The organism is Nocardia sp. NPDC004654 (assembly GCF_040609595.1).
Classification (GTDB): Bacteria; Actinomycetota; Actinomycetes; order Mycobacteriales; family Mycobacteriaceae; genus Nocardia.
This window is the reverse complement of sequence record NZ_JBEXKI010000005.1, coordinates 396,328-452,611: the sequence shown is the minus strand read 5'-3', so window position 1 is coordinate 452,611 and position 56,284 is coordinate 396,328. Positions and strand designations below refer to the sequence as shown.

General features: G+C 68.5%; 55 protein-coding genes (1 of these 55 cut by a window edge). 30 read left to right on the top strand and 25 right to left on the bottom strand.

All coding sequences use genetic code 11. The features are described from left to right. The first annotated feature begins 3 nt into the window (after positions 1-3). Positions 4-423 carry a CBS domain-containing protein gene (locus ABZV58_RS19705; RefSeq protein WP_355001566.1) on the top strand — a complete coding sequence of 140 codons (420 nt, stop codon included), beginning with the start codon at positions 4-6 and terminating at the stop codon, positions 421-423. 47 nt (positions 424-470) lie between these two features. Here the strand turns inward: ABZV58_RS19705 and ABZV58_RS19700 are convergent, their stop codons facing one another. From ABZV58_RS19700 to ABZV58_RS19690, 3 genes are read right to left on the bottom strand one after another with little or no spacing between them, the layout of a single operon-like run. Continuing rightward, positions 471-1,211, bottom strand: a complete 741-nt coding sequence (locus ABZV58_RS19700) for a metallophosphoesterase (protein WP_355001565.1) — start codon at positions 1,209-1,211, stop codon at positions 471-473. Between the two features lie 4 nt (positions 1,212-1,215). After that, positions 1,216-1,479 carry a BON domain-containing protein gene (locus ABZV58_RS19695; protein WP_355001564.1) on the bottom strand — a complete coding sequence of 88 codons (264 nt, stop codon included), beginning with the start codon at positions 1,477-1,479 and terminating at the stop codon, positions 1,216-1,218. Between the two features lie 4 nt (positions 1,480-1,483). Beyond that, positions 1,484-2,062, bottom strand: coding sequence for a hypothetical protein (locus tag ABZV58_RS19690; RefSeq protein ID WP_355001563.1), 579 nt, complete (start codon positions 2,060-2,062; stop codon positions 1,484-1,486). 123 nt (positions 2,063-2,185) lie between these two features. Between ABZV58_RS19690 and ABZV58_RS19685 the strand changes: the two genes are divergently transcribed. Beyond that, positions 2,186-2,608 (top strand): ChaB family protein, encoded by a 423-nt coding sequence (locus ABZV58_RS19685; protein ID WP_355001720.1) that lies wholly within the window; start codon positions 2,186-2,188, stop codon positions 2,606-2,608. Then, entirely contained in the window at positions 2,595-3,107 is a 513-nt protein-coding gene (locus ABZV58_RS19680) for a DUF6328 family protein (RefSeq protein WP_355001562.1), read from the top strand. The genes ABZV58_RS19685 and ABZV58_RS19680 overlap by 14 nt, the downstream gene beginning before the upstream one ends. On the opposite strand, the gene ABZV58_RS19675 is transcribed toward ABZV58_RS19680, so the two are convergent. Next, entirely contained in the window at positions 3,061-4,299 is a 1,239-nt protein-coding gene (locus ABZV58_RS19675; protein WP_355001561.1) for a glycosyltransferase, read from the bottom strand. The genes ABZV58_RS19680 and ABZV58_RS19675 overlap by 47 nt on opposite strands. Positions 4,300-4,522: 223 nt before the next feature. Between ABZV58_RS19675 and ABZV58_RS19670 the strand changes: the two genes are divergently transcribed. The 5 genes from ABZV58_RS19670 to ABZV58_RS19650 all read left to right on the top strand — a co-directional run bounded on the left by ABZV58_RS19670 (position 4,523) and on the right by ABZV58_RS19650 (position 9,530). Then, a complete protein-coding gene (locus ABZV58_RS19670; protein ID WP_355001560.1) occupies positions 4,523-6,658 on the top strand; it encodes a catalase in 2,136 nt (711 codons plus the stop codon). A gap of 335 nt (positions 6,659-6,993) precedes the next feature. Further along, a complete protein-coding gene (locus ABZV58_RS19665) occupies positions 6,994-7,419 on the top strand; it encodes an STAS domain-containing protein (protein ID WP_355001559.1) in 426 nt (141 codons plus the stop codon). 125 nt (positions 7,420-7,544) lie between these two features. Next, positions 7,545-8,165, top strand: a complete 621-nt coding sequence (locus ABZV58_RS19660) for a PAS and ANTAR domain-containing protein (RefSeq protein ID WP_355001719.1) — start codon at positions 7,545-7,547, stop codon at positions 8,163-8,165. A 158-nt stretch (positions 8,166-8,323) separates the two neighbouring features. Beyond that, positions 8,324-8,755 carry an anti-sigma factor gene (locus ABZV58_RS19655; protein ID WP_355001558.1) on the top strand — a complete coding sequence of 144 codons (432 nt, stop codon included), beginning with the start codon at positions 8,324-8,326 and terminating at the stop codon, positions 8,753-8,755. Further along, on the top strand, positions 8,745-9,530 hold the full coding sequence (locus ABZV58_RS19650; RefSeq protein WP_067777991.1) for an RNA polymerase sigma factor SigF: 786 nt from the start codon (positions 8,745-8,747) through the stop codon (positions 9,528-9,530). The genes ABZV58_RS19655 and ABZV58_RS19650 overlap by 11 nt, the downstream gene beginning before the upstream one ends. A 74-nt stretch (positions 9,531-9,604) precedes the next feature. Here ABZV58_RS19650 and ABZV58_RS19645 read toward each other — a convergent pair whose 3' ends face one another. After that, positions 9,605-9,964, bottom strand: coding sequence for a hypothetical protein (locus tag ABZV58_RS19645; protein WP_355001557.1), 360 nt, complete (start codon positions 9,962-9,964; stop codon positions 9,605-9,607). A gap of 193 nt (positions 9,965-10,157) precedes the next feature. Between ABZV58_RS19645 and ABZV58_RS19640 the strand changes: the two genes are divergently transcribed. Further along, positions 10,158-10,556, top strand: a complete 399-nt coding sequence (locus ABZV58_RS19640) for a hypothetical protein (protein WP_355001556.1) — start codon at positions 10,158-10,160, stop codon at positions 10,554-10,556. A gap of 37 nt (positions 10,557-10,593) precedes the next feature. Then, positions 10,594-10,866: a hypothetical protein gene (locus ABZV58_RS19635; protein WP_355001555.1), complete on the top strand. Its 273-nt coding sequence runs from the start codon at positions 10,594-10,596 to the stop codon at positions 10,864-10,866. 61 nt (positions 10,867-10,927) lie between these two features. On the opposite strand, the gene ABZV58_RS19630 is transcribed toward ABZV58_RS19635, so the two are convergent. After that, on the bottom strand, positions 10,928-15,634 hold the full coding sequence (locus ABZV58_RS19630; protein ID WP_355001554.1) for a cation-translocating P-type ATPase: 4,707 nt from the start codon (positions 15,632-15,634) through the stop codon (positions 10,928-10,930). Positions 15,635-15,950: 316 nt separating this feature from the next. On the opposite strand from ABZV58_RS19630, the gene ABZV58_RS19625 reads away from it, so the two are divergent. The 9 genes from ABZV58_RS19625 (at position 15,951) to ABZV58_RS19585 (ending at position 23,578) form a co-directional block, all read left to right on the top strand. Continuing rightward, positions 15,951-16,661 (top strand): response regulator transcription factor, encoded by a 711-nt coding sequence (locus ABZV58_RS19625; protein ID WP_355001718.1) that lies wholly within the window; start codon positions 15,951-15,953, stop codon positions 16,659-16,661. Between the two features lie 118 nt (positions 16,662-16,779). Further along, entirely contained in the window at positions 16,780-17,358 is a 579-nt protein-coding gene (gene ectA, locus ABZV58_RS19620) for a diaminobutyrate acetyltransferase (RefSeq protein WP_355001553.1), read from the top strand. Beyond that, a complete protein-coding gene (gene ectB / locus ABZV58_RS19615) occupies positions 17,355-18,665 on the top strand; it encodes a diaminobutyrate--2-oxoglutarate transaminase (RefSeq protein WP_355001552.1) in 1,311 nt (436 codons plus the stop codon). Before ectA ends, ectB begins: the two co-directional genes overlap by 4 nt. Continuing rightward, entirely contained in the window at positions 18,662-19,057 is a 396-nt protein-coding gene (locus ABZV58_RS19610; RefSeq protein WP_355001551.1) for an ectoine synthase, read from the top strand. The genes ectB and ABZV58_RS19610 overlap by 4 nt, the downstream gene beginning before the upstream one ends. Before the next feature lie 15 nt (positions 19,058-19,072). After that, positions 19,073-19,969, top strand: a complete 897-nt coding sequence (gene thpD, locus ABZV58_RS19605; protein WP_355001550.1) for an ectoine hydroxylase — start codon at positions 19,073-19,075, stop codon at positions 19,967-19,969. Positions 19,970-20,348: 379 nt separating this feature from the next. Next, positions 20,349-20,738 (top strand): hypothetical protein, encoded by a 390-nt coding sequence (locus ABZV58_RS19600; protein WP_355001549.1) that lies wholly within the window; start codon positions 20,349-20,351, stop codon positions 20,736-20,738. Then, positions 20,725-21,906 (top strand): M64 family metallopeptidase, encoded by a 1,182-nt coding sequence (locus tag ABZV58_RS19595; protein WP_355001548.1) that lies wholly within the window; start codon positions 20,725-20,727, stop codon positions 21,904-21,906. Before ABZV58_RS19600 ends, ABZV58_RS19595 begins: the two co-directional genes overlap by 14 nt. A gap of 182 nt (positions 21,907-22,088) precedes the next feature. Next, positions 22,089-22,655 (top strand): hypothetical protein, encoded by a 567-nt coding sequence (locus tag ABZV58_RS19590; protein ID WP_355001547.1) that lies wholly within the window; start codon positions 22,089-22,091, stop codon positions 22,653-22,655. A gap of 35 nt (positions 22,656-22,690) precedes the next feature. Further along, positions 22,691-23,578 (top strand): hypothetical protein, encoded by an 888-nt coding sequence (locus ABZV58_RS19585; protein WP_355001546.1) that lies wholly within the window; start codon positions 22,691-22,693, stop codon positions 23,576-23,578. Between the two features lie 63 nt (positions 23,579-23,641). On the opposite strand, the gene ABZV58_RS19580 is transcribed toward ABZV58_RS19585, so the two are convergent. Together ABZV58_RS19580 and ABZV58_RS19575 are read right to left on the bottom strand one after the other, a co-directional pair. After that, on the bottom strand, positions 23,642-24,865 hold the full coding sequence (locus ABZV58_RS19580) for a hypothetical protein (RefSeq protein WP_355001545.1): 1,224 nt from the start codon (positions 24,863-24,865) through the stop codon (positions 23,642-23,644). Then, positions 24,865-25,086 carry a hypothetical protein gene (locus tag ABZV58_RS19575; RefSeq protein ID WP_355001544.1) on the bottom strand — a complete coding sequence of 74 codons (222 nt, stop codon included), beginning with the start codon at positions 25,084-25,086 and terminating at the stop codon, positions 24,865-24,867. The genes ABZV58_RS19580 and ABZV58_RS19575 overlap by 1 nt, the downstream gene beginning before the upstream one ends. A gap of 329 nt (positions 25,087-25,415) precedes the next feature. Between ABZV58_RS19575 and ABZV58_RS19570 the strand changes: the two genes are divergently transcribed. After that, positions 25,416-27,374 carry an AMP-binding protein gene (locus ABZV58_RS19570; RefSeq protein WP_355001717.1) on the top strand — a complete coding sequence of 653 codons (1,959 nt, stop codon included), beginning with the start codon at positions 25,416-25,418 and terminating at the stop codon, positions 27,372-27,374. Here ABZV58_RS19570 and ABZV58_RS19565 read toward each other — a convergent pair whose 3' ends face one another. Beyond that, positions 27,375-29,627 (bottom strand): serine/threonine-protein kinase, encoded by a 2,253-nt coding sequence (locus ABZV58_RS19565; protein WP_355001543.1) that lies wholly within the window; start codon positions 29,625-29,627, stop codon positions 27,375-27,377. A 57-nt stretch (positions 29,628-29,684) separates the two neighbouring features. Further along, positions 29,685-30,497: an ErmE/ErmH/ErmO/ErmR family 23S rRNA (adenine(2058)-N(6))-methyltransferase gene (erm, locus tag ABZV58_RS19560; RefSeq protein WP_355001542.1), complete on the bottom strand. Its 813-nt coding sequence runs from the start codon at positions 30,495-30,497 to the stop codon at positions 29,685-29,687. Positions 30,498-30,866: 369 nt separating this feature from the next. On the opposite strand from erm, the gene ABZV58_RS19555 reads away from it, so the two are divergent. Further along, positions 30,867-31,418 carry an NADAR family protein gene (locus ABZV58_RS19555; RefSeq protein ID WP_355001541.1) on the top strand — a complete coding sequence of 184 codons (552 nt, stop codon included), beginning with the start codon at positions 30,867-30,869 and terminating at the stop codon, positions 31,416-31,418. Here ABZV58_RS19555 and ABZV58_RS19550 read toward each other — a convergent pair. Next, positions 31,412-32,530: a tetratricopeptide repeat protein gene (locus tag ABZV58_RS19550; protein ID WP_355001540.1), complete on the bottom strand. Its 1,119-nt coding sequence runs from the start codon at positions 32,528-32,530 to the stop codon at positions 31,412-31,414. The two genes, ABZV58_RS19555 and ABZV58_RS19550, sit on opposite strands and share 7 nt — an antisense overlap. Before the next feature lie 402 nt (positions 32,531-32,932). On the opposite strand from ABZV58_RS19550, the gene ABZV58_RS19545 reads away from it, so the two are divergent. Together ABZV58_RS19545 and ABZV58_RS19540 are read left to right on the top strand one after the other, a co-directional pair. Then, complete coding sequence (locus tag ABZV58_RS19545; RefSeq protein ID WP_355001539.1) at positions 32,933-34,012, top strand: dihydrodipicolinate reductase; 1,080 nt, start codon at positions 32,933-32,935, stop codon at positions 34,010-34,012. After that, complete coding sequence (locus ABZV58_RS19540) at positions 34,009-34,491, top strand: carboxymuconolactone decarboxylase family protein (protein ID WP_355001538.1); 483 nt, start codon at positions 34,009-34,011, stop codon at positions 34,489-34,491. The genes ABZV58_RS19545 and ABZV58_RS19540 overlap by 4 nt, the downstream gene beginning before the upstream one ends. Positions 34,492-34,498: 7 nt before the next feature. On the opposite strand, the gene ABZV58_RS19535 is transcribed toward ABZV58_RS19540, so the two are convergent. The 3 genes from ABZV58_RS19535 to ABZV58_RS19525 all read right to left on the bottom strand — a co-directional run bounded on the left by ABZV58_RS19535 (position 34,499) and on the right by ABZV58_RS19525 (position 37,504). Beyond that, a complete protein-coding gene (locus ABZV58_RS19535) occupies positions 34,499-35,191 on the bottom strand; it encodes a hypothetical protein (protein ID WP_355001537.1) in 693 nt (230 codons plus the stop codon). 208 nt (positions 35,192-35,399) lie between these two features. Further along, complete coding sequence (locus tag ABZV58_RS19530; protein WP_355001536.1) at positions 35,400-36,953, bottom strand: amino acid permease; 1,554 nt, start codon at positions 36,951-36,953, stop codon at positions 35,400-35,402. A gap of 218 nt (positions 36,954-37,171) precedes the next feature. Continuing rightward, positions 37,172-37,504: a hypothetical protein gene (locus ABZV58_RS19525; RefSeq protein ID WP_355001535.1), complete on the bottom strand. Its 333-nt coding sequence runs from the start codon at positions 37,502-37,504 to the stop codon at positions 37,172-37,174. Between the two features lie 176 nt (positions 37,505-37,680). Between ABZV58_RS19525 and ABZV58_RS19520 the strand changes: the two genes are divergently transcribed. Then, positions 37,681-39,054 carry an FAD-dependent oxidoreductase gene (locus tag ABZV58_RS19520; RefSeq protein ID WP_355001534.1) on the top strand — a complete coding sequence of 458 codons (1,374 nt, stop codon included), beginning with the start codon at positions 37,681-37,683 and terminating at the stop codon, positions 39,052-39,054. A 1-nt stretch (position 39,055) separates the two neighbouring features. Here the strand turns inward: ABZV58_RS19520 and ABZV58_RS19515 are convergent, their stop codons facing one another. Together ABZV58_RS19515 and ABZV58_RS19510 are read right to left on the bottom strand one after the other, a co-directional pair. Further along, positions 39,056-39,469 carry a nitroreductase family deazaflavin-dependent oxidoreductase gene (locus ABZV58_RS19515; RefSeq protein WP_355001533.1) on the bottom strand — a complete coding sequence of 138 codons (414 nt, stop codon included), beginning with the start codon at positions 39,467-39,469 and terminating at the stop codon, positions 39,056-39,058. 67 nt (positions 39,470-39,536) lie between these two features. Further along, complete coding sequence (locus ABZV58_RS19510; RefSeq protein WP_355001532.1) at positions 39,537-39,932, bottom strand: ankyrin repeat domain-containing protein; 396 nt, start codon at positions 39,930-39,932, stop codon at positions 39,537-39,539. A gap of 94 nt (positions 39,933-40,026) precedes the next feature. Between ABZV58_RS19510 and ABZV58_RS19505 the strand changes: the two genes are divergently transcribed. Further along, entirely contained in the window at positions 40,027-40,260 is a 234-nt protein-coding gene (locus tag ABZV58_RS19505; protein WP_355001531.1) for a hypothetical protein, read from the top strand. 42 nt (positions 40,261-40,302) lie between these two features. Here the strand turns inward: ABZV58_RS19505 and ABZV58_RS19500 are convergent, their stop codons facing one another. Continuing rightward, positions 40,303-40,929 (bottom strand): UdgX family uracil-DNA binding protein, encoded by a 627-nt coding sequence (locus ABZV58_RS19500; RefSeq protein WP_355001530.1) that lies wholly within the window; start codon positions 40,927-40,929, stop codon positions 40,303-40,305. A gap of 26 nt (positions 40,930-40,955) precedes the next feature. Beyond that, positions 40,956-42,113, bottom strand: a complete 1,158-nt coding sequence (locus ABZV58_RS19495; protein WP_355001529.1) for a glutamate--cysteine ligase — start codon at positions 42,111-42,113, stop codon at positions 40,956-40,958. Positions 42,114-42,252: 139 nt separating this feature from the next. Here ABZV58_RS19495 and ABZV58_RS19490 point away from each other — a divergent pair, with 139 nt between their 5' ends. Continuing rightward, a complete protein-coding gene (locus ABZV58_RS19490) occupies positions 42,253-45,150 on the top strand; it encodes a UPF0182 family protein (RefSeq protein WP_355001528.1) in 2,898 nt (965 codons plus the stop codon). A gap of 23 nt (positions 45,151-45,173) precedes the next feature. On the opposite strand, the gene ABZV58_RS19485 is transcribed toward ABZV58_RS19490, so the two are convergent. Then, positions 45,174-46,265 (bottom strand): CapA family protein, encoded by a 1,092-nt coding sequence (locus ABZV58_RS19485; protein WP_355001527.1) that lies wholly within the window; start codon positions 46,263-46,265, stop codon positions 45,174-45,176. Between the two features lie 49 nt (positions 46,266-46,314). Here ABZV58_RS19485 and ABZV58_RS19480 point away from each other — a divergent pair, with 49 nt between their 5' ends. After that, positions 46,315-47,064 (top strand): Mut7-C RNAse domain-containing protein, encoded by a 750-nt coding sequence (locus ABZV58_RS19480; protein ID WP_355001526.1) that lies wholly within the window; start codon positions 46,315-46,317, stop codon positions 47,062-47,064. A 2-nt stretch (positions 47,065-47,066) separates the two neighbouring features. Here the strand turns inward: ABZV58_RS19480 and ABZV58_RS19475 are convergent, their stop codons facing one another. The 6 genes from ABZV58_RS19475 to ABZV58_RS19450 form a co-directional block, all read right to left on the bottom strand. Further along, positions 47,067-47,510 (bottom strand): nuclear transport factor 2 family protein, encoded by a 444-nt coding sequence (locus ABZV58_RS19475; RefSeq protein ID WP_355001525.1) that lies wholly within the window; start codon positions 47,508-47,510, stop codon positions 47,067-47,069. Between the two features lie 113 nt (positions 47,511-47,623). Then, on the bottom strand, positions 47,624-48,295 hold the full coding sequence (locus tag ABZV58_RS19470; RefSeq protein ID WP_355001524.1) for a TetR family transcriptional regulator: 672 nt from the start codon (positions 48,293-48,295) through the stop codon (positions 47,624-47,626). Between the two features lie 81 nt (positions 48,296-48,376). Further along, the gene (locus ABZV58_RS19465) at positions 48,377-49,972 is read right to left on the bottom strand and encodes a GMC oxidoreductase (protein ID WP_355001523.1); all 1,596 of its coding nucleotides are present in this window, start codon (positions 49,970-49,972) and stop codon (positions 48,377-48,379) included. A gap of 68 nt (positions 49,973-50,040) precedes the next feature. Continuing rightward, entirely contained in the window at positions 50,041-51,312 is a 1,272-nt protein-coding gene (locus ABZV58_RS19460; RefSeq protein ID WP_355001522.1) for a lipase family protein, read from the bottom strand. Between the two features lie 259 nt (positions 51,313-51,571). Beyond that, positions 51,572-51,895 (bottom strand): hypothetical protein, encoded by a 324-nt coding sequence (locus ABZV58_RS19455; RefSeq protein ID WP_355001521.1) that lies wholly within the window; start codon positions 51,893-51,895, stop codon positions 51,572-51,574. A 110-nt stretch (positions 51,896-52,005) separates the two neighbouring features. Further along, positions 52,006-52,419 (bottom strand): hypothetical protein, encoded by a 414-nt coding sequence (locus ABZV58_RS19450; RefSeq protein WP_355001520.1) that lies wholly within the window; start codon positions 52,417-52,419, stop codon positions 52,006-52,008. 590 nt (positions 52,420-53,009) lie between these two features. Between ABZV58_RS19450 and ABZV58_RS19445 the strand changes: the two genes are divergently transcribed. The 3 genes in view from ABZV58_RS19445 to ABZV58_RS19435 are tightly spaced (at most 11 nt apart) and all read left to right on the top strand, a layout consistent with a single transcriptional unit that may run on beyond the window. Further along, positions 53,010-54,851, top strand: a complete 1,842-nt coding sequence (locus ABZV58_RS19445) for a glycoside hydrolase family 15 protein (protein ID WP_355001519.1) — start codon at positions 53,010-53,012, stop codon at positions 54,849-54,851. Positions 54,852-54,862: 11 nt separating this feature from the next. Next, complete coding sequence (locus ABZV58_RS19440) at positions 54,863-56,260, top strand: MFS transporter (RefSeq protein WP_355001518.1); 1,398 nt, start codon at positions 54,863-54,865, stop codon at positions 56,258-56,260. A 7-nt stretch (positions 56,261-56,267) separates the two neighbouring features. Then, positions 56,268-56,284, top strand: the 5' portion of a protein-coding gene (locus ABZV58_RS19435) for a hypothetical protein (RefSeq protein WP_355001716.1). 520 nt of this gene lie beyond the right edge of the window; the window shows 17 of its 537 coding nt (coding positions 1-17); it begins with the start codon at positions 56,268-56,270; its stop codon lies off the right edge, out of view.

Below are 56,284 nucleotides of genomic sequence, written 5' to 3'. Positions count from 1 at the left end.
GGGATGACAACGGCAGGCGACATCATGACGGCGGGCGTGCACTGTATTCGCGCGGGCGACACCGTGGCCGAGGCTGCGGACCAGATGGCCGAACTCGACATCGGCGCGTTACCGATCTGCGGCGAGGACAACCGGTTGCACGGCATCCTCACCGACCGCGACATCGTCGTGAAAGTCGTTGCGGCGCGCAAGGATCCGCAGCAGGTGACGGCGGGGGAGCTGGCGGGCGGTGTGCCGTACACGGTGGATGTCACCGACGGCGTGCGCAAGGTGGTGTCGCTGATGGCCCAGCACCAAGTGCGGCGCATCCCGGTGCTCGATCGCGGGCGGCTGGTCGGCATCATCGCCCAAGCCGATGTCGCGACCGCCCTGGGCAACGCGCAGGCGGGGAACATGGTGGAGGCGGTCTCGCTGGACTTCTGATGCGGGAACCGGCCCACCGATCGTGCGCCGCTCATCGCGGCGCACGGTCACGTAGGCGCGCTGACGACCCGCTGCCTGGCGGGTTCCAGTTCGTAGATCGCGTAGGCCGCCCGGATCACCGGCTCGGCGACATTGCGCACCCGGATGCCGCCCGGGGTCGTTCCGCGCTCGGTGCCCGCGTGCGCGTGGCCGTGCAGCGCCAGATCCGCGCCGAATTCGTCGATCGGCTCGCCGAGCAGATAGGAGCCGAGGAACGGGTAGATCTCCCTCGGCTCGCCGTGCAGGGTGTCGCTGACGGGCGAATAGTGCGTGAGCACGACGGTCACGTCGGTGTCCAGCTCGGCCAGCGCGTCGCGCAGTGAATCGGCCAATGCCACGGTGTGGCAGGCGAATTCGCGCATCACCCGCTCGCCGAACACGCTGGCGCACTTACCGGCGAACCCGCCGCCGAAGCCCTTCGTGCCCGCCACGCCGAGCGTCTGCCCGTCGACGGAGACGGTGGTGGAGCTGCCCTCGAGCACGGTGATGCCGTAGTCGCCGAGCAGGGCGGTGATGTCGTCTTGGGCGTCGCTGTGGTGGTCGTGGTTGCCGAGCACGGCGATGACGGGCACGCCGAGATCGGTGAACTCCGTCGCCACCACCCGCGCCTCGTCCAGCGTGCCGTGCCTGGTGAGGTCTCCGGCGAGCAGCAGCACGTCGGCGCGCATGGGGAGTTCGCGCAGCACGGGGCGCAGCTGTCCGGAGGACTCGGCGCCCAGATGTATGTCGCCTACCGCGGCGATCCGCATGGCGTCAGCTCCCTTCGTGCGTCGACAGGTGTTCGGTTCCGGTCGGTGCGGTGGGCACCGAGACGCGCACGTCGTTGTGGATGACGACGCCCGGCAGCTGTTCGCGCACGACCGCTTCCATCTGCTGTTTGCGCTGTTCGCTCGTCACTTCGCCGTCGAGCACCACCACCTCACCGCGAATGGTGACCTGCACGCCGAGTTCGGCGGTGCGCGGGTCCTCGGCGAGCGCGCGGCGCAGACGGGCCACGAGGTACTGGGGCTTTTCCATCGGCTCAGCCTTCTTCTCGGTCTCGAGTGCCCGGGTCGGCCCGGCCCGCGTCGGTGATACCGAGGTCGTCGACCAGGCCGAGAAAGGCTCGGGCATAGGGCGATTCCTTCGTCTGACTGCGCACGACGGACCAGTCCACCTGCTCGCGCAGATCGCGCGCGATGTGCAGCAGCGGGCTCAGATCCAGCCGGTGCGCGTCGAAGACGAGGAGCTTGTCGATCATCAGGTCGGTCGCGCTGATCACCGGCGCCACCGTGGGCCCGACGCGCATGACCGTGGCACGGTCCAGCAACTCGTCGGTGACGTCGCGGCAGTTGGGCCGGTAGATGACGTCGATCAGGGTGTCGCCGTCGTAGACCTTGGACAGCCAGTCCTCGGGCGGCTGGCACACCCGCAGACCCGCCCGCGCGAGTGCCTGGATGGCGCGCGAGGTATCGGCGGGTTTCACGAACAGATCCACATCGTGATCCGACGCGGGACCGCCGCGGGCGTACACCGCGCAGCCACCCGCCACCGCGAACCTGATCTCCGCGTCGAGCAGCGTGTTGGCGGCGCGGGTCAGCGCGTGCAGCAGTTCGTCCATCGTCGCGACCATGCTGCGGTGGTACCCGGCGGATTCCGGGTTAATCAGGGCCTGACCGGGTATGCGATGACGTACACCTCGGCCGGAAACGACCGCGGCCGACCACTAGGAAGGGGCGGTGACATGCCGAAGACAACCCGCAGTGGAGAGGCGAAGAAGTCCGAGCTGCCGAGCACCGTGCGCCGGTCGGACGACAAGGCGCAGCGAACGTTCGCGAAGGCGCACGACGCCGCCCTCGAGGAGTACGGCAGCGAAGAACGCGCCTACCGTGTGGGCTACAGCGCGTTGAAGCACAGCTACGAGAAGATCGGCGACCATTGGGAGCCGAAAGAGCGGCGCGGACCCTCCGACGAGCGCGCCGAGAGCGGAGGCCCGAACGCCCGGGGCCGGACGGCCGAAGGCGTGAACGCCAATGCGACGAAGAAGCACCTGATCAATGTCGCGGGTCGCCTGTCGATCACCGGGCGCTGGAAGATGACCAAAGAAGAGCTCATCTCGGCGATCGAGAAGGAGAATCGCCGGAAGACCGCAAGTGCACGACAATGAGGACACCTCGCAGCGCCCGGCAAGGGCCTACGAGGGACGGGACGAAACCGAGCTCGAACGACTCGACCGCAACTGGGCCAGCCTGATCCAAGAACTGCGCGTCGTACAGACCGGCGTGCAGTTCCTCATCGGCGCGCTGCTGCTCTTGCCCTTCCAACCCGAGTTCGCGGTGGTGTCGCAGCAGATGCGCACGCTGTATCTGGTGACCGTCTGCGCGGCGTTCGGCGCCACGGTGTTCCTGGTGGCGCCGGTGTCCTGGCATCGCATCCTGTTCCGCAGGCATCGGCTGGGCAACGTCGTCTCGGCCGCGCATCGGTGCGCCATGGCGGGTGTCGCCTTACTCGGTATCGCGCTGACGGGGGCGTTGGTCCTGGTGGTAGACGTGGTCGCCGGGGACGTGGCGGGCGTGATCGCGGGCGTCGTCGCCGCGGTGCTCTTCGCCGCGGCCTGGCTCATCGCGCCGTGGCGATGGCGCGCCCGGAGCCAACGGCACCCGTGACCACCGAGGCCCGCGCGGGCGCGGCACGCCGATACGCCGACAGCGTCGCGGCGGCGACCGCATCCCAGGAATAGCGGCTGCTCGCCCGCTGATACCCGGCCGCGCCCCAGGTTTCGCGCAATGTCGCGTCCTCGAGCAGCGGGCGCACCGCACGGGCCACGACATCCGGCTCGGGCGGTGCGACGAATTTGCCCGTGACTCCGTCCACCACGGTGTCGAGCATGCCGCCGACCGCCGTGGTCACCACCGGCTTCCGGCAGGCCATCGCCTCCAGCGGAACCAAGCCGAACGGCTCGTACCAGGGCGTGCACAGCACCACGTCGGCCGAGCGGTACAGCCGCGGCATCGCGCTGTGCGAGACCCGGCCGAGCAGCCGAACCCGTTCGTGCACACCGTTTTCCACGGCGATGCGACGCAACCGCTTGGCTTCGGCGTCGTCGTCCACGTCGTCGCCGACCGCACCGCCCGCGATCACCAGTTCGGTGTCGGGCAGGTCGGGCATGGCGCGCACCGCGAGGTCGAATCCCTTCCTGCGCACCAGTCGGCCCGCCGCGAAGATCCGGTGGCGCGCCTTGCGGTCGGCGACGCCACCCTCGGGACGGAAGGTCCCGAGATCGACTCCGCAGGGCGCCACCGAGATACGAAAACGCGGCACGCCCATCCTGACGAGTTCGACGGCCTCGTCGGCGCTGGTCGCCAGTACGTGCGCGGCCCTGGTCGCGATGAGCCGCTCGAATCGGATTCGGGAGCGTGGGCTGGTGTCGGCCAGTCCGTGGTGGCGGCGCTTGACGGTGCCGAGCGCGTGGAAGGTCACCACCACCGGAATGTCGTGCGCCCGTGCCGCCAGCTCGGCGGCCAGCGCGGACATCCAGAAGTGCGCGTGCACCAGATCGGGGGTGTCGATGGCCCAGTGCTTGCGCAGGAACGTGCCGAATTCGCCGAGGTGGGGCAGTGTCTGGTCGCGGCCGAGTGGCCGCGGCGGCCCGGCGGGGACGTGCACGACGCGGTAGCCGTCGCGGGTCGCCACCTCGGTCCGGACGTGCGGGTCGTCACGCCGGGTGTAGACGGTGACCCGATGCCCGCGACGGGCCAGCGCCGCGGAGAGCGCCGCGACGTGCACCTGTTGACCGCCCGCGCCGCCGCCGGGATCCGAGAGCGGGCTGATGTGTTCGGAAACCATGGCGATCTTCACGGCTACTCCGTTCCGGCGAGAAGGCGGGCGCATGCCGATACTCGGCGCGGCCATGGCCGGACGTGTCGTCGGCGATATGTGCGGGATATGCCCGCCAGCGTGGCGCGCAAACGGTGCGGCCCGGCCTTTTCGGCTGGAAATGCCCGGATGAGCTCGGTTTACCTGCACCGAATGCGGGCAGTCGGCCGGACGAGAGCGATTGACGGCAGGCAGGAGGAAGCCAGTGAACGAGCGATCGGACAACGGCGTCGGCGGATCCGGTGCCGATTCCAAGCAGCGACAGCTGGACGCGCACCGTGTCGATCGGGAGAGCGGCTATCTGACGACCCAGCAGGGCGTGCGCGTCGAGAGCACCGACGACGCGCTGGCCGCGGGGGATCGCGGACCCACGCTGTTGGACGACTTCCACGCGCGGGAGAAGATCACCCACTTCGATCACGAGCGCATCCCCGAGCGCGTGGTGCACGCACGCGGCGCGGGCGCCTACGGCTACTTCCAGCCCTACGACAACGCGCTCGCCGACGTCACGGCGGCGGCGTTCCTGACCGACCCGAGCGTGCGCACCCCGGTCTTCGTACGGTTCTCCACCGTCGCCGGATCCCGCGGTTCCGCCGACACGGTCCGCGACGTGCGCGGGTTCGCCACCAAGTTCTACACGGCCCAGGGCAATTTCGATCTGGTCGGCAACAACTTCCCGGTGTTCTTCATCCAGGACGGCATCAAGTTCCCCGACTTCGTGCACGCGGTGAAACCCGAGCCGCACAACGAGATTCCGCAGGCCGCCTCGGCGCACGACACCCTGTGGGACTTCGTGTCGCTGCAGCCGGAGACCCTGCACGCCATCATGTGGCTGATGTCGGACCGGGCACTGCCGCGCAGCTACCGGATGATGCAGGGATTCGGCGTGCACACCTTCCGGCTGGTGAACGCGCAGGGCAAGGGCACCTTCGTCAAGTTCCACTGGAAGCCGAAGCTCGGCGTGCACTCGCTGGTGTGGGACGAATGCCAGCAGATCGCCGGGCGCGATCCCGATTTCAATCGCCGCGATCTCTGGGACTGCATCGAGGGGGGCCAGTACCCCGAATGGGAGCTCGGCGTTCAGCTGGTGCCCGAGGAGCGTGAGTTCGACTTCGATTTCGACCTGCTCGACGCGACCAAGATAATTCCCGAGGAGCAGGTCCAGGTCCGCCCGGTGGGGCGCATGGTGCTCGATCGCAACCCGAACAACTTCTTCGCCGAGACCGAACAGGTCGCCTTCCATACCGCGAACCTGGTGCCCGGCATCGACTTCACCAACGATCCGCTGCTGCAACTGCGCAACTTCTCCTACCTGGACACCCAGTTGATCCGGCTCGGCGGTCCCAATTTCGCCCAGCTGCCGATCAACCGGCCGGTGGCCGAGGTCCGCAATCACCAGCAGGACGGCTACGGTCAGCACGCCATCCCGGTCGGGCCCGCCTCCTACACCAAGAACAGCATCGGCGGCGGGTGCCCGTTCCTGGCCGATTCCGGTGCCTACCAACACTATCCGCAACGGATCGACGGCGAAGCGCAGCGCAAGCGCGCGGAGAGCTTCAAGGAGTACTACCGGCAGCCGAGGATGTTCTGGCGCAGCATGTCCCCGCCCGAGGCCGAGCACATCGTCGACGCGTTCGCCTTCGAGCTGGGCAAGGTGAATCGGACGGAGATCCGCGAGCGGGTCGTGGAGCACCTGGTCCGCATCGACACCGACCTCGCGGTGCGGGTGGCGGGCAAGCTGGGCACTTCCGCCCCGGAGTCCGACATCGACACCTCCGATTCCTTCGTCTCGCCCGCGCTGTCCCAGGCCAACACCGCGATGGACACGATCGAGACCCGCAAGATCGCGGTGCTGGCCGCCGACGGCATCGACGCGGCCGGGGTGCGCGCGCTGCGCGCGGCGCTGACCGAACGCGGCGCGATCGTCGAGGTGCTCGGCCTGCACGGCGGGCGAATCAGGGGCGACGGATCCGACGGCGACCAGCTCGATGTCGACCGGTCGCTGGCCACCGCCGCCTCGGTGCTCTACGACGGCGTTGTCGTCCCCGGCGGTCCCGGCGCGGCGGAGACGTTGGCGCGCAACGGTTCCGCGGTGCACTTCGTGCTGGAGGCGTTCAAGCACGCGAAGGCCGTCGCCGCCTTCGGCGCGGGCGTCTCGGTGCTGCGCATCTCCGGGATCATCCCCGAGACGCCACCGGATGGCGGGCTCGGCATCGAACAGGGCGTGGTAACCACCGAGTCGAGCGGCGGCTCACTACCTGGGGATTTCGTGGACGCCTTCGCCGACGCGCTGGCCAGGCACCGCATCTGGCGCCGGGCGACCGCCGCGGTGCCTGCCTGAGACAAGTCCCTGACACCGCCGGGCGGACGTGCCAGACTGTAGGGAGGTTGAGACTACAGCCGAACCCGGTTCGACGCGGTCGGCCCAGACGACGGGCCACCGCGATCATTCGGACGGGAGCGTGACGGCAACTGCCGATCGATGCCGATCGGCGGGCGCGCTGGGACGCCGAGCGCGCCGCCAGGTGGCTGACAGGCCCGGCACGCGGCGGCTCGACGCACCGCGTACCCGACAGCGGGCCGTCATCCCACCGTGCCCCCTCCCATCGACGGCGCTCGTCCGTCGACCGAGCCGATCGCACCGAGCCGGACATCCCTTTGCCAGGGAGGTTTGCCATGCCAGTTGACGCCGCTCTACCCCGGCACCGCATCGACGGAGTCGATCCGAGCGCTCGTCCAGGTGGTGCGCACTCGCAGCACGACAGCCGCATGTGGTCGCAGCGGGTCGACCGGCGCCGACAGTGCGTCGTGGTCCGCGTCGAGGGCGAAATCGACGCGCTCGTGCACGACCGATTCCAGGAAACGGTCGAACATGCGACGCGAGCGGGGTGCCAGGCCGTGGTCGTCGATCTACGCGCCGCCAGATTCCTCAGCATCCGGACCGCGAGCACATTGGGCGCGCTCCGGCAACGGGCCGCGTGCGCGGGCGTCGACCTGCGCGTCGTAGCCGGTCGGGCCGAGATCGAACGGGCGCTCGACGTCGCGGGCGTTCGCTCGTTGTTCTTCCGCTACCCCTCCATGCGCGCCGCGCTGGACGCGTGAGGCCGATAGTCCTCGGCCGCACCGATCTGCTCGCCGCTCACCCGGCGAGGACGGATACTTGCCGTGTGACGGAGAGTGGGTCGGTTCAGCCCGAAGACGCGTTCGCGCTGAACCGGGTGATCGGTATGGGGACGCCGCAGAGTGTCGGCAGTTTCCGATTCTGGTTCGCGGACCAGCGGTGGGAGTGGTCGGACGAGGTGGCGTTGATGCACGGGTACTCGCCGGGAACGGTGCGGCCCACGACGAAACTGTTGCTCTCGCACAAGCATCCCGAGGACCGTGAGCAGGTCGCCACGGTATTGGCGAACTCCATCGAGACCGGCGAGCCGTTCTCCAGCAGGCACCGGATCATCGACACGAAGGGCACGGTGCACCACATGATCGTGGTGGCCGACCGGATGACCGACGAATCCGGCGAGGTGGTCGGCACCGCGGGTTACTACATCGATGTCACCGACACGCTCGAGGAGCACCGGCAGGAGACGCTGGACGACACGCTGCCGGAGTTGTACGAGGCGCGCGCGATCATCGAACAGGCCAAGGGCGCGCTGATGCTGGTGTACGGCATCAGCGCGGAACAGGCCTTCCGAGTGCTGAGCTGGCGTTCCCAGGAAACCAACGTGAAACTGCGCTCGCTCGCCTCCCAGTTGATCGCCGATATGCATGCCACGACGCAGGTCGCCGTCGGCCTGCGCACGGAATTCGATCACCTGTTGCTGACCGCCCACGAACGGGTGCGGCGGTAGGGTGGGTACCCGCGTCGGCGATAACCGACGTTTCAGTTCGTGTCCGACGGGTAAGCGCAACGATGAGGGACGCCGCGGTCGCCTCACCTCGAGGTGTTCGGTGATTGTTGCGCGGTAGCCTGACGGATCGGCCGCGCGAAACAAGGTGGTGATGGGTTATGGGGGAGTGGACCTCTCAGTCCTCTACGGAAACGACGACCATCGGGGTGCGCGTGCCCGCGCGCCTCGAGCAGCTGACGATGCTCCGCGCGCTCGCCGAAACCGTGGCCCTCATCGCGGATTTCGCCATCGATGAAGTGACCGACATCCGCTTGGCCTTGGACGAGGTCGCCACCGCGCTGATCTTGGACGCGGTGCCCGGCTCGAATGTCGACTGCGCTTTCACCTACGACGAGAACCGCATGTTCGTGCACGTCTCCGCGGTGGCCACGACCGAATCGGTAGTGGAACAGGCCGGTTTCGGATGGCACATCGTGCGGACCCTCACCGAATCGATCGCGGCGCAGCAGGAGCCTTACGACGGAGCGCTGTCGGGGTATCCGACGGTTGTCGACTTCACCTGGGTGCGAGGGGGCGCCGATGGCGGGTGAATCGAAATCGGCGGGCGACAGCTACGACAACATCGAGCCGCTCTTCGAGAAGATCGCCGCCCTCGGCCCCGACGACCCGCGCCGCGCAGCCCTCCGAGAGGAACTGATCGGGCGGTGCCTGCCGCTGGCCGAGCACATCGCCCGCAAGTTCTCCGGGCGCGGTGAGATCTTCGACGACCTGCTCCAGGTCGCGCGCCTCGGCCTGGTGCAGGCCGCCGACCGGTTCGACGTGAGCCGTGGCTCGTCGTTCCTGGCGTTCGCGGTACCCACCATCATGGGCGAGGTCCGCAGGCACTTCCGCGACAACACCTGGGCCGTGCGGGTGCCACGGCGCACCAAGGAGATTCAGCTCAGCATCGGCGCGACCGTGGAGGCGCTCTCGCAACGGCTCGGCCGGATGCCGCGCGCCAGGGAGATCGCCGACGAACTCGACGTCGACCTGGTCGAGGTCACCCAAGCCCTGATCGCGGGCAATGCCTACCAATCGTCGTCCATCGACGCCGTCGCGGGCGACGACATCGACAGCGCCCCGCTTCCGCTGCTGGAAAGCCTGGGCGCAGACGAACCGTCCTACCACCTGGTGGAGGACTTCATGGCGGTCAAACCGCTCATCTCCGACCTGCCCGACCGCGAACGGCAGGTCCTCGTCATGCGCTTCTTCGAGGGCAAGACCCAGACGCAGATCGCCGACGTCCTCGGCGTCTCCCAGATGCACGTTTCCCGGATCCTGGCCAAGACGCTGCGCTGGCTGCGCGAGGAAGCGCTGCGCGACTGATCGACGCGACGTCCGCGACTCGTTGCCACGGGCCCACGGCGCTTTGCGATTCATTGGCACGGCGCCCGCGCGGCTCACACCGGATTCGGCGGTGGGGGCGCCGGATCCGGCCCCGGAGTAGGACGACTGGGCGACGGTTCCGGCGGGGGATGACCCGGGCCCGGCACCGGCGGGGTACCGGGTTCGCGCGGGTCCGGGCCGGGCACCGGCGGCGTGGGCCGATCCGGTTCCGGGGGGAAGGGATGCGCCGGGCTCGGATCTGGTTCCGGCGGCAGCGGCGACGGACCCGGATCGGGCGGGAACGGGGGCGGGAACGGATGCGGCGCGGGGTCCGGATTCGGGATCGGCTCCGGCTCCGGCGGCGTCGGCACCGGGTCGGGCTTCGGAATCGGCGGAATGGGATCGGGCATCGGCTGTGGCGTGTGGTCGTCCATGCGACATCTCCTCGGTGGTGACCCGCGGCGCCGGAAACCGCGCGGCGGAGCGGGCCGGTCACCGAGCCGGGTACCCACCCAGCACGGGACGAATCGGGTGCGGTGTACGCCTCACTCTCGTTTGCCGACGATCCGGTTCGGGTAAAGGGGGAACAACCGGACAAAGAGATACGAGGGCGCAGAGGGAGTCGTCATGGACGATCAACGACGACCCGCCACCCGGACTCCGTACACCGGACCCGGGCATTCGAGGTCGCTGCAGCAGGCACAGGAGATCACGTCGCCGACGCAGCGGCCGGACCGAGCGGGCCGCACCCTGATCACGCGCAACCACGACGTGATCAGACGGTGGGCCGAGGAGCGCGGAGCTCGTCCCGCCACCATGCCGGGCAGCGAGTACAACGGCCGCCTCGGCGTGCTGCGCTTCGACTTCCCCGGCTACGGCGGGGCGGTGCTGCGCCCGGTCGGCTGGGACGAGTGGTTCGAGACCTTCGACGACCGGCGGCTGCGCTTCCTCTACCAGGAGCAACGGGCCGACGGCTCGCCGAGCAATTTCAACCGGCTGGAGCGACCGCGCCGCGAGGACCGCTGATCCGTTTCGTCGGCTCGGCAGCGGCAAAACCCCAAGCATGAGTGAACCGATAGGCGAGGAGCCGCTGGACGACACGGCGTGGACCGATCAGATTCCGTCCACCACCGAACAGCTCGACGAGGACGAACTCGACGCCGACCCGCTCGAGCAGGCGATGGACCCGCCCGACGCGTGGTCCGGCGCCGAGCGCTACGCCCGGTCGCCTGCCGAGCAGCGCGCGGGCGAGTCGATCGGCGAGCGTCTCGACGCCGAGGAACCGGACGTCGCTCCGGACCAGCCCCCGCTCACCAGGGGCCCCGAGGAGTCCTGACGGGAAACGACCGAGCGATCGGCGCGGCACCGGTGCCGCGCCGATCTTCTCGCGTCCGCGGTCAGTCCGTCGCCGCCGGTGCCGGCAGGAAGCGGGGGAGCACCACCGAGCCCGCGGTGGCCGCGGCGGCGGTCGTCGCCGCGATGGTCCAGCCGATCGGGCCCAGCGGGGTGCAGCCGAAGTAGCCGCAGACACCCGGGGTCATGACCACGGCCCCGAGCACCACGCCGCTGGCCGCGGTGGTCACCCAGACCAGCGGGCTGCGGTGCCCGGAGACCAGCGTCTGCCCGAGCTGGGTGCCGATCAGCGCAACCAGACCGATGGTGGCGGCCCGGCGCTGTGACCCGGTGTAGCGGGCGATGGTCCACGCGGTCGCCGCCCCCGCGGCGGTGGTGACGCCGCGGACCGCGATGGTGTGCGCCAGCTCCGGTCCGAGCCGCGCGGGCGGGATCTCGGACAACTGCCTGGCGCGCTCTTCGGGATCGGTGGCGTCCTGTTCGGCGCGGTCGGGGGAGAGCGCGAGCGCCAGCGCGGGGAACATGTCGGTGAGCATGTTCACCAGCAGGAACTGGCGGGTGCCGAGCGGTGCGTGTCCGCTGACGGCGGTGCCGTACAACGTGAACGCCACCTCGCCCGCGTTGCCGCCGACCAGCACGCCGACGGCGTCGTTGATCCGCTGCCACATGCCGCGTCCCTCCACGAGCGCGTGTAGCAGGGCGGTCGGGTCCGGTTCGGTGAGCACCAAGTCGGCGGCGTTGCGGGCGGCGGCGGAACCGTGTGCGGCCAAACCGATTCCGACGTCGGCGCTGCGGATCGCGGCCGCGTCGTTGCTGCCGTCACCGGTCATGCCGACGACATGCCCCGCGCGGCGCAGCGCGGCGACGATGCGCACCTTCTGCTCGGGGGCGACCCTGGCGAACACCGTGGTCCGCTCGATCAGCTTCGTCTGTTCGCTGTCGTCGAGGCGGTCCAGATCGGCGCCGGTGGTCACCGACTCCGCGTCGATGCCGAGCTGTCGTGCGACGGCCGCCGCGGTCACCGGATGGTCGCCGGTGATCATGCGGATGCCGATGCCGTTCTCGCGCAACGCCTGCACGAGCGGAAGCGTCTGCGGGCGCGGCGTGTCGGCCAACCCGAGGAAGCCGAGGAGGGTGAGTTCGCCGACCGCCTCCTCGACGTCCGCCGGCTTCTCGGCCAAGTCGCGGCGGGCCACCACCAGCACCCGCAGGCCCTGTTCGGCGAGATCACGCACCACCTCTTGGGCGCGCTCGCGATGGTGGTCGGTGAGCGTCTGCTTGTCCTCATCGCCCGTGCGCACCTTCGCGCACCGGGGCAGCACGACCTCGGGGGCGCCCTTGACGACGAGGCGCAGCCTGCGGGTGGTGTGCCCGAGCGCGGCGGCGTAGCCGCGGTTGGACTCGAACGGGATCTCCTCGATCGGGTCCCACTGGTCGTCGTCGCCGAGCACGTCGGCGGCATCGAGGACCGCGCGATCGGTGGCGTGCAGCACCGGACCGTCGTCCGGGTCGGGGCAGGCTCGCGCGGCGGCGCGCAGCAGACGGCGCGCGTTGTAGACATCGGCGTCGTGTGGCCACTGCCGATCCAAGTCGGCGAGGGTGGTCAGCCGCAATCGCCCTTCGGTGAGAGTTCCGGTCTTGTCGAAGCACAGCGTGTCTACGCGGCCGAGCGCCTCGACGGTGCGGCTGGCCCGCACCAGCACGCCGTACCGGGACAGCCTGCGGGCGGCGGCGAGCTGCGCGACGGTGGCGACCAGCGGCAGCCCTTCCGGTACTGCGGCGACGGCCACGCCGACGCCGTCGGCGATCGCGATGCGCAGCGGTTGTCCGCGCAGGCCGCCCAGCGCCGTCACCGCGCTGCCGCCCGCCAGGGTCAGCGGCAGCACGCGCTCGGTCAGACGTCGCAATTGCGCTTGCACACCGCCCTTTTCGGGCGGCACCGCGCCCGCGGTAGCGCGCCCGGCCTGCGTGTCGGCGCCAACGGCGACAACGACCGCGCAGGCCTCGCCGGTCACCACCGTGCTGCCCTCGAACACCATGCACGCCCGGTCACCGAGCTCGGCGCCCGGCGTGGCGGCCAGCTGCTTCTCCACGGTGACCGATTCGCCGGTCAGTCCGGATTCGTCCATCTCCAGGTCGTCCACCCAGAGCAGACGCGCGTCGGCGGGCACCACGTCGCCCGCCCGCAGCGCGACGACATCACCCAGGACGAGCCGGTGGGCGGGCACGATCCGCTCGTCGGCGTCGGCGGCCGGCTCGATGCCGCCCTCGCCCACCGCGGCGCGATCCAGCAGCCGGGCGGTCACCTCTTCTTCGGCGATCAGCTGGTGCAGCGCGTTCTCCGCCTTCTGGCGTTGCCGCGCGGAGACCAGCGCGTTGACGGTCAGCACCGAGGAGAGCAGCAGGGCGTCGGAGGGAGAGCCGAGGATGGCGGTGGCGACGGCGCCGACACCGAGGATGGGCGTCAGCGGGTCGGCCAGCTCACGGCGAAGCTGCCCGGCGAACGAGATCAGCGACGCGAAGGGCGCGAGCAGCGCGGGCGTGCGCGATTCCTCGGTGACCCGCGCGTCCAGCGCCTGCGGCTCCGGTAGCCGGGAGAGCACCTCGTCGGGTTCGAGCGCGTTCCACGGCAGCAGCGGCGCCAGAGTGGCGCGCGGCTCGCCGCGCACGGCCTGCCAACCCGCGAACGCGCCGTTGACCAGACCGACGAAATGCGCGGTGACCATCGGCGAGCTGCGTCCGCGCCGCGCCGGACCGGTCGCCAGCAGCAATCCGCCGAGCGCGCACGCCGACAGCGCCAGCGCGCGGCCGCGTTCGCTGGCCTGCCTGGCCGGGACCACCGCGGCCAGTACCCGCTGGACCTGGCTCAGATCGCGGCACATCAGATCGGCGCTCCACGGTGGCCGCATCGACTCGCACTCGCCGCCGCACACGCCGATCGCCACGTCGGCCCAGGCCAGCGCCTTGTGCGCACGCGGACTCAGCACCGCGACGACATGACCGTCCTGCTGCGCGCCGTTCACCAGCTTGCTCATCGACACCCCCGCGGAGACGAATTCGTCGGCGAGGGAACGCAATTCCGCGACATCCTCGCCGCCGACCAGCGTCACCCGCAGACCCGCGGTGCGCGCGGCGCCGAGCAAGGCGTGCGCGCGACGGTCCAGCTCGCGCCCGATCAGGACCCGGCCCACCGGGCGGCCGCCGTCGCGCAGTTCGCGCCAGACCGGGCGCACCGTGACGCCGCGATCCGGCGCTCCGCTCTTGGGCTGGACCAAGCGCAACCCGTGCGAACCACTCGGCCCCGCTTCGTCGTCCAAGCCGTCCGCGGACCGCAGCAGGCGCTGCGCGGCGCTCCACACGTGGGCCGCGGCGCGCTCCTCGTCGGCTTTCACTTGCTCGTCGAGCTCGTCGTGCGTCGGTCGCGACCCGTTGGTCGACACCTGTGAGGTCTCGGACGCGCTGTCCGTCGCGGCGGCGCCGTCTCGCCGCCGACGCCTGCGTGGGTCCCGCCAGCGCGGGTCGATGGGTTCGGCCGCGAGCACCAGGCGGCGCGAGGTCAGCAACGATTCGCCGTCCACCACCAGCGCGGTGAGGCGATCCAACCGACGCCATACGACCGGCTCCAGGGTGAGCACACCCGCGCGCGACAGGGTCATCGAGACGGCGGCGGCGTACGCCTCCCGCGTCGCTCGGGCGGCCTTCGGCGCGCCGAGCTCGAGCGCCTCCGACGCCGCGCCCCCGCGCCGAGAGGCGCCGAACGCGGCCGCGCTGAGCAGCGCGCCCGCCGAGGCTTCGTCGGCGACCCGTTCCACCGGCCCGCGCGGCAGTTCGGCGGGCCTGGAGTGCTCGGGCAACGGATCGTCGACGGCCAGCGCCTCGTGCGTGGTGAGTTCGCACTCCCAGTCGCGCCACTGGGCGCGTCGCGCCACGACCTCGGTCAGCACCATAGTGCGCTGCATCGTGTCGACGACCAGGTTCGCCATGCCCGCGGCAGGCGCGTTGCCGATCGCGTTGCCGATCGCCATCGCGGTGCTCAGCACCAGATCCGTTCTCGGACGGCCCAATCGATCTTCCAGCACGCGCCGCAGCCGCGGCTGGGCGTCGGTGAACGCGGCCATCGAGCGCAGCACCCGCACCGGCGGCTTGATCGGCAGCAGCCAGCTCGTGGTCGCCACGGCCATCGCGCACAGATCCCCGGCGACCTGAATCCCCGCCACCAGCAATGGTTCTCGATCCGAGGGGAACTCGGCGCGACGGTTCCACTCCCGATCCGCGACCTTGACCTCGCGCTCGGTCCGCTCCACCTCGGCGAGCAGTGCGGGCAGATCCGCCGCGCCGTTGGCCAGCGCCGCGACCACCCGTCCGGTGACCGCGTTGACCTCCCACCAGCGCACCGCGCGCAGCCGGTCGAGTCGCTTGCCGAGCGCCTTGGTGATGGCCGGGTTGTCCATGTCGGTGAGGCCGCGCACCTCGACGGTCGCGCGATCCTCGCTCACGGCGATCCGGCGATGGGTTCGTCCGGTGTGCGGGTCGACCAGGTCGGCCAGGTCGTCACGCAGGTGGCCGGCGGCGTCGGGGAGCATCAGCTCCGCGCCCGCGACGGCGGCGCGCACACCGGTCTCGGCGACGCGGATCGGCACGGTGGCGGCTTTCATCCCGGTGTCGACGGCGAGCCCCACCCCGGAGCGCGCGACGTCGACCGCCGTGCCCGCGACGGAGGAGACCAGCGGGTTGAACACGATATTGCGCACCGATAAGCCCATACCGGTCAGCTACCCGGCAGTGCACCGGACAAACAGCGCGGAAGCGGTTCCGACGGCGCTGTTCGGCCGGTTCGCGCCGCCGAGACGACGTGGCGAGGATCACTGCCGATTTGCCATTGCCGCGCGCGCGGGTAAGGGTGGGTACCCGAACGGAGCGGCACCCGCCAGCCACCCGATGTTTACCGAGCGGTCGGTACGGGTATTCGTGTGGTCGGCAAGCTGCTCGAAGCGGACTGTCGCGTCGTCTGGGCATGCGATTTCCGCATCACGCCGCGCTTCCGCCTGTCTGCAAGGGATGAGGGTCTTGAGCGCGAACCTGATGATCGTCGACGACGACGACCAGATCCGCGGCGCGCTGCGGATGGCCATGGAGGACGAAGGCTACGACGTCGCCGAGGCGAACGAGGCCGAGGACGCGCTGACGCATCTGCGCAGCAACGGCGCCCCCGATGTGATGATCGTCGAACTGATGCTCGGCGACATGGACGGCTTCGACTGCATCCGCGAGATCCGCCGCGACCACGACGTCCCGATCATCGTGATCAGCTCGCGCGACGACACGCACGACGTCGTGGCCGCGCTCGAGGCGGGCGCCGACGATTTCGTCACCAAGCCATTCGAAATCAAGGAAATCTCCGCGCGCATGCGCGCACTACGCCGCAGAGCGCGATTGGCCGCCGAGCGCGAAGCGCCGCGAGAAATGGTGCTGGACGCGTATCCGGGCGCGCCGCTCGTCCTCGACAAAGACGGCGGCGCGGTACGCCGCGGCGCCGAGGAAATACGCCTGACGATCACTGAGTTTCGACTCCTCTGCGAACTCGCCGAATCGCCGGGGCGCGTGCTCAGCCGCGCCCTCTTGCTCGAACGAGTTTGGGACGACGGGTTTTTCGGCGACGAGCGCATTGTAGACGTCCATATGCGGCGGTTGCGAACGAAGATCGAGCGCGATCCATCGGATCCGTGCGTCGTGGTCACTGTGCGCGGGCTCGGATATCGCCTCGACGTGCAACGTTGATCACATTATGTTTTGCCTCGTGATCTGTTCGTAATACAACCGCAAAGAGATCGACCACTTCAGCTCAAAGTTGGTTCGTAAGCCTGGATAAGTACTGCAGACCCGACCTGGGAGTTGTATGTCACTGCCAACCTTGTCCACGGAAACGATCGATCGCGCCGCGAAGGCGTGGCACAGATCCGACCGCATCGGTGTTCCACTCCTTCGTGCGCCACAGCTGGGCGACGCCGCCCAGATCTGGCGGATCGCGAAGGATTCGCACGTGCTCGACACCAACTCGAGCTACGCGTACCTGCTGTGGTGTCGGGACTTCCCCGGCACGACGGTGGTCGCCGAGGTGGACGGCAGGGTCGTCGGCTTCGTCATCGCTTACCTGCGGCCGCAGGCTCCGGACACCGTATTCGTCTGGCAGGTGGCGGTTTCGCACAGCGAGCGCGGCCGGGGCACCGGCTCCGCGCTGATCGAGCACCTGCTCGACACCGTCGCCCCGCACGGGGTCACGGCGCTGGAAACCACCGTCTCGCCGGACAATCCGGCCTCGATCGCGATGTTCGCGGCGGTGGCCCGCCGTCGCGGCGCGCGAATGACCAAGCGCCCCTTGTTCGATCCTGGCGTCTTCCCCGACAACCACGCCGCAGAAGACCTCTACCGCATCGCGCCGACCGCGCAGCGAAAGCCTGAGAAGGAGCTTCGATGATCACCGCCGAAACCACCGTCTTCGAGTCGCTCGAGTCGAATGTGCGCGGCTACTGCCGTGCCTGGCCCACCGTGTTCACCACCGCGAAGGGCGCCTGGCTGCGCGACGAGGAGGGCAAGGACTACCTCGACTTCTTCGCGGGCGCTGGCGCGCTGAACTACGGCCACAACAACCCGATCCTCAAGCAGCCGCTGCTGGACTACATCGCCAGTGACGGCATCACGCACGGCCTGGACATGTCCACCGCGGCCAAGCGCAAGCTGCTGGAGACCTTGCGCGATACCGTCTTCGCGCCGCGCGACCTGGACTACAAGGTCCAGTTCCCCGGACCGACCGGCGCCAACGCCGTCGAGGCCGCGCTCAAACTGGCCCGCAAGGTGACCGGCCGCGAGACCATCCTCAGCTTCACCAACGCCTTCCACGGCATGACCCTCGGCGCGCTGTCGGTGACCGGCAACGCCGCCAAGCGCGCCGGCGCGGGCGTGCCGCTGGTGCACGCGGCGCACATGCCCTACGACGGCTACTTCGACAACACCACCGCCGACTTCCAGTGGATGGAGCGAGTGCTCGACGACACCTCCTCGGGCTTCGACCGTCCCGCCGCGGTCATCGTGGAGACGGTGCAGGGTGAGGGCGGCGTGAATGTCGCTCGCGCCGAATGGCTTCGGCACTTGGCCAAGCTGTGCGAGGAGCGCGAGATCCTGCTGATCGTCGACGACGTGCAGATGGGCTGCGGCCGCACCGGCCCGTTCTTCTCCTTCGAGGTCGCGGGCATCACCCCCGACATCGTGACCCTGTCGAAGTCCATCGGCGGCTACGGATTGCCCATGGCCCTGGTGCTTTTCAAGTCCGAGCTGGACCAGTGGGCGCCCGGCGAGCACAACGGCACCTTCCGCGGCAACAACCCCGCCTTCGTCACCGCGCAGACCGCGCTGCAGCACTACTGGTCCGACGACACGCTCGAGCGCGCCACCTACGCCAAGGGCGAGCGCATCGCGACGGCGCTCGGCGCGGCGGCCGCGCACTTCCCCGGCCTGTCCACCCGCGGCCGCGGCCTGGTGCACGGCATCGCCTTCGACGACCCGTCGCAGGCGGGCAAGGTCTGCCAGGTGGCCTTCGAGCGCGGTCTGCTGGTGGAGACCTCCGGCTCCACCGACGAGGTGGTGAAGCTGTTGCCGCCGTTGACGATCAGCGACGAGGAGCTCGACCACGGCTTGCAGCTGCTCACCGGCGCCATCGACACGGTGTGCACCGGCTGGGGCCGCCTGCACCACCGCGGCCCGGCCGAGGGCGGTGAGCTCCAGTGATCGTGCGCAGCACCGCGGAGATCACCGGCACCGAACGCGACGTCGCGGGCAAGGGCTGGCGCAGCAAGCGGATCGTGCTCGGCGGCGACGGCGTCGGTTTCTCCTTCCACGAGACCACCATCGAGGCCGGGACCGTGCACGAGTTCCACTACCGCCACCACGTGGAGGCGGTGTGGTTGATCGAGGGCGAGGGCACGCTCACGGACCTGGACAACGACGTCACCTACGAGCTCGGCCCCGGATCCATGTACCTGCTCGACGGCAACGAACGCCACCGTCTCGAGGTGCGCAGCACCATGCGGATGATGTGCGTGTTCAACCCGCCGGTCACCGGGCAGGAGGTTCACGACAGCAACGGCGTCTACCCGCTGGTCGCGGCGCCGATCGGCTGAAAGGAGCGGCGAGAAGTGTTGCCACAGACCATCGAGCGCGACGAGGTCGAGCGCATCGATCGGTACCCCACCCGAACCGGTGCGCGCCCACGGCACATCGAGCGACCCGACCCCACGGTGTGGGGGACGATCGAGTCCGAGGAGCTGGCCACCTTCGATCGCGACGGATTCGCGGTCGTCGAGGACCTGCTCAGTGCCGACGAGGTGGCCCTGTTCGGCGCCGAGATCGGCAGGCTCGCCGCCGATCCGGCGTTGACCGAGGACGACCGGTTCATCGTGGAGAAGGCGTCACGGCGCGTCCGGTCCATCTTCGAGGTGCACCAACTCAGCGACGCGGTCGCCGAGTTGGTGCGCGAATCGCGGGTGGCCGGGCTGGCCAGGCAGGTGCTCGGATCGGATGTCTATCTGCATCAGACCCGGATCAACTACATGCCCGGCTTTCGCGGCAGGGGGTTCTACTGGCACTCGGATTTCGAGACCTGGCACGCCGAGGACGGCATGCCGAGCCCGCGCGCGGTGAGCCTGTCGATCGCGTTGACCGACAACCACCCGGTCAACGGGAGCCTGATGGTGATGCCCGGCTCGCACCGCACCTTCGTCCCGTGCCAGGGCAGCACGCCCGCCGAGCACTACCGGGAGTCGTTGCAGGAGCAGGAGATCGGTGTGCCGACCACCGATGACATCGCGACGCTCGCGAGCAAGCACGGCATCGTGCAGTTCACCGGTCGGGCGGGGTCGGCGCTGCTGTTCGACTCGAACATCATGCACGGCTCGTCCAACAACATCACTCCCTTCCCGCGCTCGAACATCTTCCTGGTGTTCAACAGCGTGGAGAACGTTTTGGAGGAGCCGTTCGCCGCGCCGGGACGGCGACCCACCTACATCGGCAGCCGGGATTTCACCCCCGTGTAGCCGGTGCTCCAGCGCCGCGGTGTGAGATGTCGGGTCGGCGCCGCGGCGGGATTTCGCACAACGAAGTGCGCGATTCCGATACCGCGCCGTGCGCGTCCCTCACGGGATGCGCACGGCGCGGTGTTTTCGGTCGTGGGTATGCGCCCACTCCCCGGCCGCTTCCCCGGTACCGATGAGCTCGCCTGATCGATCGTCGCGAGTCAAGGGGCACGGCGACAATGCCGTCCCCACGCGGGAAGTTCTGCGTGCTCGCAATACGAGTAGTGCAGTACTCACGCCCGGTGGCACTCCTCGGTCGGACAATTCGAAAATGCCAGGACGGTCGGTGAGTGTCAGAAGCGAGCAACAGCCGCAGCCGAACCGTGCGCTGCGTCTCCTCATGAAGTACGACGGCCGGAGAGTCGCGGTCAGCGACCGGCAAGAGGTGGAGATGGCGGTGCCGCCGAGCGATGCGCTGAAGGGCTACGAGGGCCGCAGCGGCTTCTGGTTCGAGGTGCGAGACGCGAAGGGCAAAGTCATCTACCGGCGCGTCGCGAGTAACCCCATCCGGTTCGACGCGGAGGCGCACGAACCCGACACGGGTGCGCAGCGCCACAAGGTGGACCGGCCGCACGGCCTGTTCGCGATCCTCATCCCGGATCTACCAGCGGCGGACAGCCTGGTACTGGTGAGCAGTCCCCTCGATCCCGAGAGGAGTGGGGGGCCCGCTGAACCGCTTGCGCACTTCCCACTGCGCCGAAAGCGAGGCCGTGCCCATGGGAATCGGTGACGGCAGCGTCCTGGGTGCTACCAAGATCCTCGATCACGGACCCGACAGCGATCGCTGGACGTTGGTTCTCGTTGCCGAGGGCTACCGGGCCGCCGAGATCGAGAAATTCGCGACGGATGCGCAGAGCTTTGTCGCCACGCTCCTCGGCACCGCCCCCTTCGACAGGCTGCAAGCGGCCCTGAACGTCTATCGCCTGGACGTGGCGTCCACAGACAGTGGCGCGGACGATCCCACTGCGTGCTGCGGGACAGGCTCCGTCGCGGCCACGTACTTCGACGCCAGTTTCTGCAACAGCGGTGCCCGACGGCTCTTGGTCGTCGACACCGCCACCGTGATGAGTACGGTCGGGGCCGATGTGCCCGCCTGGAACATGATCATGGTCCTCGTCAACTCCAAGGTTTACGGCGGATCCGGGGGCGCCGTGGCAGTCTTTTCCATGGCTGCCGGAGCAGCCGAGATCGGACTCCACGAAATGGGGCACACGGCTTTCGGTCTCGCCGACGAGTACGAGTACTACCTGGAATGCGGGCGAGATGTGGGCCGCGACCGCCATCCCACGGTGGAGCCGGACTTTCCGAACGTCACCATCGACAGCAACCGCGCGACGATCAAATGGCGAGACCTCGTGCTTGCCGGCACCCCGATGCCGACGACGTCCAACACAGACTGCTCGATATGCGATCCGCAGTCCAATCCGCGCGCGCCGGACACGGTGGGTGCGTACGAGGGCGCGAACTACTATCACTGTGGCGTCTTCCGCCCGCAATTCGACTGCCGCATGCGGACCGTGGACAGGTGTTCCCCGCGGCCCTTCTGCGCCGTGTGCCGCCGACGGATCACCGAGACTCTCACCCCGCTCCTGCCGTCCAAGACGATCGTCAAGGAGTTGAAGGAGATCAAGGAGTTCAAAGAGATCAAGCTCGAGAAGATCGAGATCAAGGAGGTCTTCAAGGAGATCAAGCTCGAGAAGCTCGAGGTGGAAGTCAGCAACCCCGCACTCGGGAATCCGATGCCGGATGCCGGGACGCAGTCCGGGGATCCGGTCGATATCGGGCAACGTCTGGACCGGCTCGAGGACACGGTGGCCCGCATTGCGCACTTCATCGAGCGTGAGCAACGGCCCGATTCGAGTCGCGGTGCCCTGCAAAACGAACCGCCACGCGAGTGATCGGGCACGCGGCGGCGCGGCGTTTCGGGCTCATCCTGTGCGAGCCCGGCGATCCCGTTGCCGGATGGGTGGATCAGCAGCTGCGCAGGCGCGGAGCTGCCACGCAAGTCGTCACCACCGAAGCGCTCTGCTCGGGATCGCGCTGGCGTCACACTGTCGGACCAGCGGGCGCACGTTTCGACGTGGTGCTCGCCGACGGACGGCGGATACATCAAGAGGATGTCGGTTGGGTCCTCAATCGCCTCGTGCAGATTCCGTCGTCCTACCTCGCCAGGATCGAGCAGGAGGATGTGGAATACACCGAGCAGGAGTTCCGCGCCCTGCTGTGCAGTGCGTTGCACTCGATGTGTCGGACGGGAGCGCACGTGGTCGAGCTGCCGCATCCCTATGTTCTGGCAGGGCGGTGGCGTTCGCCCGCAGAATGGTATCTGCTGGCCACGCGGGCCGGCTTGCCCCACCGTCCATGGCGCTGGCATGACACTATGCCGAAATCATGTCCTGCCGACAACGAATGGACGTCTTGGGCGCTCGTGCTCGGGGACATCGTCCTATCGGATCCGCCGCTCTCGGAGGACGTTCGCTCGGCCTGCCGCCGCTTGGCCGATCTCGCCGAAGTGTCGTTGCTCCACATCGGACTCGATCGGTCACCTGATACGTCGCCGGTCTTCACGGGGATAATGCCGATGGCCGATCTACGCGTGGCCGGTGACCGGGCGATCGATGCCTTGTCGAAGGTCCTGAGCCGATGACCGTCCTGTTGTGCGGGATCCGTTCGGAGCCGCCGATGGCTCTGGTAGCCGCCGAGTTGGCGCGTATGCGAACCCCGTTTCGCTGGTTCGATCAGCGACAGGCTCTCGTCACCACCCTGCGATTGGAGGTCGCGGACGGGCGCGTGGGTGGCACGATCGAGGACTGCTCGGGGCGGGCCGAACTGGAGTCGATCCGCAGCGTTTACGTCCGCACGATGGACGATCGACTCCTTCCTGAGATCGCGTCGGAGCCGGTCGACTCGCCAGGTCGCATGCACTGCCGAACCCTGCACGACCAGCTGATGACCTGGCTCGAGATGACCCCCGCGCTGGTGGTGAACCGAGCATCGGCCCAGACCAGCAATGCGTCCAAGCCGTATCAGCTGCAACTCATCTCGGCAGCAGGATTCAACGTCCCGGAGACACTGATCACGAGCGATCCCGCCGAGGTCCTCGAATTTCGGGCGCGCCACGGCCGGATCGTCTACAAGTCGATGAGCGGTGTTCGTTCTGTGGTCAAGCTGCTCACCGACCTGGACATCGGTCGTCTCGACCGAATCCGAGGGTGTCCGGTCCAGTTCCAGTCCTACGTGGACGGCGTAGATGTCCGCGTCCACACCGTCGGCGACGACGCTTTCGCCGCGCGGGTAACGAGCTGGGCCACCGACTATCGATACGGGTCCGCAAGTGGGGCACCGCTCGCGGTGGTCGACGCGTATTCGATCGATGACGAACTGGCTGGACGCTGTGTTCGTTTATCCCGAACCTTGGGGCTGGAGCTCGCCGGAATCGATCTTCGTATCACCCCGGAAGGGGAAGCCGTGTGCTTCGAGGCCAATCCCAGCCCTGCGTTCTCGTACTACGAGCAGCAGGCCGGGCTTCCGATCGCCGCCGCGATCGCCCGGCGACTTGCCTCGGCATGAGATCCGACAGTCATATCCGCTGGTCTTCGGATTACCACGGGACCCGTTCGCGAAGGAGACACGTCAGCCGTAGATGTTCATCGTGACGGTGAGCGTGGCCAGGCGGGTGTCCAGGCGTAGTTCGTGGACTCGCCGTTCGAGCGTCTCGCGGTCCGCCACGGGCAGTTTCGCCCATGCCTCGCCGAGGCGGGTCTGGGTCTCACCGTCGATCTCGGCCAGTATCCGCAGCAGCGCGGGCCATAGTCTGGCCTCGGTGACGAGCACGGGCAACTCGACGAGCACCGCGTCGGCCGACTCGAATAGCAGCCTGCCCCACCGACGCGTCGTCTCGGCGTCGGCGCGTTCCAGCAGATTCACCAGACCGCGCAGCGTCGCGGGCTCCGGATGTTCGGCGACCGCTGCCACCAGCGCCGACATGACGGCGTGGTCGGCGGTCACCGGATTGGCGGCCAGCGTGTCGAGCGCCGAAGGTCCGAGATGCCCGACGAGCGTCAGCAATTCGCGGATCGCGCCCGCCTCGGCCGCGACACGGACGAGGTCGCCGTTCTGCTCGACGGTGCCGACATCGATGAGAATGCCGCCCAGCGCGGCGATCACGTCCTCGTCGCAGCGCGCGAAGACCGACAGCGCGGTCAGCCGCAGCTCCGCGGAACCGGACAGGAGGGTGGCGGCCAGGCGCGGGATCCGTTGCGCGGAACCGTGCAGCATCTCCCGGATGACGGCGCTGATGCTCGCGCTCGAATACGCGTAGGCGGCCGAGCGGATCATGCCTTCGTCGTCGTGCACGCCCGCCTCGACGGCGCGGATGAGCGCGGGCGTGGCGTAGGCGAGGAACGGACCCGCGGTGACGTAGTCGCCCCGGCGCAGCAGCTCGTTGGTGATCGCGACGACCGGCCCCGGCGGTGCGACGTCGGCCAGCTCGCCGACCGTGCGCGGATCCAGATACGGCGCGCAGTCCGCGGCGTAGGAGACCTCCAGCATGCCGAGCGCCTCGGCGGCCTTCCTCGGATGCTCGACGCCGACCGCGCCCGCGGCGCGGCCCGCCATCGTCGGCGGCACCATGCGCTGGACCAGCGGCAGCGAAATGCTCAGCGGGACAACCGGAACCAGCATGTCGACGCGCCGGAAGGTGGCGGTGTGCTCATCGAAGATCCGGCGTGCGATGCGCTGTTGCAATTCGTGCAGCCGTGCGGCGCCCAGCTTCTCGAGGTGCGCGAGGCGTTCGGCGGGGACGTGCAGCGTGCGGGCGAGCAGGACGAGCTGAGCCCTGGTGACCAGGTCGGTCATCAGCCGAGCCGGTTTCCGAACATGATCTTCTTCGCCGCCGTGCGCAGCGGCCACGGCAGCGCGCCGACCACCGCGTCCACGGAGTCGGCGAGGGTGGCGGTCTCGGTACGCAGTGCGGCGTCGACCATTTCGGCGAGTTCGTCGATCTCCTGCTCGGTCAGCAGATCGAGGGCGGCGAACGGTCCGCCCAATTCGCGCTCCAGGTGGGCTCTGGCGGTCATCGTTCTCCCGTCGTGCGGCCTCCGCGACCGTGGCGGGCCGCGAAGGATTTTCTCGATCACATTGTGCAGGTCCGCACGGAATGCGGGACGGATTCCCATAATTGGACGTTTGACCGAAAAGTCACCGGCGCGTCCGGCGGATTCCACCGGGCCTTGACCTAACTGTTACCTGTCGGTACAAATACGTGACCACGCCGACCCGCGCACACGGGTGGGCCGGAGAGAAATGCACACAGTTGGTTACCGATGTCATCACCGTAGATGCCGAGTACGCAGTCGACCGCACGGCGGTGTGGGATCTGCTCACCGAACCGCAGACCTACGCGCGAATGTTTCAGGGGGTCGGATCCTGTGAGCGCGCCGAAACATCAGAAACGCAAACCATTCTGATAGTTCGCGCCGGTGGGCCCGATACCGAGATCACCGTACCGCCCATTCATCTGGTTGTCGCGCGGGAGCGCGAAATTCTCGAATTCCAATGTCCGGGCGCGGGCGGATTCGCCTCGGTTCGCTTGCGCGGCAACGAAGAACGCACCCGGGTCACCGTGACCTACGTCGGGCTGGGGCGGGTGCATCCGAGCATCGCCGCGTTCGACAAATCGGCGGTGATCGCCTGGACCAGTGCGGGATTGGACCGGATCGCCGACGCGGTGCGCGGTGCGCCGACCTCGGTGCTGGTCAATGGCGAGGATTCGTTGGCACGCTTGCAGATCGGCGTCGCTCGGCAGCTGGTCAGCACCGGCGTGGTGCGCAGTTATCGTCCCGATCGCGGGCTGAAACAGCTGGGCGGACTTGCCAAATGGGGCTTCACCCTCGCGGGCGGCTACGCGGCCGCCGCGGCCTACACCCCGCAGCGGCCCGCGCTCATCGACGCCCGAACCACCTACAGCTTCGCCGAGGTGCACAGCCGCACGCATCGGCTGGCCGGTGCGCTGGTCGCGCTCGGCATGGGGGAGGGCAGCGCGATCGGGGTGCTCTCGCGCAACAGCGCCGCGATGGTGGAGTGCATGGTCGCCGCGGGCAAGGTCGGCGTCGACGCGTTGCTGCTGAACACCGGGCTTTCCGCGCGCCAGATCCGCGACGTGATCGAGAAGCACGATCTCGCCGCGGTATTCCGCGACGACGAGTTCGATCCGCTGCTGCGCTCGGTGTCGCCGGAGCTGCCGCGCTACTCCACCTCCGACCCGTATCAGGGCGGTCCCGCGACGGTCGACGATCTGGTCGCCTGGGACACCCCGCCCTTCACCAGACCGGCCCAACCCGGCCGCCTGATCGTGTTGACATCCGGCACGAGCGGTACGCCCAAGAGCGCACGACGCCCGCAGCCCAAAGGTTTCGGCACCGTCGCAGCCCTGCTCTCGCGCATCCCGTTCCGGATGGACGAGACGATGCTCGTGCCCGCGCCGCTGTTTCACACCTGGGGTCTGGCCGCTTTGCAGATCAGCACGCCGATCCGGGCGAGCGTGCTGCTCACCGAGCGTTTCGACGCCGAGGAATGCTTGCGCCTGATCGAGCGGTACCGCGTCAGTGCGATGGTCGTGGTGCCGGTGATGGTGAACAGGATCCTGGACCTGCCCGCGCACGTGCGGGCCCGCTACGACACCTCCAGCCTGCGGATCGTCGCCAGCTGCGGCGCGCCGCTGGACGGTTCGGCGGTGCTGCGGTTCATGGACGCCTTCGGCGACGTCCTCTACAACATTTACGGCTCCACCGAGGTGTCCTGGGCGACCATCGCCGATCCCGCCGACCTGCGCGCCGCGCCGACCACCGCGGGCCGCCCGCCGCTCGGCACGAAAGTCGCGGTGCTCGACGCCGACCTGCGTCCGGTGCCGCGCGGGGTGACCGGCCGCATCTTCGTCAACAACCACATGCTCTTCGACGGCTACACCGATGCCGCGCCGCCCACCGAAGCGGGCGGCATGCTCGACACCGGCGATCTCGGCTACGTCGACGCCGACGGCCTGGTGTTCGTCGCCGGACGCGACGACGAGATGATCATCTCCGGCGGCGAGAACGTCTTCCCGCGCCCGGTCGAGGAGGCGCTGTTGCGGCTGCCGCAGGTCAGCGAGGTAGCCGTGGTCGGCGTGCCCGACCGCGAATTCGGGCAGCGGCTCGCGGCGTTCGTGGTGACCCGGGATGGCGCCCGGATGGATCGGGAGATGGTGCGCGACTACATCCGGCACCGGCTCAGCCGCTTCTCGGTGCCGCGCGACGTGACGTTCGTCGAGGCGTTGCCGCGCAACGCGACGGGCAAGATCCTCAAGCGCGCGCTCGTCCGGCCCGGCTGATCACCGCGCGACGATGCGCTCCAGCGCGGCCAGGTCCTTCTCCAGCATGCGGAACAGCCAGTACACGCCGACGAAGGCGGCGGCACTGCCCACGCACAGCACCCGCAGCGCCACGATGACGGCCGGAATGTCCTCGGCCGGAATGAAGGTCGCGCCCGCGACGCCGAGCAGCGGCACCGCGGCGGCGATGGCGAGGAAGTAGGTGCTGCGCTCGTCCAGTTGCTCGAGCTGGATCGCGTCCGCCGGGCCGAGTCCGCCATGCGGCAGGAATCTCGGATACAGGCTGCGCACCGCGTAGAAGCTGACCAGGAAGTACGGGTAGGCCATCGCGATGGCGCCACACACGATCTGGGTGACGAAGAAGTGCAGGTACGCCTCCGACGTGAGCTGGTTGCCCGAGGCCTGCACCGTCACCGGCACGACGATGCCGGACAACGCCCACAGCGCGAAGCAGGTCAGCACATTGCGCTGGGCGAGTCGCAGGGTGTCCGAACGCGCTTTGGCGAGCCGGGCCGCGTCGTACTCGCGTCCCCTCTGCAAGCCGAAGGCGATCGGCAACAGATCGGCGATGAGCACATTGGTGACGATGAAGCCGATCAGGAAGCAGAGGCCGTAGGCGTTCAGCGCGATCTGGCGGAATTGTTCCTGGGCTTGATCGTCCAGTTTGTCGATGATCAGCGTCCGGTTGTGCTGGTAGCTGTACCAGATGGCGAACCAGTTCGGCACGCCGATGGCGCCTGCCATGACCGGAATCATCAGCTGCCAGACGCGCGTCCGCCAGCTGCCAGGGGGCGGATCGACCAGGTCGCGGGCGCGGGCGTCCAGGCAGACGTCGAGTTGCTGGGCCATCTCCGCGCCGGACGCCCAGCGCCGGTCGGGATCGGGTTCGAGGGCGCGCACCAGCGCGCGGCGCAGCGCGGCCGGGCAATCCGGCGGCAGGTCCTCGTAGGGCAGCGCGTCCGTGCCCGCCGCGCGGCGATCCAGCATGCCGTCCAAGGTGGTTCGGTCACCGCCGGTCACCGCGTCGTCGTGGAACGGTTTGCCTCCGGTCAGCAGCTCCCACAGCACCACGGCGAGCGAGTACAGATCGCTGCGGGTGTCGAGATCGGCGGCCGTGCCCGGCTTGTCGGGATGCACCGCCGCCAGCTGCTCCGGTGACATGTACGCCAGCGAACCGCCGAAATAGGCCACTGGACTCGCGCCGGACACGTTGCCGCTGAAGCTGATGTTGAAGTCGGCGAGCTTCGGGATGCCCTCCGCGGTCAGCAGGACGTTGGCGGGTTTGATGTCGCGGTGCAGCACACCGCGGCGGCCCGCGTAGTCGAGCGCTTCGGCCAGCCGACGGCCGAGCCAGGCGATGGTCTCCGGCCATGACAGGCCGGCCAGCTCGGCGCGCACCGACGACTCGACCGGCGTGATCTCGCCCTTGCTCGCCAGCACCGCGTCGACGACCTCGAGCAGCAGCGCACCGCGGCGCTCGCCGGGCGGCGTCGCGCGCACCCGCTCCAGCACCGAGAACAGCGTGCCGCCCGGCACATACTGCATGTACAGCAGGCGCAGGTGGCGGGACGGCAGCACCCGCTGATCGAAGACCCGCACGATGTACTCGTGGTCGAGCTGGGCCAGCGTCTGCGGCTCGGCGCCCTTGTCGCGCGAGATCTTCAGCGCGACCAACCGCTGCATGGACCGCTGCCTGGCCAGGAACACCTTGGCGAAGGCGCCGCGGCCGAGGCTGGTCATCAGGTCGAAGTCGTCGATGCGCTGGCCGACGTCGACGTCGTCGAGGCGGACCGGTTCGGTGGCCGCCGTCAGCATGGTGCTGTGGTAGTCGTCGGTGGCCAGCATCTCCGAAAGCTCTTGGGCCTGTGCGGGATACGCGGCGGTGTACTCGCCGACCTGCACCGAGGTGCCCGCCTGCCTGCGCACGTGGAATTCCTCGTAGATGAGATCCGGCGGCAACGGCCAGGTACTCAGCTCCGGCAGCTCCTCGACGTATTCGGCGAGGCGCTTGGGCGCGGTGTTGCGCGACCACCGGTTCACGAGATCGACCTTGATCAGCTCGATCAACGACACCCGGCGGATGGCGGGGGAGTCGGGCAGGAAGGCGGGCAGGTCCGGCGGGGCCGGCGCGTCCCGCCACGCCTCCTCGAACCGCGCGACCACCTCCGCTACACCGGTACCGCGCCCGGCCGCGGCGGGCGACGAGCCCGTTGCGACCGTCGCCCCGGGTACCGGTGTAGCGGGGTGCGCCATGTGCGCATACTAACGCCGGGGCGGGGCGCTGATCAGTGCATTCTGGAACGAGATCGACTAGGACAGCGACTTGTAGAGCGCGATCCAGCGGTTCGGGTCCACCGTCGCCACCACTTCGTCGGCGGGCACATCCGCGCTTCGGCACGCCGCACGCACCCGGCGAGCTGGAAACGCCGTCGTCAAGGACGCCGCCAGCGACCCGCCGACGCCGGAGAAGCCCAGTTCCACCAGTCGCCGGTAGCCGGGCAAGGCATCCTTCGCGAGCAGTGGCCGCGACCGGTTGCGCAGGTGCAGCACCGCCGAGTCGACCCGCGGGACGGGCCGGAAGCGGGTGCGGTCGACGCGCGGACCCATCGTGAACTCGGTGATCGGCCAGTGCGTCACGGCCAGCTTGCTCCAGCGGCCGTAGTCGCCGGAGTGTTTGCGCGCGAACTCCAGTTGGGTCAGCAGGGTCGCCGAGGTCAGGTGCCGCGCGGCGAGGCACCACCGGACGATGTCGGTGGTGCTGGCGTACGGGATGTTGGCGACGACCGCGAACGGCTCGCGCGGCGTGGTCACAGACCGGAAGTCGGCCTGGAAGCAGCGGACCGTCGCGTCGCCCGCGTAGCGCTTGCGCAGCAGTGTCGCGTAGCGCGGGTCGATCTCGTAGGCCAGCACGCGACCGGCCGTGGCGGCCAGCTGACGCGTCAGCATGCCCGCGCCGGGTCCGATCTCGAGCACGAGATCCTCGGCGCCGATTCCCGACGCGTGCACCACCAGCCGCGCGGTGCCGGCGTCGGCGAGGAAGTTCTGGCTCAGCCGCTTGCGCGGGCTGACGCCGGAATGGCCGCGCGCGTCGCGGGAGCGCGGCAGGAAACGATTGCGGGACATGGGTGTCCTCCGAACGGAGTGGCCGAATCAGGAAAAGGTGATTCGCCCGGACCCATGCCAGGGCACAGTCGACGGACCGCGGACGCGGTCGTCGGTCGGCGCGTGCTCAGCTCGAAAGAGCTGCTGGATCAGCTCGGCGTCGAAGAAGCCGGATCGAAGTGATGCCGGAGCGGTGCGGTGCGCTGGCTAGGCCCGAGCCTCCGCGCGCAGCCGGATGAAGTACGCGCCGACCGCGCACGCTCCGTTGATGCCTGGACCTCCCATGGCCGCCAACCTACCGACCCACCCGAACCCGATGCCACTTCTTTTCGCGGCCCGGCTGCGATAAATCGAAGGCGTGCACCGCGCCGAGTCGGGCAGACTCGCGCCATGCGTTCGGTCGACGATCTGATCCGATTCACCGCGGCGGGTGGCGCCGTGAAGTACCTGCCGTTCTGGGGCCATCGTCCACAGGCCGACGGCAGTGTCGGCAAGGGCTGCTTCAGCCAGTGGTGGCCCGCACCGTTCGACGTGGACGGCACGACGTTCGCGACGGCCGAGCACTACATGATGTGGCGCAAGGCGCTGCTGTTCGGCGACACCGAGACCGCGGCGAAAGTGCTCACCGTCGAGCACCCGAAACAAGCCAAGGACCTCGGCCGCCAGGTCCGCGACTTCGACGAGAAGCTCTGGGACGCCGAGCGTTTCGAGATCGTCGTCATGGGCAACCTGACGAAGTTCGGCACCCACGACGAGCTGCGCCGATTCCTGCTCGGCACCGGCGAACGGGTGCTGGTCGAGGCCAGTCCGGTGGACCGGGTGTGGGGGATCGGGTTGGCCGCCGATCACCCGGACCTCACGGAACCGACGCGCTGGCTCGGCGCGAACCTGCTCGGTTTCGCGCTGATGCGGGTGCGGGAGGAACTCGGCGCGGCTCAGTAGGGGCCGACGGGCTGGCCTGCTTCGGCGGCCCGCTCGTCGGCGGCGCGGGCGCGCCACACCCGGGCTTCCGCGTGGTCACCGCGCCGGTCGAGCAGCTCGGCGAGCCCGGCCATCGCGCGTAGGTCGCGCAGTTCGGCGGCCCGGCGCCACCAGCCCTCGGCGCCGGCGAGATCACCCCGCCGGAACAGCACGACGCCGAGGTCGTATCCGGCGCCGGGGTGCCCGGCCGCGGCCGCCTGCGCCCATAGTCCGCACGCCTGCTCTTCCTCGCCGCGGCCGAACATGGCGACGCCGAGATCGTAGAGCGCGCCGCGATACCCGGTGTCGGATCCGCGTTCGACCGGACGGGGCTCTCCAGGGTCGCCGACCGCGGGGGCGACGGATTCGGCCGCACGATTCTGTTCGGCGGACGTGGCCGACGGCGAATACGCTTGCGCCGCCGCGCTTGTGGCGCTCCTCGGGGCGGTGGTGGAGGGAGACGACGTCGCGGCGTATCCGGCCGGCGTGCCGTTGGGGTACGGCAGCGAGCCCGGCGTCCCGGCGTTCGGCATTTCGGTGTTCGTAATCGTTTCTGCCACAGGTTCTTTCGGGGTAGCGATGACGGGAGCGGCCGCGGTGCCGAGGCCGACGACCAGGTTGGCGAAGTTCGGCGGACCCTCGCCGACGCTGCACCACAGCGCGATCCGGCCGTCCGGCGTGTCCTCGATGAGGATGCCGTAATTGCCCATCCACGAGCGCTGCACGCCGGACTGGTCGACCCAGACCGGCGTGAGGGTGAACAGCGCGTCGGGGCCGGTCGGCGTGAGGGTGACGGTGGTGCCGCGGGCGAGCGCGTCACTCCACACGTCGAGGCCGGCGAGCTGGCGCCCTTCGAGGTCGATGTAACCACCGACCACCGAGAGACCGATTCCGTGCCCGCGCAGTCCAGCGGGCGGCGCGGCGGACAGCAGCGTCATGCTGAGCAGGGTGGTGGTGCGCCCGAACTGCTCGGTGTACATCGGGTAGACCATGCTGCCGTTCCAGCGGATCGGCTCGGCGGACTTGTAGAGCGCGGCGAGGGGGAGGTCGGGGGCCGAATTCTGGGGATGCCACTGCGAATACGGCTCGTTCATATGCTGGCGTCCCGCCTTTCCGCCGGATGCTCGTCCTACTTCTGCGCCTCGCGACGGGCTATACCGTACTAGTCGCGACGGCCCTCGGCGGACCAATCCGGGGCCGATCAGGCCTTCCGCGCAGGACTGTTACGAAGATGAGTTCTTTCCCCGGTCCGGAAGCGATTTCGGGCACGGAAAGCACCGCCGAACTGACCCAAGATATGTGTAACTCATAGTTACATGTAACCTCTGGTTACAGTTAATTCTCTTCTGATTCGAAGATGCCGAATGGCGAATGCGCACTCATGGGGGCGCTGACTGACGCTTACGTTACCCCACGAGAACAGATCCCGCCCACTGAAGTGAGCGCGATCTCGTCAACCCCCGGACACCAAACCAAGCGCTTGCTACGCTCACGCGATGATCTCCACGATCGTCTGGGGCACCGGCAATGTCGGCCGTGCCGCCATCCGTGCCGTCGATGCCCATCCGGCCCTGGACCTCACCGGCGTGCTCGTCCACGATCCCGCCAAGGTCGGGCGCGACGCGGGCGCGCTCGCCGAACTCGACCGCGAACTGGGCATCGCGGCCACCGACGACATCGACGCGATCCTCGCCGCTCGCCCGCGCGCTGTCGTCTATGCCGCCTCCGGCGACATCCGGCCCGGCGACGCCCTCGCCGACATCGTTCGCGCGATCCGGGCGGGCGCGGTCGTGGTCACCCCGGCGCTCTACGCGCTCTACGACCCGCGCAGCGCCCCAACGGAATTGCGCGAGCCGGTCCTGGCCGCCATCGCCGAAGGCGGCGGTTCGCTGTTCGTCTCCGGCGTCGATCCCGGCTGGGGCAACGATGTGCTGCCGGTGCTGATCAGCGGGCTGGCGAGCACCGTGGACGTGGTGCGCTGCCAGGAGATCTTCGACTACACCACCTACGACCAGCCCGACTCGGTGCGCTACCTGGTGGGCATGGGCCAGCCGATGGACTACCAACCGCCGATGCTCGCGCCGACGGTGCCGACCATGGTGTGGGGCGGGCAGATTCGGCTGATGGCCCGCGCGCTCGGCGTGGAACTCGACGAGATCCGCGAGACCCTGGACCGGCGCGCGCTGGAGACCACCGTGCGGACGGCGAAGATGGGCGAGTTCGCCGAAGGCACCCAGGGCGCGGTGCGTTTCGAGGTGCAGGGCATCGTGGGCGGGGAACCGCGCATCGTCATCGAGCACGTCACCCGCATCCACGCCTCGTGCGCGCCCGACTGGCCGACGCCGCCCGACGGCGACGGCGCGCACCGGGTGATCATCGAGGGCCGCCCGCGCATCGAGGTGACGGTCGAGGCCACCGACGAGGGCGGTAATCGTTCCGCGGGCGGCAACGCCACGGCGGTGGGCAGATTGGTCGGCGCGATCGACTGGCTGGTGGCCGCCGAGCCCGGACTCTACGACGCACTCGACGTCCCGCTGCGCCCAGCGGTCGGCAAACTCGGAAGGAAGAATCCATGATCGTCGACGTTCCCCAGGGCAAGGATCCCATCGGTTACGTGTGGGGCGAGATGGTCCCCGGCATCGGGATCGCCGCGTCCGGCTTCTCGCTCGCGGTGTACGAACACAGCACGCTCGGCCTGCGCGAGTTCGAGGCGGCCCGGCTGCGCATCGCCCAGATCAACGGCTGCGTGTTCTGCCTGGATTGGCGCACCGAGCGTGACGGTGTGAAGGTCGAGGAGGAGTTCGCCGGCGCGGTGACCGCGTGGCGCACCACCGACGCCTTCGACGAACGCACCAGGCTCGCAGCCGAATACGCCGAACGCTACGCCACCGATCACCACAACCTGGACGAGGAATTCTGGGCGCGGATGAAGGCGCACTACAGCCAGACCGAGATCGTCGAGCTCAGCATGAGCATCGGTTCCTGGCTCGCGTTCGGGCGGCTGAATCATGTGCTCGGCCTGGACACCGCCTGCGTGCTCCCCGGCCACTCCTGATTCCGGCCTATTTCCCCTCCCGAATCCATTCCACCCGGTCCAGAGTCGACCAGTCGTCGCTGGCCCACTCCCAGATCAATCGCGCGACGAGACTCGGATCCGAGAACGCCGCCGCGAAGAAATGGTCGGTGTGCGCGCTGTCGTGGATTTCCAGCGTGTACGCCATCGGCCCGTCGCGATAGGTCTGAATGAAGGTCTCCCGATCGTCGGGGCGGCTGACGATGAGAAACGGCGTGGCCGCGAGCTGGGCTAGATTCGGAATCCAGTTCAGCACTTGGTCTTTCGTCATCGATCGGTAGCTGCGCTCACCGCCGATATCGACGTCGACGACGCGAAAGCCCGGGGCCGGGGTGAGGGTGCGCTGCTGCCCGTCGTAGAGCTCGTAGTCGAAGCCGGTGATCAGATCCTCGAGCAGCTGCCGCACCGGGCCCGCCGCGTAGTCCACCGCCGAACCCCTGGTCCGTCGCCGATCCAAATCGTCGGCGGCCGTGACCCGCACCGCGTCGCCCGCCGCCTCGATCCGCACGGCGGCGTGCGGCCGCGAGGCCGGGAGCGCCGCGTTCCACGCCGCCAATCCGGCGAGCACCACGATCCGTAGATCGTCGTCGACGGGCTGCCCTTGCTGCGAACGGAAATAGGACGGCACTTCCACCGCCGATGCGACGACCCCCGCGGGTACGACGACGTACTCGTAACTCACGCAACCAAACTAGCCGCGCCGCGCCGCGTACGCACCCCGATGAATGCCGAAATGCCGCCAGGCACAAACTTTTACACGCTTTCAAGTGCTGCGGGAAGTTCGCTCATCCGACTGTTAACGATCGGCAACGGTGGCGCGGATCTGCTCCGCGCCACCGTTGCGTCTCATGGTCGAAATCGACCAGACGCCCCAAGTCCGCCGCTGCGCCTCAGGCGTTCACGGGCGCCTCGTCACCGCTCGGATCGGTGGACTCACCGACCGTGCGCTTCGGCCCGGTGAACCAGCGCCGGGCCGAGACGAACCACCAGATGGCGATCGCACCGACGACCCCGACCAAGGTCAGTGGCGCGTAGTTCACCGTGGTCCAGGTGAAGTCGCCGTTCCACGGGTAGCCGCGATCGTCGGTCGGCAGGATGAACAACACGCTGATCACCGCGATCCACGCCAATGCGACGAGCCCGATCGGCCGATACCATTTCCCGAGTTGCCACGGGCCGGTCTGGAAACGCGAACCGTGCAGCTGCCGCAGCAGGATCGGGATGCCGTAGGCGATATAGAGGCCGATCGTGGCCACCGACGTCGCCGCCGCGTAGGCAGTCGGCGCGTTCGCGGCGGGCACCAGCATCGACGGAATCAGCAGCACGAACGCGAAGAACGAGATGAACAGCACCGCGTGCACCGGCACCTTCTTCGCCGACAGCTTCGCCCAGTAGGCCGAGCCGGGCACCGCGCCGTCACGGGAGAACGCGAACAGCATCCGCGAGGCGGAGGTCACCGAGGCATATCCGCAGAACAACTGCGCGACCGCCGCGATGATCAGCAGCAGTCCCGACCAGAACGAGTCGAGCGAATTCTCCAGGATGTAGATCACCGGATAGCCGCTGTTCTTCTCCGGATCCAGCGCGTCGTCCAGATTCGGAATGGCGAAGGTGACGGCCATGATGAGCAGATAGCCCGCGACCGCGGAGACGAGAATCGTGTTGATGATGCCCTTGGCCGCCGAGCGGGCCGCGTCGTGGGTTTCCTCCGACATGTGCGCGGACGCGTCGTAGCCGGTGAACGTGTACTGCGCGTGCAGCAGACCGAGCAGGAAACTGAACGCCACGCCGCCGAAGCCGACCGCGCTGTTGTCCACGGTCTCGGTGAACACGAATCCGGCGCTCTGGTGGTTCTTCGCGCCGAAACCGAGTACCAGGACGAAGATCGCCACACCACCGACGTGCCACCACGCCGAGATATTGTTGATGACCGCCGACAGGTGCGGGCCGATCGCGTTCAACACCGCGTGCAACACCAGGATCGCCGCGAAGACCAGGAAGATCGCCGTGCGGTCCGTACCGATATCGATGCCGATCACGTTCAACACCACGGTGGTGAAAATCGCCGCGCCGTAATCGATGGCGGCGGTCACCGCGATCTGGCCGATGAGATTGAACCAGCCGGTGAACCACCCCCAGACCGGGCCGCCCAATTCGGCCGCCCACCAGTAGAGTCCGCCGGAAGTGGGGTAGGCGGAAGCCAATTCGGCCATCGCCAAACCGACGAACAACACCATGATCGACACCAGCGGCCAGCCCCACGCCATGGTGATCGGGCCGCCGTTCGCCAAACCGATTCCGTAACTGGCCAATCCGCCGGTGAGAATCGAGACGATGGTGAAACTGATGGCGAAGTTGGAGAATCCGGACCAGGATCTCGCGAGATCCTGTTTGTAACCGAGTTCGGCGAGCCTGCGTTCGTCCTCGGACGGTGTTTCGGTCATGATCGCTCCCGAAGTGAAAACGCTGCCCTCATACAGCGTTTGCCAGAAGCTCAGTGTGAAGTAAAGCCGGGTGGATCACCGGCCGAACGGTCAACCCGGGGCGGCAGTCACCGGTTCCGTGTGCTATCGCGCCCCTCGCCCGTCCCGCCGACTCTCGATCGTGCCGCTCGACGAGGGCGCGCGCGGTGCGGGGCACGATCGCCTTCCGGGGCGAACGTTCAGCGGCCCCGGTCGCCGCCCTCGGCGCGTGCGCACGCATCCGTCGACCGGTGCTCCCGGCCGAGCGTCGCCGCACCGGCCGAGCAGGAACCGCTCGGTTCGCCGCCGCCGGGGGAGCGCACCGGAACCAACCCGGCGACGGAGGCGACGACGCCGACCGCCGCGAGTATCAAACCGAGGTCGGTGAGTTTGCGGTCCCAGCGCCCGGCCGGATCGGCGCCCGCGGTCCGCGGATTCGCCAGTCGCCAGCTCGCGGCCAGCACGAACGCCACCGCCGCGAACACCAGCAGCGGAATTCCCACCCCCGCGAGTAGTTCTCGTACGTCACCCATCGTCACCACCCCTGTTTCGTCCGGGCGAATCCAAACGACCCGCGACGCCCCCGGCGGCGGCCTCGCGCGGACGACCCCGCCCCCAGCGACGGGCAACTTATCGCACCCGAATCCGGACCCGCAAGCGCGCCGACACCACGCGCGCCCGCGACGGTCCGCCACGTAGCGTGAGCGTCATGACCGAACGTCTCGTTGTCATCGGCGCCGACGCGACGGGCATGTCGGCGGCCTCACAAGCCCGCCGCATGGCCGGTCCTGCGGAGCTGGAGATCGTCGTCTTCGAGCGCGGCGGCTTCACCTCCTATTCCGCGTGCGGGATCCCGTACTGGGTGGGCGGATTGGTCGCCGAACGCGACTCGCTGATCGCGCGCACCGCCGAGGAACACCGCGCCCGCGACATCGATCTGCGGCTACACACCGAGGTGCTCGAGATCGATGTGACGGGACAGCGCGTGCGCAGCCGCGACCTGGGCTCCGGCGCCGAATCGTGGACCGGCTACGACCAACTGGTGATCGCCACCGGCGCGCGCCCGATCCGGCCCGCACTGCCCGGCATCGACGCCGCGGGCGTGCACGGCGTGCAGACTCTCGACGACGGGCAGGCGCTGATCGACACCCTCGTCGCGACGGAGGGCAAACGGGCCGTCGTCGTCGGGGCGGGCTACATCGGCGTGGAGATGGCCGAGGCGCTGATCAATCGCGGCTACCGGGTGACGGTCCTCGACCGCGGCGCCGAGCCGATGTCGACGCTCGATCCGGATATGGGCGCGCTGGTCCGAACGGCCATGTGCGGCTTGGGAATCGAGATCGTCAGCGCCGCAGAGGTCACCGAGATCCGCACCGACGACAGCGGCCGCGTCCGCGCCGTCGCCACCGCCGACGGCGAATATCCGGCCGACGTGGTCGTGCTCGGCATCGGCGTGCGCCCCGAAACCGCGCTGGCTCGCGCCGCGGGTCTGCCGCTCGGCGAGTACGGCGGCCTGCTGACCGACCTGTCCATGCGGGTGCACGGCCACGAGAACATCTGGGCGGGCGGCGACTGCGTGGAGGTGCTCGACCTGGTCTCCGGCCGTCTGCGGCACATCGCGCTGGGCACCCATGCCAACAAGCACGGCCAGATCATCGGCGCGAACATCGGCGGGGGTTACGCGACCTTCCCCGGCGTGGTCGGCACCGCCGTGAGCAAGGTCTGCGATCTCGAGGTGGCCAGGACCGGTCTGCGCGAGAAGGACGCGCACGCGGCGGGCTTGCAGTACGTGACCGTCACGATCGAATCCACCAGCCGCGCGGGCTATTACCCCGAACCCGCGCCCATGACCGTGAAGATACTGGCCGAACGGCGCACCGGGCGGCTGCTCGGTACGCAGATCGTGGGCCGTGAGGGCGCGGGCAAGCGGGTCGACATCGCCGCGGTCGCGCTCACCGCCCGGATGACGGTCGAGCAGATGACCGCCCTGGATCTCGGCTACGCGCCACCGTTCTCGCCGGTGTGGGACCCGGTGCTGGTCGCGGCGCGCAAGGCGGTGACCGAGGTACGGCGGCGCGGCTGAGTCAGCCGTCGCCGCGCTGAACCGCGACCACCGGGATCACGCGGGTGGTCTTTGCGCGGTAGTCGCCGAAGGCGGGCATCAGCTCGACCATCCGGTCATAGAGTTCGTCGCGTTCCGCGCCGGTCACGAATTCCGCCGCGGCATGGAACTTCTCGGTGCCGACCTCGACGGTGAGCTCGGGTTTCGCGCGCAGATTGTGATACCAGGCGGGATGCCGGTCGGCGCCGCCGTTGGACGCGACGAGCACCATGCGGTCACCGTCGGGCAGGTAGACCAGCGGGTTGGTGACCTGCCGTCCGCTCTTGGCCCCGGTGGTGGTGATCAAAACCATGTTGGTCCTACCCTCGAACATGCCGCCGACGCGGCCGCCGTTGGCGCGGAATTCCTCGATCACCTGTGCGTTGAAATCGCTCATCTCGGTCCTGTCCGGTCGCGGTTGCCTCACGGCCAACCTGGGGTCGGCCGCGGAAATTCCGCCCGGCTCAGTTCAGCGCGTCGAGCAGCTCCGTCTTGCCGAACATGGTGGCCGCGTCGCGGGCCGACGGGGTGCCCGCGTCCGGGTCGGCGCCCGCCGCGACCAGCAGGCGGACGATCTCGTCCTCGCCCTTGAACACCGCGCCCGCCAGCGGCGTCTGGCCCTTGTCGTTGGCCCGGTTGGGGTCGGCGCCGCGCACCAGAAGCATCGCGACCGCGTCGCGGTGGCCGTGGTAGGCGGCGAGCATGACGAGGGTGTCGCCGTTGTCGTTGGTGAGGTCCGCGGGTACTCCGGCGTCGACGTAAGCGGCCAGCGCGTCGGCGTCGCCGTGACGCGCCAGGTCGAAGACCTTGCCCGCCAGTTCGATCACTTTGTCCGCATCGGAATCGTCTGGGCTCACCACCTCTTCCTACCAGGTTCGGCGGTTTCGCCGTGGCAACCTCGGGTACCGCGCCAGCAGATCACGCCGGAACCACGACACCAAGGAGGCGAGTTCGATGCCGGTATGCGATACCTGCGGCAACGACTACGAGAAGACGTTCACGGTCACCCGAAACGGCTCGTCGGCGACATTCGACAGCTTCGAATGCGCGGTCAGCGCGCTGGCGCCGATCTGCGAGCACTGCTCGTGCCGGATTCTCGGTCACGGCGTGCAGGCGGGCGAGCAGATCTACTGCTGCGCGCACTGCGCACACCAGGCAGGTCACCGGGCTCTCGTCGACCACATCTGAGGCACTCGGCGTGGCGCGGCGCGGGCCGGAGACGGCCCGCGCTCAGCCGGCGTCCATCGCGGCGCGCACCGCGCGTAGATCCGCGACGAAGCCCTTGTAGGCCGTGTCGCGATCGGGTGCGCGCAGCACCGCAGACGGGTGCACCGTCGCGACGACCCGGTAGTCGTCGGAGAACACCACGTTGCCGCGCTCCTCGCTCACCTTGAACGAGGGGCCGAGCACCGCCTTGGCGGCGACCGCGCCGAGGCACACCACGAGTTCCGGGTGTATCGCGTCCAGTTCGGCGGTCAGCCACGGCGTGCAGGCGACCACCTCGGTGCGTCCCGGCGTCTTGTGGATCCGGCGCTTGCCGCGTTCCTCGAACTTGAAGTGTTTGACCGCGTTCGTCACGTAGACGGTGTCGCGGTCGATGCCGACTTCCTCGAGCGCTTTGTCCAGCAACCGGCCCGCGGGACCGACGAAGGGGTGTCCCTCGATGTCCTCGCGGTCGCCGGGCTGTTCGCCGACCACGAAGACGGACGCGTTCGCGGGTCCTTCGCCGAACACGGTCTGCGTCGCGTCGTGGTACAGCTCGCAGCCGTGGCAACCGCACGAGGCCGCGCGCAGCGTTTCCAGGTCCGCGCCCGCGGGGACGAATTCCTCGGCGCCCTTGGCTTTTCCGGCACCCATCACCGGCTCCTTCCGCCGACGATCAGCTACCTGTGCGGGCTACCCGCGCCCGCCTCACCGAAACCGAGCGGCTCCTCGGGCAACGCGCAGCCCTCCAGGGTGGCGGCGGCCAGTTCGGCGACCACGTCGGCGACGTCACCGCCCGCGCGGAAGGCGCGCAGCTGACGCGTCGCGCCGTTGCCGCGCTCGAGCACCGCGGCGATGGTGTCGGCGACGAACTCGCGATCACCGAGTTCCTTCAGGGCGGGCTCGACGTGTTCCACCAGTTCGCCGAGCAGCTCGCGGGCGGGCAGCACGCGCCCATCCATCGGCGCGACCGCGTCGCCGTCGATGCCGCTTCGCGCCGCTTTCCAATAGGCCGCGCGCAGCATCTCCGCGGCGACGGCAGGGGCCGTCCTGCCCTCGTCCAGCGACTGACGCGCCATGATCACCGTCGCGCGCACCAGCGTGGCGAGCAGCGTGGTCTCGGCCACCGTCGCGGGCACATCGCTGACCCGGATCTCCACGGTCGGATAGGTGATCGACCGGCGCACGTCCCAATAGACCATCTTCTCGTCGAGCATGATGCCGCTGGACAGCATCATCGCGACCAGATCGTCGTAGTCGTCGGCGCAATGGAAGTACGGCGGCGGCCCCGCGCTCGGCCAGCGACGCCACAGGATGTTGCGCCAGCTCTTGTACCCGGTCTCGACGCCGCGGTAGATCGCGGAATTGGCGGTCAGCGCGAGAAACAGCGGAAGCCACGGCCGCAGGTAGTTGCTCACCTGCACGGCGGTCTCGCGATCGGGTACGGCCACGTGGACATGGCAGCCGCACAGACCCTGCTCGTGGGCGAGCATTCCGAAACCGTCGGCGATGCGGCGATAGCGCGGAGTATCGGTGACGGGGTAGTGGAGCGGGACCGTCGGCGGGATCGCCACGGCGAGCAGGCGGGCGTCGTTCATCTCGGCGCAGGAGGCGACGCCGCGGCGCAGATCGCGCAGCTGCTGGGCGAGGTCGCCGGTGCGGGTGTGAACGCCGGTGTTGGTCTCGATCTGGCAGCGCGTCAGCTCCAGCTGTAGGTCGAGACCGAGATCCTCGGCGGTCCGGGCGACCGCGTCGTTCTTGGCGGTAGGAGCACCCGTGCGCGGATCGGCGAGGAGGAATTCCTCCTCGACCCCGACCGTAGACGAGTCCACGTCCATGTGGGTAGGTTACCGCGCTGACCTGAGGCTATGCCTCGAGCTCGAGCTAATTCGGGCAGCGGCCCCGGTAGAATCGGACCAGACGGTCTAGCGTCGGCCGTGCCTGCTCTCGGCCTGCGCGACCACGGGAGAGTGGGTGATGAGCGCACGCGACGGTCTCGGCCCGCGGCGGTTGCCGCACAGCACTCGGGTGCTGGTGATCACGGCCGTGCTGTTGCTGGCCGCCTTGATCGTCGTTCCGCGCTTGGTCGGCGCGTACGTCAGCTGGATGTGGTTCGGGGAGGTCGGTTTTCGCGGCGTCTGGCTCACCGTGCTGCTCACCCGGCTCGCGCTGTTCGTCCTCGTCGCGCTGCTGATCGGCGGCGCGTTGTTCGGGGCGATGTGGCTGGCGTACCGATTTCGTCCGCTCGTGCTGCCCGACACGGGGGACGAGGACGTCCTGCGTCCCTATCGCACCGCCGTGCTGCGACGGCCGCGGCTGTTCGGGCTCGGCATCGCCGCCGCGCTGGGCCTGCTGTGCGGTCTGATCGGACAGTCGGGCTGGGTGACGGTTCAGCTGTTCATCCACGGCGGGTCCTTCGGGCTCTCGGATCCCGAGTTCGGCCACGACGTCGGCTTCTACGTCTTCGATCTGCCGTTCTACCGGCTGCTGGTCAACTGGCTGTTCGTCGCGACGGTCCTCGCGTTCCTGGCCTGCCTGGCAGCGCACTACCTGTTCGGCGGCCTACTCCTTTCCGGGAAGGCGAGCGGGTTGAGCCACGCGGCTCGCGTCCAACTCGCGGTGCTGGCAGGCACATTCATCACCCTCAAGGCGGCCGCCTACTGGCTCGACCGCTACTCGCTGCTGTCCACCCGGAGCAAGGAGCCGACCTTCGCCGGTCCCGGCTACACCGACATCAACGCGGTGCTTCCCGCCCGGCTGATCCTCTTCGCGATCGCGGTCATCTGCGCGGTGGCGGTCTTCGCCGCCGTCGTGGTCCGGGACCTGCGCATCCCGGCGATGGCCGCCGCGCTGCTGCTGTTGTCATCGATTCTGGTCGGCGCGGTCTGGCCGCTGTTGGTCGAGCAGCTCTCGGTCCGCCCGAACGCCGCCGATATGGAGCGCGTCTACATCGAACGCAACATCACGGCCACCCGGCAGGCGTACGCGATCGGCGGCGACCACGTCGAATACCGTGACTACCCGGGAATCGGCACCAAACCGCCGCCGGAGGTGCCCGCGGACGTGACCACGATCGCCAACGCGCGCCTGCTGGATCCGAACGTCCTCTCGCGAACCTTCACCCAGCAGCAACAGCTGAAGAACTTCTACAGCTTCCCCGCGCATCTCGACCTCGATCGCTACCGCATCGACGGGGAACTGCGCGATTACGTGGTGGCCGCCCGCGAGCTGACGCCGAACGCGCTGAGCGGCAACCAGCGGCACTGGGTCAACCGGCACACCGTCTACACGCACGGAAACGGATTCGTCGCCGCGCCCGCCAATCGCGTCAACGCCGCGGTGCGCGAGGCCGCGGGCGACGCCGCGAGCAGCAATAGCGGATACCCGATCTACACGGTGAGCGACATCGCCTCCCAATCCTCCGGGCAGCAGGTGATTCCGGTCGATCAGCCGCGCATCTACTTCGGCGAAGTGATCGCCGAGTCGGACCCGGACTACGCCATCGTCGGCGGCGGCGCCGAACCCCGCGAATACGACACCGACGCGACGAAATACACCTACACCGGCTCCGGCGGCGTGCCGATCGGTAACTGGTTCAACCGGATGGCCTTCACCATCTTCTACACCGAACGAAACATCATCTTCTCCAAGGCGATCGGCGATGATTCCAAGATCATCTTCAACCGGGACCCGCGCCATCGCGTCGAACTCGTCGCGCCCTGGTTGACGACCGACCACAACCCATATCCCGCGGTCGTGAACGGGCGAATCGTCTGGATCGTCGACGCCTACACCACCATCGACGGCTACCCCTACGCCAAGCACACCTCACTCGACATGCTCGAGCCGCCCGGCGAGACCGGTGGGCGATCGCACGACATCTCCTACCTGCGGAACTCGATCAAGGCCACCGTCGACGCCTACGACGGCACCGTCACCCTGTATCAGGTCGACCAGGACGACCCGGTGCTCGCCGCGTGGATGAAGGTCTTCCCCGGCACGGTCGAACCCGAGGAGTCGATCACCGACGAGTTGCGGGCGCACTTCCGCTACCCAGAGGACCAGTTCAAGATCCAACGCGAGATGCTGGCCAAGTATCACGTGGACGAGCCGCGAGAGTTCTTCACCACCAATGCTTTCTGGTCGGTGCCCAGCGATCCCACCGTCGAGACCAACCCGCACCAACCCCCGTTCTACGTCCTCGTCGGCGACCCGGGCAGCGCCGAGCCGACGTTCCGGCTCGCCACCGCGATGGTCGGATTCAACAGGGAATTCCTCTCCGCCTATGTCTCCGCGGACTCCGATCCGGAGAACTACGGCAAGATCACCGTCCTGCAACTGCCCACCGACACCCTCACCCAGGGTCCGCAGCAGATCCAGAACTCGATGATCTCCGACACCAGGGTCGCCTCCGAGCGGACGCTGCTGGAGCGCTCGAACCGGATCCAGTACGGCAACCTGCTGACCCTGCCGATCGCCGACGGCGGTGTGCTCTATGTCGAACCGCTGTTCACCGAGCGAATATCCAACGCGCCCAACGGATCTACGTTCCCGCAGCTTGCGCGGGTGCTCGTCAGCTATCGGGAGCCAGGCACCGGCGGCGTCCTCGTCGGTTACGCCCCGACCATCGCCGAGGCGCTCGTCCAAGTCTTCGGTCCCGAAACGGGTCGGCTCGCCACCGCACCCGGCGGTGGTCCCGCGGCGCCGCCGCCACCGGGGCAGCAGCCGCTCCCGGCGCCACCGCCGCAGGCACAGGCCCCGCCACCGGTGGATCAGGCGCGGCTCGCCGAGCTCAACGCGCAGATCGACGCCATGCGCGAAGCCCTCGACCGGCTCCAGCGGGAGCTGAACGAACTCGGCATTCCCGGTCGATAGTCGTTGTCGCCGAAAGGCATTCGTCAGTTCTTGCGATACACCAGCGGCAGGTCGTCGGGCCGCGCGTCGACGCGCGTATCGAACCCGCGGCTGATCTCCCGGATGGTCTCGCACAGCCACCGTGCCTCGTCGGGTTCGGCCGTTTCCAGGCGCATGCGCCGCATCCGCAGCGGAATCATGCGCAGCCGTACCGCTCCGGAATCCAGATCGACGAGAAACAGCAGGCGCAGGTCGGTGCGATAGCTCTCGTGACCGTGGATGCCTTCGTAGTCGTCGACGACATCGCCGCACCCGTACAGAATCGGTTTGCCGCGGTAGAACTCGATGGGCCGCGGATGGTGCGCCGAATGTCCGTGCACCACATCGACTCCCGCGTCGATCAGCCGGTGCGCGAAGCGTTGTTCGCTCGGCGTCACACGGTAGCCCCAGTTGGGTCCCCAGTGGATCGAGACGATCGCGACGTCCTGATCGCCGGTGGCGGCCAGTACCACGGCGGCCACCGCGTCGGCGGCGGTGGCGCTCGGCGTCTCGCCGATCCGCCACAGGCCGAGCCGATCATGACGCGCCGCCCAGTATTCCGGAACCCCGCTCGAACCCGCGGCGACCGAGACGATCACCGCCCGGCTGCCGTCGCCGAGCTCCGCGGTCGCCGGGGCGCGGGCGCCGTCGAGATCCGATCCCGCGCCGGCGTGGTCGATGCCCGCGGCATCGAGGGTGTCGAGGGTGTCGGTCAGCCCGTGCGCACCGAAATCGAGCACATGATTGTTGGCCAGGGCGCAGACGACCGGCGCGATGGCGGTCAACACGGGAATGTTGTCCGGCCGCATCCGATAGTGGATGCCCTTGGCGGGTGCGAACGTTCCGTCGGCGGTGATGGCGGTCTCGAGGTTGATCAGTCGGGCGTCGGCTTGCGCGAGCAGTGGCAGCGCGTCGCCCCATGGCCGCCGGAAATCCACCGGAAGGTCGAAGACGCCGTTCGCCTCCTCGGCCAGCTCGACATACATCCGCGCGTCGCGCACATACCGTTCGCGCAGCAGCGGGTCGCCGGGATGCGGCAGGATCTGATCCACCCCGCGGCCCAGCATGACATCGCCGCCGAGCAGCACCGTCGGCATACCACCATTGTCGATCACCGAGCGCCGGTCCGGGGACGACAATGGTCGTATGACCGCCGGTGTCGAACTGCGCGTCTACGCCGAGCTGAACGACTTCCTGCACCCGGACCTCCGGTACACGGCGCAGCGGCGCCCGATGCGTCCGCACCAGACCGTGAAGGACATCGTGGAAGCCGCGGGCGTTCCGCACACCGAGATCGATCTGATGCTGGTGAACGGCGTTTCCGTCGACTTCGGCCACCACCCGCGCCCCGGCGATCGGCTCGCGGTGTACCCGATGTTCGAGACGCTGGACGTCGGGCCGCTGACCCGGGTGCGCGCCCGCCCGCTACGCGATCCGCGCTTCGTCGTCGACGTCAACCTCGGCGGGCTGGCGCGACTCATGCGCTTGATGGGACTCGACGCCCGCTGTGAATGGGACGCCGACGACGCCGCCCTCGCCGAGATCGCGGCCGCCGAACATCGCATCCTGCTCACCCGCGACCGCGGACTGCTGGCGCGGCGCGCCGTCACCCACGGCGTCTTCGTGCACGCGGATCGTCCGTTCGAGCAGATCGTCGAGCTGATCCGCCGACTGGATCTGACCGATCGGCTCGCGCCGTTCAGTCGCTGCCTGCGCTGCGGCGGCCTCCTCGCCGACGTCGCCAAGAGGGACGTCATCGACCGGCTCGAACCACTAACCCGCCGCTACTACGACACCTTCCGCCAGTGCGCGGACTGCGGCCGCGTCTACTGGCCAGGCTCACATCAGCGTCGGCTCGACGACATGGTCGCCCGAATACGCGCCGCGAGTGGATGAGGTCACGTGCCGCTCACCTGTTGCGCGAGGAACATGTAGCTCTTCTCCTCGACGCGCTGCCGGATGCGCCAGCTTCCGTCGACGCGGGCGAAGGTGTCGAGGTACCAGAGCCCGCACAGCATGAGACTCTGCGCGCCGTCCTCGCCCGCGACGAGCATCGGGTTGTGGCACATGGTGCGTGCCGTCGCGGTGTCGCCGTTCACCGTGATGGAGGAGTTGCTCACCAGGTGCTGGAAGGCGGGGAAGTTCGGCATGACGGCGGCGAGGAACTGCTTGGTGGAAACCAGATCGCCCGCGGGCCCGCCCATGGCCGTGTAATCGATGTGGGCGTCGGCGGTGAAGATCTCGTCGAGCAGGTCCCACTGCCGCGTGTCGACGGCGTGCGAGTACCGGACCATCAGGTCCTCGATCTCGAGCCGGTCCGAAATCTCCTGCAATGACAGCATGGGTGCCTCCGAAGCTCCGATACGGCGGGCGTCGCCCCACACTAGAACACGTTCCTGCGCCGCGCCGGAAATCCCGCACCCGCAAAGCCATTCGCGCTGGACGCGTCGAACTGCTACGACGGTTGGTCGGCGCCGTCCGGACCGGGGGAGTACGGCGAAACGATCGCGGGGCTCCAGGTGAAGGGTGGTGAGTCGGAAGCGGGCGTTCCAGCGGCCGCCGCAAGGGGTTCGTTGTTACCGGTGAGCCGGTGGACGGTTCGTTCGAGCGCAGGCAAAATCTCGGTGATAGCCAGATCCTCGTTGGCGAAGCGACCGACGAGGGCATAGACCATGTTGCTCAGGACCAGCCCCACGTCCGCGATGTAGTCGGCGTCGATCCCGGTGAAGAGAACGGTCGCGGCGGGCAGGACGGCGTCGAAGCCTTGGGTGTCCAGCCGCTGACCGCCGGGGCCGGACCGCGCGCGGTAATAGGCCGTCAGCATCCGAGGGTTGCGTTCCCACGGCTCGAACACGTACCGGACCAACCGCAGCAGACCGTCGGCCAGCGACTCGTTCTCCTGCGGCGGCGCCAGTTCGGTGTAGATGTTGGTGGCCATCCACTGTTCGACCGCGGCGAGGATCAGCTCGTCCCGTGTCGGATACAGCTTGTAGACCGTGGCCAGCGAGACGTGCGCCTGCTTCGCGACAGCGCGCAGTTGAACCGCGTCGTAACCGTCGGAGTCGAGCAGCGAGAGCACGGTGTCGATGATCTTGGTTGCCGTCTCGGTCTCACCAGTCCTTGCCACCCGCCAACCGTAATCCAGTCGTCGGATGACCGCGGGCGCCGCACCGCCGAGCCGTCGCGAAGGGCGGCTCGGCGAACACGATCAGATGCGCGTTCCCACGTCGCGTGCGACGAGATTGTCCAGCGCCCTTTCGGCGACCGCGGCGATGGTCATCGAGGGATTGCAGGCCGCGGTGTTGCCCGGCATCAGCGCACCGTCGAGGACGTAGAGCCCCGGCTGGTCGTGCACCCGGCCGTCCAGATCGCAGACCGCGCCCATGCTCGCACCGCCGAGCGGGTGCCAGGTCGAGGGGAACAGCGCGTTGGTGTCGAGCAGCATGCCGTCGGGCCCGGCGATCTCGTGCACGGCGGGACCGATGTGGCTGTCCTGGATGGCGCGGTCGCCGTGCTCCGGCCAGTGCAGGATCGCGTCGTCGCGGGCGGCGTCGTAGGTGAACGCGCCGCGTCCGTCGCTGACGCCGTAGCCGACCAGCATCGTGCTGGCGGGATCGAGCGAGAGCGGCGGGATGGACGCCTGGATCACGGTGTAGGCGGCCCGCGGATCCGTCCAGTTCTTGCTGCCGTAGATCACCGGACCGCCTTGCGGCGCACCGAATTCCGCGGAGGGATCGGTCCAGACGTAGATGCGGTCGGCGTTGGTGCCCCAGCCCTGACCGAGTCCGTCCGGCAGATCGGGGATCAGACCCTTCGCGCCGGCGCGGACCAGCAATCGCGTGGTGTTGAGACTGCCGGCGGCCATGATCAACGCGCGCGTGGTGAGGATCTTGTTCTCGACCACCGCGCCGCTGGTGTCCAAGCGCTGCACGTGCACCGTCCAACGACCGTCTGGTGCGCGCTCGACATCGGTGACCTCGTGCAGCGTTTCGACCCGCACCAATCCGGTGGCTTCGGCGGCGGCGATGTAGGTGACGTCGACGGAGTGCTTTCCGCCGTTGTTCACGCCCATGGCGCCGTCGCCGTTGGTGTAGGACGCCTTCATCTCCCCGCGCAGCTCGGCGAGCGCGAAATCCCAATCGATCGGCATCGGGATCTTCGACAGCGGCATTCCCGCCCGGCGCACCCGATCGGCGAAGACGCGCGCTGCCCGATAGTTCTCGGTCGCGATCAACTCGTCGGGCGCTTCGGCCAGGCCGAGCATCCTCGCCACCCGCGGGTAGTGCACCCGGTTCATGGTCGCCCAGTCCAGCTCCTGCGGAAAATGCGTGTCGAACACCGCTTCCGCGGGTTGCAGCGACATGCCCTGGTAGACCAGCGACCCGCCGCCGACCCCCGCCGCGCACAGCGCCGTCATGTTCACCCCCGGCACCGCCTCGACCAGGCCGGTGTAGGGCTCGAACAGCAATGGCGCACCGAAGAGGTTCGGGCTCGACCGGCACCACAGCAACCGCTTGTCCGGGGAGGAAGCGCGCGGGAACGTCTCGGCGTTCGGGCCGGTGGGCCAGCGCAATCCGCGCTCGAGCACCGTCACCGGCACGCCCGCTTCCGCCAGGCGCAGTGCGCTGACTCCGCCGCCGAAGCCGGAGCCGACCACCACGACGCGATGCTCTTCGTAGGTCAGCGGGACGGAGTTGACCCGCGCGGCGACCGGAGCGGGCGCACCGATCGAGCGGACACCGAACAATACGGCGCCCGCCGCAGCGGCGCCGGTCAACATCGACCGGCGCGAGATAGCAGTCATCACAGGACCTTCGTCGGGATCGTCGTGCCACGCCCAGGGACACCGATGTCTCTGGGCGCCGGGAGAATTCAGTCGATGGTGCAGCCGGACACGGGCTTGTCGGCGAGGCGATCGAGGAGGTAGGTGATCGCGTTGTCGGGGCCGAAGCCGTCGATGAGCTCCGGTCCGAAGTGATTGGGGATCGTGGCGCCAGGGAAGATCGGGGGCAGGTCGTTGGTGCGGAACGTGACGGTGGCGCCCTTGGCGCACCAGTCCTCGGCGAGTTGGCGGGCCTGGTTGTAGGGGACGGTGTCGTCGTTGAGGCCGCTGGTGATCAGGACCGGCGTGGCGGGCTTCATGGTGCCGACGCGCAGATCGCTCAGGGCGGGACCCGCTTCCGGGATCGCGTGCAGGTGTTCGGTGAGCGATCGGCCGTCGATCGTCATCGAGTTGGTCCGCAGGAACGGGTGATGGGTGATGACGTCGCCGATGCACGAGGTGCTGAGCGTGTCCAGCATGGCGCGTCCGGCGGGGCTGGTCACCCGGTCGACCGCCGTGTGCAGGTCGGGGTAGCGGGCGAGCATGCCGTTGATGGCGAAGCCGATGGCGCCGCCGATCAGCGCGCCGTCGATGCGCTCGAGAATCTTCGCCAGATCCGCGACGGGACCGCCGGCCCATGTCCCCTTGAGGTTCAGTTCCGGCGCGTAGCTCGGCTGCATCTCCGCCGCCGCGGCCGCCGCGCCGCCACCCTGCGAGTAACCCCAGAACACGACGGGGGTTTCCGGTCCGACGCCCGCCAGATGGTTGGCCGCCCGGGCGCCGTCGAGCAGGGCGTGCGCGCCCTCGATGCGATTGGCGAAGGTATGAATACCGGGCGTGCCGAGGCCGATGTAGTCGGTCACCAAGACCCGGGCGCCCAGCGAGCTCCACACCGCCGACGACGGGAGTTCCTGATTCGCCGACAGTCCCGGCGAGGGATCGGTGAACAGCGCCATTCCGGTCGAGAACGCCACCGACATCGCGCACCGGTCGGCTTGGCCCGAGGTGCCCGGACCGATGACCACCGTCGGGCGCGGTCCTGGACCCTGCCACGGGCCGGTGGCGTCGATGAACGTTCCGGTCACCGCGACCGGCGACCCGTCCTGGAACCGCGTGGTGTACATGACGTGCTGCGCCTGGCCCGGCCATCCCTCGAGGGTCGGCGCGGTCGCGAACAGCGGCATCGGCTGGGTCTTGATGATCGAGCCCGGTTCCGCCGGGATCTGCGCCGGTGGTGTGTAGAAGGCGCTGACCTCGTCGGCCGCCGCTTCCGTGACGTCCACCCCGACCCCCGCCACCGCCGTGGCGCAGGCAACGGCCACCGCCGCCGCCATCCTGGCGGACCGCGATAGCGACCGCCTTCCGTGCACTCGCTGCATCGAAAACTCTCCGTGAAGTTCACCCCCGACGCCGTCGCCGGAGTGTCCTGTGTCGCACGGCGCCGAATGCATGACACCCGTCACAGCGCAACGGGCGGTAGAGTAACATGGTTACCGAGAGGTTTGGGACCTTCCGGTGTGGGATTCGATTCCGGGCCCGCTGAGGCGTGGCAGGATTCGCCGCACGCCGTGCAGAGTCGCGTCAACCGCAACAGAACGGGTTGTCGCACGGATCGCCGACTTCGCTGCCGTATGCGACGAAGCGCCGGATCGGCGCCACGACCTTCTCGGCTGTCACAGAGTCCAGCAGGGGAGTGGACTCGCCAAGGCGTGGTCGCCATGCCGATGGCGCGTCGTCGACGTCCAAACGCCGCGCGCCGTCGACGAAGAGCGTCCAGAGCGGGTGATCGGGAAACCCGTTGAGCCGCAGGACCCACCACGAGCCGTCCACGACCGCGGCAACGGGGAACTTCGCGTTCCCGGTCCGTCGCCACTGCGGTCGGGCATTCAGCTCGGGGCGCGTCATCCCTTCAGTCTGCTCGACCGAACCTGGCCATCGCAGCGGCGCCGAAGACCGGACGTGAAACGCCGCCGCCACCCCATGCGCTCGGGTGCGGCGGCGTGAATCCGGCCGGATCAGACGCGATTCGGCTGCCAGGTCGTCACGGCCCAGATCACCACGACGTCGAGCGCGATCACCAGTACCGACCACCACGGGTAGTAGGGGAGCCACAGGAAGTTTCCGAGGAGGGACAAGCCCGCGAGGATCACCGCGACCACCCTGGCCCAGCCCGCGCCTGCCATCAATCCGAGCGAGGCGAGCACCAAGAGGATGCCGAGGATCAGATGCACCCAGCCCCAGCCGGTCGTGTTGAACTGATAGATGTACTCGGGCCCGGCCACGTAGATCTCGTCTTTGGCGATCGCGGAGATTCCCTGCAGGATCGACACGATGCCGGTGATCATCAGCAGGAATGCCGCGCCGATCGACGTCCCGGCCGCGACGGCCTGGCTGACGGGGTAGTCGTTGGTTTCGGTTGGCCTGGTCATGGTTCACACCTCCGCTGGTTCGTGGATTCGCGATTCACTCGGCTCCCCGTGCCCGCCGGAGCGGTAGGGGTGCCTCGACTGGTTCCGGTCGAGCGATCCGGGTTTCCTCGGAGCTCTCGCCGGACGGCGCCGCGTACGGCGATCCAGGTGGTGTGCGAAGAGTATGAGCGGGACGGTTTTTCGCATATCCCGAACGCTTCCCCAGAAGCGCGGAAACGCATACGAATTCGAGCTGGCAAGCAGCCCGCGAATCCTGCGCCTTCCGCGTCCGTGGAGGACGACTCGCTTGGCCAGGCGGCTCCTTGTGAATTTCGGCGACTAGGGCTCGAGTTTCCTCGGACATCCCCTCGGTCGATGCGGTAATAGGCCCATCGATAACGGGATCACACACGCCATTGTGTGTGATCCAGACCACAATATCATCAGCAATTCCACCGGACGGTGTCGGTCCGATTTCGCGCACCTTCCCCGTTCGGTCTCGTGCGGGCGCACACTGAAGGGGAGCGCTTCCGGACGGGTGGTGTGCGACGTTCGGGCGGGCAGCCCGCGAACTGTGCCACGTCCAATTCACCCTTACCGAAGGAGCGCTTGTGAATGCCTATCCAGCGATTGCCGAGCACGGCATCATCGGCGATCTGCAGACCGCGGCCCTGGTGTCCTCGGCGGGGACCATTGATTGGTGGTGCACGCCCAGGTTCGATTCGCCGAGCGTTTTCGCTTCGCTGCTGGACAGCGAGCGCGGCGGATTCTGCCGGCTGGCCGTGGAATCCACCACCGAGGACGCCGCGGTTCGCCAGTTATATCTGCCGGACACCGCCATTCTCGTCACCCGGTTCATGGCACCGGACGGCGTGGGCGAGGTCGGCGATTTCATGGAACCGATCCGGGAGCCCGTGCCCACCGACCGACACCGGCTGGTGCGAGTGGTCCGCGTGGTGCGCGGAACCCTGACATTCACACTGACCTGTCGGCCCCGGTTCGACTACGGGAGGGCCGAGCACACACTGGAACAGCGCGGCGAACGAACGGCGGTCTTTTACGGGCCGGATACGGACCTGCATCTACAAGCGAGCGATCCGGTGACGCTGCACGCCGAAGACGGCGACGTCACGGCACGGTTCACGCTCTCGCAGGGCGAGACCGCGGTGGTGGTCTTGACGAGCATGGGGAGCGAGGGGCCCGCCCCCGCCGCACCGGAGCGCGACGACACCATCGCCGACCTCGAGCGGTGTCGCCGTTTCTGGCAGTCCTGGCTGCGTTCGTCCACGTATCGGGGCCGGTGGCGGGACATGGTCAACCGCTCGGCGATCACTTTGAAGCTGCTCACCTACCTGCCGACCGGCGCGCCGATCGCCGCGGCCACCATGGGCTTGCCGGAACAGGTCGGCGGCGAACGCAACTGGGACTACCGATACACCTGGGTCCGGGACGCCTCACTGTCGGTGCGGGCCCTGATCGATCTGGGATTCACCGAAGAGGCCTACGCCTTCCGGCGCTGGCTGCGCGACCGTCTCGAGGCCGGCGACACCGCCTCTGGTGAACCGCTGCAGATCATGTACCGGATCGATGGCGACCCGCGCCTGGAGGAAGAGGTACTCGACCACTTGGAGGGCTACCGCGGATCCGCGCCGGTGCGGGTCGGCAACGCGGCGGCCGATCAGATTCAGCTCGACATCTACGGCGAGGCCGCCGACGCCATGGCTCAGTCCTCGGACATCGGCGGCATCTGGGGATGGCGGGTGTTCGCGAATCTCCTCGACTGGCTGACCGAGCACTGGGACCGGTCCGACGAGGGTATCTGGGAAACCCGCGGCGGCCAACAGGAATTCACTTACAGCCGGCTGATGACCTGGGTCGCGTTCGATCGAGGCATCCGGTTGGCCACCGACTACTCCCGGCCCGCGGATGTGACGAACTGGACGCGGGCGCGGGATGCGGTCTTCGCCCAGATCGTCGATCGGGGCTGGAGCTCGAAACGGCAGGCGTTCGTGCAGCACTACGCCACGGACGTGCTCGACGCGTCGCTGCTGCTGATGCCGCGGATGGGCTTCCTGTCGCCGCTGGATCCGGCATGGCTGAGCACTCTCGACGCCATGGACGGCGAACTGGTCAGCGACAGCTTGGTCTATCGCTACGACCCGGAGGCGTCTCCGGATGGCTTGCGCGGCGTCGAGGGCACCTTCAACCTGTGCAGCTTCCTGTATGTCGAGGCGCTCGCACGCTCGGGCCGGTTGACCCAGGCCCGCTACGCGTTCGACAAGATGCTCACCTACGCCAACCACGTCGGGCTCTTCGCCGAGGAGATCGGCCCCTCCGGCGAGCAGCTCGGCAACTTCCCCCAGGCCTTCACCCATCTCGCCCTCGTCGCCGCCGCCATGGCCCTCGACGAACAACTCGACCGCGCCGAAGCCGGATCGGCGACGACCGAATAGGTGAGTAGCCGATGGCCGATACCGGTGCGCTCGCCCCACCCCGCGGGGTGCTGGTTCCGCTGGCACTGGCGCAGTTCATCTGCAGTTTCGCCGGTTCCAACATGAACGTGATGATCAACGACATCAGCGCCGATCTGAACACCACGGTGCAGGGTGTGCAGACCGTCATCACGATCTTCCTGTTGGTGATGGCCGCCCTGATGATTCCGGGCGGGAAGATCACCGACCGGTACGGCCGCAAACGCTGTTTCATGGCGGGTCTGGTCATCTACGGCGTCGGCGCGGTGCTGAGCGCGCTCGCACCGGGGCTCGGCGTGCTGGTTCTCGGCAATTCCATTTTGGAAGGCATCGGCACCGCGATGCTGATCCCGCCCGTCTACATCCTGACCACGCTGTTCTTCACCGAAGCCACCTCCAGGGCAAGGGCTTTCGGCGCGATCATGGCACTGGGCGGGATCGGCGCCGCGGCGGGACCGCTCCTCGGCGGACTCATCACCTCGGGGATCGGCTGGCGCGCGGCGTTCGCGTTCCAAGCGCTGGTGGTCGCGGCGATCGTGCTGCTCGGCCGCCGCATCGTCGATCCGGTGCGCCCGGACCCGACCGTGCCATTCGACATCCTGGGCGCCGTGCTGTCGGCGGTCGGACTGGTGCTGCTGGTCATGGGAATCCTTGCCGCCGACAACGACATCCGGCTCATGCTCGTGCTGATCGCGGCGGGCGTGGTGGTGCTGGTGTCGTTCTTCCTCTCGATCCGCGCGAAGGAGAAGGCGGGCCGCGTGCCGTTGATATCGACAAGCCTGTTCCGCAACCGCACGTCCAACCTCGGTCTCGTCACGCAGAACATCCAGTGGCTGGTGCTGATGGGAACCTCGTTCGTGGTCGCCGCGTACCTGCAAGTCGTTCGCGGTTACAACGCCATTCAGACCGGCGTGATCTTCACCGCGGCCACGGTCGGGCTGCTGGTGACGTCGCTCGGCGCGGCACGGTTGGCGCGCAGACGTTCGCAACGCACCCTGATTATCGCGGGATTTCTGGTGACCATCGTCGGTATCAGCGCATTGCTCGCGCTGGCGGGCCGCTTCGAAACCCCCTGGGCGTTGTCGCCTGGGCTGCTGCTGATCGGGCTGGGTCTCGGCGTGATGTTGACGCCGTCGGTCGATATCGTCCAGTCCAGCTTCGGTGAAGACCAGCAGGGCGAGATATCAGGGTTGTCGCGTTGCGTCTCGAATCTCGGTTCCTCGCTCGGCACCGCCATCGCGGGCACCATCCTGGTCGCGGGTCTGTCGAGTCACGCCTACGCCGCGGCGATGACCACACTCGCGATCATCGCCATAGCCGGCCTCCTCGCCGCCACAGCGCTGCCGCGAGACGACGTGGCGCATCCCGCCGGAGCGTCCGATGCGGTCTGACAACGATGTGTCATCGAGCTCGCA

Excerpts from the sequence above, each read along its gene's own strand:
- ABZV58_RS19705 (WP_355001566.1), top strand. The coding sequence starts at position 4 with ATGACAACGGCAGGCGACATCATGACGGCGGGCGTGCACTGTATTCGC.
- ABZV58_RS19700 (WP_355001565.1), bottom strand. The coding sequence starts at position 1,211 with ATGCGGATCGCCGCGGTAGGCGACATACATCTGGGCGCCGAGTCCTCC.
- ABZV58_RS19695 (WP_355001564.1), bottom strand. The coding sequence starts at position 1,479 with ATGGAAAAGCCCCAGTACCTCGTGGCCCGTCTGCGCCGCGCGCTCGCC.
- ABZV58_RS19690 (WP_355001563.1), bottom strand. The coding sequence starts at position 2,062 with ATGGACGAACTGCTGCACGCGCTGACCCGCGCCGCCAACACGCTGCTC.
- ABZV58_RS19685 (WP_355001720.1), top strand. The coding sequence starts at position 2,186 with ATGCCGAAGACAACCCGCAGTGGAGAGGCGAAGAAGTCCGAGCTGCCG.
- ABZV58_RS19665 (WP_355001559.1), top strand. The coding sequence starts at position 6,994 with ATGCCAGTTGACGCCGCTCTACCCCGGCACCGCATCGACGGAGTCGAT.
- ABZV58_RS19660 (WP_355001719.1), top strand. The coding sequence starts at position 7,545 with ATGGGGACGCCGCAGAGTGTCGGCAGTTTCCGATTCTGGTTCGCGGAC.
- ABZV58_RS19655 (WP_355001558.1), top strand. The coding sequence starts at position 8,324 with ATGGGGGAGTGGACCTCTCAGTCCTCTACGGAAACGACGACCATCGGG.
- ABZV58_RS19650 (WP_067777991.1), top strand. The coding sequence starts at position 8,745 with ATGGCGGGTGAATCGAAATCGGCGGGCGACAGCTACGACAACATCGAG.
- ABZV58_RS19645 (WP_355001557.1), bottom strand. The coding sequence starts at position 9,964 with ATGGACGACCACACGCCACAGCCGATGCCCGATCCCATTCCGCCGATT.
- ABZV58_RS19640 (WP_355001556.1), top strand. The coding sequence starts at position 10,158 with ATGGACGATCAACGACGACCCGCCACCCGGACTCCGTACACCGGACCC.
- ABZV58_RS19635 (WP_355001555.1), top strand. The coding sequence starts at position 10,594 with ATGAGTGAACCGATAGGCGAGGAGCCGCTGGACGACACGGCGTGGACC.
- ectA (WP_355001553.1), top strand. The coding sequence starts at position 16,780 with ATGTCACTGCCAACCTTGTCCACGGAAACGATCGATCGCGCCGCGAAG.
- ectB (WP_355001552.1), top strand. The coding sequence starts at position 17,355 with ATGATCACCGCCGAAACCACCGTCTTCGAGTCGCTCGAGTCGAATGTG.
- ABZV58_RS19600 (WP_355001549.1), top strand. The coding sequence starts at position 20,349 with ATGAAGTACGACGGCCGGAGAGTCGCGGTCAGCGACCGGCAAGAGGTG.
- ABZV58_RS19595 (WP_355001548.1), top strand. The coding sequence starts at position 20,725 with ATGGGAATCGGTGACGGCAGCGTCCTGGGTGCTACCAAGATCCTCGAT.
- ABZV58_RS19585 (WP_355001546.1), top strand. The coding sequence starts at position 22,691 with ATGGCTCTGGTAGCCGCCGAGTTGGCGCGTATGCGAACCCCGTTTCGC.
- ABZV58_RS19580 (WP_355001545.1), bottom strand. The coding sequence starts at position 24,865 with ATGACCGACCTGGTCACCAGGGCTCAGCTCGTCCTGCTCGCCCGCACG.
- ABZV58_RS19575 (WP_355001544.1), bottom strand. The coding sequence starts at position 25,086 with ATGACCGCCAGAGCCCACCTGGAGCGCGAATTGGGCGGACCGTTCGCC.
- ABZV58_RS19570 (WP_355001717.1), top strand. The coding sequence starts at position 25,416 with ATGTTTCAGGGGGTCGGATCCTGTGAGCGCGCCGAAACATCAGAAACG.
- ABZV58_RS19565 (WP_355001543.1), bottom strand. The coding sequence starts at position 29,627 with ATGGCGCACCCCGCTACACCGGTACCCGGGGCGACGGTCGCAACGGGC.
- erm (WP_355001542.1), bottom strand. The coding sequence starts at position 30,497 with ATGTCCCGCAATCGTTTCCTGCCGCGCTCCCGCGACGCGCGCGGCCAT.
- ABZV58_RS19555 (WP_355001541.1), top strand. The coding sequence starts at position 30,867 with ATGCGTTCGGTCGACGATCTGATCCGATTCACCGCGGCGGGTGGCGCC.
- ABZV58_RS19550 (WP_355001540.1), bottom strand. The coding sequence starts at position 32,530 with ATGAACGAGCCGTATTCGCAGTGGCATCCCCAGAATTCGGCCCCCGAC.
- ABZV58_RS19545 (WP_355001539.1), top strand. The coding sequence starts at position 32,933 with ATGATCTCCACGATCGTCTGGGGCACCGGCAATGTCGGCCGTGCCGCC.
- ABZV58_RS19540 (WP_355001538.1), top strand. The coding sequence starts at position 34,009 with ATGATCGTCGACGTTCCCCAGGGCAAGGATCCCATCGGTTACGTGTGG.
- ABZV58_RS19530 (WP_355001536.1), bottom strand. The coding sequence starts at position 36,953 with ATGACCGAAACACCGTCCGAGGACGAACGCAGGCTCGCCGAACTCGGT.
- ABZV58_RS19525 (WP_355001535.1), bottom strand. The coding sequence starts at position 37,504 with ATGGGTGACGTACGAGAACTACTCGCGGGGGTGGGAATTCCGCTGCTG.
- ABZV58_RS19520 (WP_355001534.1), top strand. The coding sequence starts at position 37,681 with ATGACCGAACGTCTCGTTGTCATCGGCGCCGACGCGACGGGCATGTCG.
- ABZV58_RS19515 (WP_355001533.1), bottom strand. The coding sequence starts at position 39,469 with ATGAGCGATTTCAACGCACAGGTGATCGAGGAATTCCGCGCCAACGGC.
- ABZV58_RS19505 (WP_355001531.1), top strand. The coding sequence starts at position 40,027 with ATGCCGGTATGCGATACCTGCGGCAACGACTACGAGAAGACGTTCACG.
- ABZV58_RS19500 (WP_355001530.1), bottom strand. The coding sequence starts at position 40,929 with ATGGGTGCCGGAAAAGCCAAGGGCGCCGAGGAATTCGTCCCCGCGGGC.
- ABZV58_RS19495 (WP_355001529.1), bottom strand. The coding sequence starts at position 42,113 with ATGGACGTGGACTCGTCTACGGTCGGGGTCGAGGAGGAATTCCTCCTC.
- ABZV58_RS19490 (WP_355001528.1), top strand. The coding sequence starts at position 42,253 with ATGAGCGCACGCGACGGTCTCGGCCCGCGGCGGTTGCCGCACAGCACT.
- ABZV58_RS19485 (WP_355001527.1), bottom strand. The coding sequence starts at position 46,265 with ATGCCGACGGTGCTGCTCGGCGGCGATGTCATGCTGGGCCGCGGGGTG.
- ABZV58_RS19480 (WP_355001526.1), top strand. The coding sequence starts at position 46,315 with ATGACCGCCGGTGTCGAACTGCGCGTCTACGCCGAGCTGAACGACTTC.
- ABZV58_RS19475 (WP_355001525.1), bottom strand. The coding sequence starts at position 47,510 with ATGCTGTCATTGCAGGAGATTTCGGACCGGCTCGAGATCGAGGACCTG.
- ABZV58_RS19465 (WP_355001523.1), bottom strand. The coding sequence starts at position 49,972 with ATGACTGCTATCTCGCGCCGGTCGATGTTGACCGGCGCCGCTGCGGCG.
- ABZV58_RS19455 (WP_355001521.1), bottom strand. The coding sequence starts at position 51,895 with ATGACGCGCCCCGAGCTGAATGCCCGACCGCAGTGGCGACGGACCGGG.
- ABZV58_RS19450 (WP_355001520.1), bottom strand. The coding sequence starts at position 52,419 with ATGACCAGGCCAACCGAAACCAACGACTACCCCGTCAGCCAGGCCGTC.
- ABZV58_RS19440 (WP_355001518.1), top strand. The coding sequence starts at position 54,863 with ATGGCCGATACCGGTGCGCTCGCCCCACCCCGCGGGGTGCTGGTTCCG.